This window comes from uncultured Phyllobacterium sp., assembly GCF_902479695.1.
GTDB classification, from domain to species: Bacteria; Pseudomonadota; Alphaproteobacteria; order Rhizobiales; family Rhizobiaceae; genus Phyllobacterium; species Phyllobacterium calauticae.
In genome coordinates this window covers 1-56535 of record NZ_CABSQF010000030.1, presented here as the reverse complement: position 1 = coordinate 56535, position 56535 = coordinate 1, and the positions used below count along the sequence as shown (strand labels likewise).

At 60.5% G+C, this 56535-nt stretch carries 55 protein-coding genes and 1 tRNA gene (1 of these 56 only partly in view); 28 read left to right on the top strand and 28 right to left on the bottom strand.

All coding sequences use genetic code 11. The annotated features are described in order from the left end of the window. From RDL77_RS17475 to RDL77_RS17460, 4 genes are all read left to right on the top strand, one after another. Positions 1-223, top strand: the 3' end of a protein-coding gene (locus RDL77_RS17475; protein WP_223615132.1) for a DUF192 domain-containing protein. It extends 290 nt beyond the left edge of the window; only the last 223 of its 513 coding nucleotides appear in the window; its start codon lies off the left edge, out of view; the stop codon is at positions 221-223. An 8-nt stretch (positions 224-231) separates the two neighbouring features. Then, the gene (locus tag RDL77_RS17470) at positions 232-987 is read left to right on the top strand and encodes an alpha/beta fold hydrolase (protein ID WP_288193944.1); all 756 of its coding nucleotides are present in this window, start codon (positions 232-234) and stop codon (positions 985-987) included. A gap of 261 nt (positions 988-1248) precedes the next feature. Beyond that, positions 1249-2073 carry a serine O-acetyltransferase gene (gene cysE / locus RDL77_RS17465; RefSeq protein WP_223615130.1) on the top strand — a complete coding sequence of 275 codons (825 nt, stop codon included), beginning with the start codon at positions 1249-1251 and terminating at the stop codon, positions 2071-2073. 106 nt (positions 2074-2179) lie between these two features. Then, positions 2180-2386, top strand: coding sequence for a DUF3126 family protein (locus tag RDL77_RS17460; RefSeq protein WP_105733161.1), 207 nt, complete (start codon positions 2180-2182; stop codon positions 2384-2386). 43 nt (positions 2387-2429) lie between these two features. On the opposite strand, the gene RDL77_RS17455 is transcribed toward RDL77_RS17460, so the two are convergent. Next, positions 2430-3155, bottom strand: a complete 726-nt coding sequence (locus RDL77_RS17455; protein ID WP_223615129.1) for a hypothetical protein — start codon at positions 3153-3155, stop codon at positions 2430-2432. Positions 3156-3306: 151 nt separating this feature from the next. Here RDL77_RS17455 and RDL77_RS17450 point away from each other — a divergent pair, with 151 nt between their 5' ends. After that, positions 3307-3834 carry a gamma carbonic anhydrase family protein gene (locus tag RDL77_RS17450; protein WP_288193940.1) on the top strand — a complete coding sequence of 176 codons (528 nt, stop codon included), beginning with the start codon at positions 3307-3309 and terminating at the stop codon, positions 3832-3834. Positions 3835-3846: 12 nt separating this feature from the next. On the opposite strand, the gene RDL77_RS17445 is transcribed toward RDL77_RS17450, so the two are convergent. The 3 genes from RDL77_RS17445 to RDL77_RS17435 form a co-directional block, all read right to left on the bottom strand. After that, positions 3847-4464: a transglutaminase-like cysteine peptidase gene (locus tag RDL77_RS17445; protein ID WP_223615127.1), complete on the bottom strand. Its 618-nt coding sequence runs from the start codon at positions 4462-4464 to the stop codon at positions 3847-3849. Between the two features lie 285 nt (positions 4465-4749). Next, a complete protein-coding gene (locus RDL77_RS17440; RefSeq protein WP_288193937.1) occupies positions 4750-5358 on the bottom strand; it encodes a PilZ domain-containing protein in 609 nt (202 codons plus the stop codon). Positions 5359-5461: 103 nt separating this feature from the next. After that, positions 5462-6091 carry a PAS domain-containing protein gene (locus RDL77_RS17435; protein WP_223615125.1) on the bottom strand — a complete coding sequence of 210 codons (630 nt, stop codon included), beginning with the start codon at positions 6089-6091 and terminating at the stop codon, positions 5462-5464. A 444-nt stretch (positions 6092-6535) separates the two neighbouring features. Here RDL77_RS17435 and RDL77_RS17430 point away from each other — a divergent pair, with 444 nt between their 5' ends. Both RDL77_RS17430 and RDL77_RS17425 read left to right on the top strand, forming a co-directional pair. Next, entirely contained in the window at positions 6536-7234 is a 699-nt protein-coding gene (locus RDL77_RS17430; RefSeq protein WP_288193936.1) for a rhomboid family intramembrane serine protease, read from the top strand. A 125-nt stretch (positions 7235-7359) separates the two neighbouring features. Next, positions 7360-7791: a CBS domain-containing protein gene (locus tag RDL77_RS17425; RefSeq protein WP_223615123.1), complete on the top strand. Its 432-nt coding sequence runs from the start codon at positions 7360-7362 to the stop codon at positions 7789-7791. Between the two features lie 23 nt (positions 7792-7814). On the opposite strand, the gene RDL77_RS17420 is transcribed toward RDL77_RS17425, so the two are convergent. From RDL77_RS17420 to folE, 3 genes are all read right to left on the bottom strand, one after another. Then, positions 7815-8714, bottom strand: a complete 900-nt coding sequence (locus RDL77_RS17420) for a patatin family protein (RefSeq protein ID WP_288193934.1) — start codon at positions 8712-8714, stop codon at positions 7815-7817. A gap of 216 nt (positions 8715-8930) precedes the next feature. After that, positions 8931-9350, bottom strand: a complete 420-nt coding sequence (hisI, locus tag RDL77_RS17415; protein WP_288193932.1) for a phosphoribosyl-AMP cyclohydrolase — start codon at positions 9348-9350, stop codon at positions 8931-8933. 26 nt (positions 9351-9376) lie between these two features. After that, positions 9377-10003 (bottom strand): GTP cyclohydrolase I FolE, encoded by a 627-nt coding sequence (gene folE, locus RDL77_RS17410; protein ID WP_223615120.1) that lies wholly within the window; start codon positions 10001-10003, stop codon positions 9377-9379. 278 nt (positions 10004-10281) lie between these two features. Between folE and RDL77_RS17405 the strand changes: the two genes are divergently transcribed. Beyond that, positions 10282-10728, top strand: coding sequence for an iron-sulfur cluster assembly scaffold protein (locus RDL77_RS17405; RefSeq protein WP_288193931.1), 447 nt, complete (start codon positions 10282-10284; stop codon positions 10726-10728). Positions 10729-10735: 7 nt separating this feature from the next. Then, positions 10736-11101, top strand: a complete 366-nt coding sequence (gene yidD, locus RDL77_RS17400; RefSeq protein WP_288193930.1) for a membrane protein insertion efficiency factor YidD — start codon at positions 10736-10738, stop codon at positions 11099-11101. 41 nt (positions 11102-11142) lie between these two features. Here the strand turns inward: yidD and RDL77_RS17395 are convergent, their stop codons facing one another. After that, the gene (locus tag RDL77_RS17395) at positions 11143-11562 is read right to left on the bottom strand and encodes a hypothetical protein (RefSeq protein ID WP_288193929.1); all 420 of its coding nucleotides are present in this window, start codon (positions 11560-11562) and stop codon (positions 11143-11145) included. Beyond that, positions 11559-12224 carry a nucleotidyltransferase domain-containing protein gene (locus tag RDL77_RS17390; RefSeq protein WP_288193928.1) on the bottom strand — a complete coding sequence of 222 codons (666 nt, stop codon included), beginning with the start codon at positions 12222-12224 and terminating at the stop codon, positions 11559-11561. Before RDL77_RS17390 ends, RDL77_RS17395 begins: the two co-directional genes overlap by 4 nt. A 574-nt stretch (positions 12225-12798) precedes the next feature. On the opposite strand from RDL77_RS17390, the gene thrS reads away from it, so the two are divergent. The 4 genes from thrS (at position 12799) to RDL77_RS17370 (ending at position 17314) form a co-directional block, all read left to right on the top strand. Then, positions 12799-14781 carry a threonine--tRNA ligase gene (thrS, locus tag RDL77_RS17385; RefSeq protein WP_223615117.1) on the top strand — a complete coding sequence of 661 codons (1983 nt, stop codon included), beginning with the start codon at positions 12799-12801 and terminating at the stop codon, positions 14779-14781. A 397-nt stretch (positions 14782-15178) separates the two neighbouring features. Continuing rightward, positions 15179-15592, top strand: coding sequence for an MbcA/ParS/Xre antitoxin family protein (locus tag RDL77_RS17380; protein WP_288193927.1), 414 nt, complete (start codon positions 15179-15181; stop codon positions 15590-15592). Next, positions 15586-16284 (top strand): RES family NAD+ phosphorylase, encoded by a 699-nt coding sequence (locus tag RDL77_RS17375; RefSeq protein WP_288193926.1) that lies wholly within the window; start codon positions 15586-15588, stop codon positions 16282-16284. Before RDL77_RS17380 ends, RDL77_RS17375 begins: the two co-directional genes overlap by 7 nt. A 205-nt stretch (positions 16285-16489) precedes the next feature. Then, the gene (locus RDL77_RS17370) at positions 16490-17314 is read left to right on the top strand and encodes a lysophospholipid acyltransferase family protein (protein WP_223615114.1); all 825 of its coding nucleotides are present in this window, start codon (positions 16490-16492) and stop codon (positions 17312-17314) included. 42 nt (positions 17315-17356) lie between these two features. On the opposite strand, the gene RDL77_RS17365 is transcribed toward RDL77_RS17370, so the two are convergent. Then, a complete protein-coding gene (locus RDL77_RS17365) occupies positions 17357-18400 on the bottom strand; it encodes a hypothetical protein (RefSeq protein WP_288193925.1) in 1044 nt (347 codons plus the stop codon). A 124-nt stretch (positions 18401-18524) separates the two neighbouring features. Here RDL77_RS17365 and RDL77_RS17360 point away from each other — a divergent pair, with 124 nt between their 5' ends. Next, the gene (locus RDL77_RS17360; protein WP_223615112.1) at positions 18525-19106 is read left to right on the top strand and encodes a nitroreductase; all 582 of its coding nucleotides are present in this window, start codon (positions 18525-18527) and stop codon (positions 19104-19106) included. 6 nt (positions 19107-19112) lie between these two features. After that, positions 19113-19718 (top strand): flavin reductase family protein, encoded by a 606-nt coding sequence (locus RDL77_RS17355; protein WP_288193923.1) that lies wholly within the window; start codon positions 19113-19115, stop codon positions 19716-19718. 97 nt (positions 19719-19815) lie between these two features. Here RDL77_RS17355 and RDL77_RS17350 read toward each other — a convergent pair whose 3' ends face one another. After that, positions 19816-20685 (bottom strand): CoA ester lyase, encoded by an 870-nt coding sequence (locus RDL77_RS17350; protein WP_288193921.1) that lies wholly within the window; start codon positions 20683-20685, stop codon positions 19816-19818. Continuing rightward, positions 20685-21140, bottom strand: coding sequence for a MaoC family dehydratase (locus tag RDL77_RS17345; RefSeq protein ID WP_223615109.1), 456 nt, complete (start codon positions 21138-21140; stop codon positions 20685-20687). The genes RDL77_RS17350 and RDL77_RS17345 overlap by 1 nt, the downstream gene beginning before the upstream one ends. Before the next feature lie 347 nt (positions 21141-21487). On the opposite strand from RDL77_RS17345, the gene RDL77_RS17340 reads away from it, so the two are divergent. The 6 genes from RDL77_RS17340 to RDL77_RS17315 all read left to right on the top strand — a co-directional run bounded on the left by RDL77_RS17340 (position 21488) and on the right by RDL77_RS17315 (position 29352). Then, on the top strand, positions 21488-22636 hold the full coding sequence (locus RDL77_RS17340) for a DUF2336 domain-containing protein (protein WP_288193920.1): 1149 nt from the start codon (positions 21488-21490) through the stop codon (positions 22634-22636). Between the two features lie 290 nt (positions 22637-22926). Further along, the gene (locus RDL77_RS17335) at positions 22927-24174 is read left to right on the top strand and encodes a 3-methyl-2-oxobutanoate dehydrogenase (2-methylpropanoyl-transferring) subunit alpha (RefSeq protein WP_288193919.1); all 1248 of its coding nucleotides are present in this window, start codon (positions 22927-22929) and stop codon (positions 24172-24174) included. Between the two features lie 3 nt (positions 24175-24177). Beyond that, positions 24178-25191: an alpha-ketoacid dehydrogenase subunit beta gene (locus RDL77_RS17330; protein WP_223615106.1), complete on the top strand. Its 1014-nt coding sequence runs from the start codon at positions 24178-24180 to the stop codon at positions 25189-25191. A 9-nt stretch (positions 25192-25200) separates the two neighbouring features. Then, on the top strand, positions 25201-26496 hold the full coding sequence (locus tag RDL77_RS17325) for a dihydrolipoamide acetyltransferase family protein (RefSeq protein WP_288193917.1): 1296 nt from the start codon (positions 25201-25203) through the stop codon (positions 26494-26496). A gap of 4 nt (positions 26497-26500) precedes the next feature. Continuing rightward, positions 26501-27898: a dihydrolipoyl dehydrogenase gene (gene lpdA, locus RDL77_RS17320; protein WP_288193916.1), complete on the top strand. Its 1398-nt coding sequence runs from the start codon at positions 26501-26503 to the stop codon at positions 27896-27898. A 1112-nt stretch (positions 27899-29010) separates the two neighbouring features. Beyond that, a complete protein-coding gene (locus RDL77_RS17315) occupies positions 29011-29352 on the top strand; it encodes a hypothetical protein (RefSeq protein ID WP_288193915.1) in 342 nt (113 codons plus the stop codon). Between the two features lie 410 nt (positions 29353-29762). Here the strand turns inward: RDL77_RS17315 and parE are convergent, their stop codons facing one another. Continuing rightward, positions 29763-31868, bottom strand: a complete 2106-nt coding sequence (gene parE, locus RDL77_RS17310) for a DNA topoisomerase IV subunit B (protein WP_223615099.1) — start codon at positions 31866-31868, stop codon at positions 29763-29765. A gap of 131 nt (positions 31869-31999) precedes the next feature. Beyond that, positions 32000-32380 carry a helix-turn-helix domain-containing protein gene (locus RDL77_RS17305; protein WP_223615098.1) on the bottom strand — a complete coding sequence of 127 codons (381 nt, stop codon included), beginning with the start codon at positions 32378-32380 and terminating at the stop codon, positions 32000-32002. A gap of 184 nt (positions 32381-32564) precedes the next feature. On the opposite strand from RDL77_RS17305, the gene RDL77_RS17300 reads away from it, so the two are divergent. Further along, complete coding sequence (locus RDL77_RS17300; protein WP_288193913.1) at positions 32565-33491, top strand: DMT family transporter; 927 nt, start codon at positions 32565-32567, stop codon at positions 33489-33491. A gap of 98 nt (positions 33492-33589) precedes the next feature. Next, positions 33590-35602, top strand: a complete 2013-nt coding sequence (locus RDL77_RS17295) for an acetyl/propionyl/methylcrotonyl-CoA carboxylase subunit alpha (protein ID WP_288193911.1) — start codon at positions 33590-33592, stop codon at positions 35600-35602. 123 nt (positions 35603-35725) lie between these two features. Here the strand turns inward: RDL77_RS17295 and lipB are convergent, their stop codons facing one another. Beyond that, on the bottom strand, positions 35726-36442 hold the full coding sequence (gene lipB / locus RDL77_RS17290) for a lipoyl(octanoyl) transferase LipB (protein WP_288193910.1): 717 nt from the start codon (positions 36440-36442) through the stop codon (positions 35726-35728). A 269-nt stretch (positions 36443-36711) separates the two neighbouring features. Here lipB and RDL77_RS17285 point away from each other — a divergent pair. The 3 genes from RDL77_RS17285 (at position 36712) to RDL77_RS17275 (ending at position 40797) form a co-directional block, all read left to right on the top strand. Further along, positions 36712-36796 (top strand) — tRNA-Leu (locus RDL77_RS17285). Positions 36797-37010: 214 nt separating this feature from the next. Continuing rightward, positions 37011-39896, top strand: a complete 2886-nt coding sequence (locus RDL77_RS17280; RefSeq protein ID WP_288193909.1) for an autotransporter domain-containing protein — start codon at positions 37011-37013, stop codon at positions 39894-39896. A 163-nt stretch (positions 39897-40059) separates the two neighbouring features. After that, positions 40060-40797: a BPL-N domain-containing protein gene (locus RDL77_RS17275; RefSeq protein WP_223615093.1), complete on the top strand. Its 738-nt coding sequence runs from the start codon at positions 40060-40062 to the stop codon at positions 40795-40797. A 114-nt stretch (positions 40798-40911) separates the two neighbouring features. Here RDL77_RS17275 and RDL77_RS17270 read toward each other — a convergent pair whose 3' ends face one another. The 5 genes from RDL77_RS17270 to RDL77_RS17250 all read right to left on the bottom strand — a co-directional run bounded on the left by RDL77_RS17270 (position 40912) and on the right by RDL77_RS17250 (position 45141). Next, positions 40912-41274, bottom strand: coding sequence for a hypothetical protein (locus RDL77_RS17270; RefSeq protein ID WP_223615092.1), 363 nt, complete (start codon positions 41272-41274; stop codon positions 40912-40914). A 222-nt stretch (positions 41275-41496) separates the two neighbouring features. Beyond that, positions 41497-42768: an alkyl sulfatase dimerization domain-containing protein gene (locus RDL77_RS17265; RefSeq protein ID WP_288193905.1), complete on the bottom strand. Its 1272-nt coding sequence runs from the start codon at positions 42766-42768 to the stop codon at positions 41497-41499. A gap of 128 nt (positions 42769-42896) precedes the next feature. Next, positions 42897-43643, bottom strand: coding sequence for an ABC transporter ATP-binding protein (locus RDL77_RS17260; RefSeq protein ID WP_223615090.1), 747 nt, complete (start codon positions 43641-43643; stop codon positions 42897-42899). 40 nt (positions 43644-43683) lie between these two features. After that, entirely contained in the window at positions 43684-44490 is an 807-nt protein-coding gene (locus tag RDL77_RS17255; protein ID WP_223615089.1) for an ABC transporter permease, read from the bottom strand. Between the two features lie 186 nt (positions 44491-44676). Further along, positions 44677-45141 carry an N-acetyltransferase gene (locus tag RDL77_RS17250; protein WP_288193904.1) on the bottom strand — a complete coding sequence of 155 codons (465 nt, stop codon included), beginning with the start codon at positions 45139-45141 and terminating at the stop codon, positions 44677-44679. 271 nt (positions 45142-45412) lie between these two features. On the opposite strand from RDL77_RS17250, the gene RDL77_RS17245 reads away from it, so the two are divergent. After that, positions 45413-47458 (top strand): NADH:flavin oxidoreductase, encoded by a 2046-nt coding sequence (locus RDL77_RS17245; protein WP_223615086.1) that lies wholly within the window; start codon positions 45413-45415, stop codon positions 47456-47458. Positions 47459-47530: 72 nt separating this feature from the next. Here RDL77_RS17245 and RDL77_RS17240 read toward each other — a convergent pair whose 3' ends face one another. The 7 genes from RDL77_RS17240 to RDL77_RS17210 form a co-directional block, all read right to left on the bottom strand. Beyond that, entirely contained in the window at positions 47531-48532 is a 1002-nt protein-coding gene (locus tag RDL77_RS17240; RefSeq protein WP_223615085.1) for an ABC transporter substrate-binding protein, read from the bottom strand. 193 nt (positions 48533-48725) lie between these two features. After that, complete coding sequence (locus RDL77_RS17235) at positions 48726-50108, bottom strand: FAD-binding oxidoreductase (protein WP_288193903.1); 1383 nt, start codon at positions 50106-50108, stop codon at positions 48726-48728. Next, positions 50105-50917 carry an ABC transporter permease gene (locus RDL77_RS17230; RefSeq protein ID WP_288193901.1) on the bottom strand — a complete coding sequence of 271 codons (813 nt, stop codon included), beginning with the start codon at positions 50915-50917 and terminating at the stop codon, positions 50105-50107. Before RDL77_RS17230 ends, RDL77_RS17235 begins: the two co-directional genes overlap by 4 nt. A gap of 3 nt (positions 50918-50920) precedes the next feature. After that, the gene (locus RDL77_RS17225; protein ID WP_288193900.1) at positions 50921-51751 is read right to left on the bottom strand and encodes an ABC transporter permease; all 831 of its coding nucleotides are present in this window, start codon (positions 51749-51751) and stop codon (positions 50921-50923) included. A gap of 70 nt (positions 51752-51821) precedes the next feature. Continuing rightward, a complete protein-coding gene (locus RDL77_RS17220) occupies positions 51822-52937 on the bottom strand; it encodes an ABC transporter substrate-binding protein (protein WP_223615081.1) in 1116 nt (371 codons plus the stop codon). A 65-nt stretch (positions 52938-53002) separates the two neighbouring features. Continuing rightward, entirely contained in the window at positions 53003-54109 is a 1107-nt protein-coding gene (locus RDL77_RS17215) for an ABC transporter ATP-binding protein (protein WP_288193898.1), read from the bottom strand. 126 nt (positions 54110-54235) lie between these two features. Beyond that, positions 54236-54934, bottom strand: coding sequence for a LysR substrate-binding domain-containing protein (locus tag RDL77_RS17210; protein ID WP_288193896.1), 699 nt, complete (start codon positions 54932-54934; stop codon positions 54236-54238). 81 nt (positions 54935-55015) lie between these two features. Here RDL77_RS17210 and RDL77_RS17205 point away from each other — a divergent pair, with 81 nt between their 5' ends. Next, positions 55016-55348 (top strand): hypothetical protein, encoded by a 333-nt coding sequence (locus RDL77_RS17205; RefSeq protein WP_151909861.1) that lies wholly within the window; start codon positions 55016-55018, stop codon positions 55346-55348. A 116-nt stretch (positions 55349-55464) separates the two neighbouring features. Here RDL77_RS17205 and metF read toward each other — a convergent pair whose 3' ends face one another. Next, positions 55465-56313, bottom strand: coding sequence for a methylenetetrahydrofolate reductase [NAD(P)H] (gene metF / locus RDL77_RS17200; RefSeq protein ID WP_288193892.1), 849 nt, complete (start codon positions 56311-56313; stop codon positions 55465-55467). Positions 56314-56535 lie beyond the last annotated feature (222 nt).

The window sequence follows — 56535 nt, the reverse complement described above, 5'->3', positions numbered from 1 at the left end:
CCCTTCGGCGCTCGACATGATTTTCCTCGATGAAAACGGCCGTGTGTCGGCGATTCGCGCCAATGCGGTGCCGTTTTCCCGGACGACGATTTCCTCCGGCGGTCCCGCGCGGTTCGTCATCGAAGTCAAGGCGGGCACGGCCCGGCGGCTGGGCGTTGCGGTCGGCGACAAGGTCCGCCACCCCGCCATTGCCGCGGTCTGCGGCGCCTGCACCAAAAAATAGGTTCGGATATGCAGTTTTTTGAGAATGATGGATTGAAGCTCGCCTATCTCGATGAGGGCGCGGGCGAACCGGTCCTGCTGATCCATGGCTTTGCCTCGTCGCACTTCTACAATTGGGTGCAGCCCGGCTGGGTGCCGGCCCTGACCGCCGCCGGTTACCGGACCATTGCCATCGACAATCGCGGCCATGGCCAGTCGGACAAGCCGCATGAAAAATCGCTGTATACGCCGACCCTGATGGCCGGGGATGCCGCGGCCCTGCTCAGGCATCTCGGCATCGCGAAAGCCCATGTGATGGGCTATTCCATGGGCGCGCGCATCACCGCTTTCCTGGCGCTGGAACATCCCGAACTGGTGCATGACGTCATTTTCGGCGGGCTTGGCATCGGCATGGTGGAAGGCGCCGGCGACTGGAATCCCATCGCCGAGGCGCTGCTGGCGGAAGACGCCGAGACGGTGACGCATCCGCGCGGAAAAATGTTCCGCATGTTCGCCGACAAGACGAAGAGCGACAAGATCGCCCTGGCCGCCTGCGTCATCACCTCCAAGGAGGAAATCAGCGAAGCCAATATGGCGCGCATCACCCAGCCGGCACTGGTTGCGGTGGGAACCAAGGACGACATCGGCGGCAGCCCGCACCGGCTGGCGGCGCTGATGCCGCAGGGCGAAGCCATCGATATCCCCAACCGCGATCACATGCTGGCCGTCGGCGACAAGGTGTTCAAGGAAGCCGTGATCCGGTTCCTGAAAGCCCATCCGCTCTGACGGTGCGCGTATAAACCGCAAGAAGATTTGTGGCGCGTGGTTCGACAAGCTCACCATGAGGAATGGAGTGGGCGGCAGGGCGTACTATTCTGCAATGGTTCCGATGAGCGTTGCAGCACCAACCTCCCTCATGGTGAGCTTGTCGAACCACGCGCAAACCGCGACACTGTTTCAGCCCGGTGAATTTGGGGTGTCAACAAAACACTTTTGCCGTATGCTGGTGGCAACGCAAGACTATTGGCTGATTGCCTGGAGTAGGACATGTCCGCAAGCAACCCGATGAAAATGACCGGATCGGTCAAGCAGATGGATCCGATCTGGTTGTCCATCCGTGCCGAAGCCGAGGAAACCATCCGCCAGGAGCCGCTGCTGGCGACGTTCCTGTACACCACGATTCTCAACCACCAGTCGCTGGAGCAGGCGGTCATTCACCGCATTTCACAGCGGCTCGATCATCCGGATGTCGAGTCGGAGCTGCTGCGCCAGACCTTTACCGCGATGATGGACGCCACGCCGTCCTGGTCGCAGATTCTGCGCGTCGACATCCAGGCCGTCTATGACCGCGATCCCGCCTGCACGCGGTTCATCGAGCCGATCCTTTATTTCAAGGGGTTCCAGGCGATCCAGACGCACCGGCTGGCCAACTGGCTGTGGAACGAGGGCCGCAAGGACTTTGCCCTCTATCTGCAGAGCCGCTCATCCTCCGTCTTCCAGACCGATATCCATCCCGCTGTGCCGATGGGGCAGGGCGTGTTCTTCGACCATGCAACCGGCATCGTCGTCGGCATGACCGCCGTCATCGAGGACAATGTCTCGATCCTGCAGGGCGTCACGCTCGGCGGTACCGGCAAGGAAACCGGCGACCGTCATCCAAAAATTCGCCACGGCGTGCTGATCGGCGCCGGGGCCAGCATCCTTGGCAATATCGAAATCGGCCATTGCTCGAAAGTTGCCTCCGGTTCCGTGGTGCTCAAGCCCGTGCCGCACAATGTCACCGTCGCCGGGGTTCCCGCCCGGGTCGTTGGCGAAACCGGCTGCGCCGAACCGTCGCGCGCCATGGACCAGCTCATCACCAATTTCGACTGAAACCGTGCGGTTCAGTGACTGAAACGAACACACCGGCCCTTTACAGGGCCGGTTGCTGCATGCCACAAGCCCGCTTCACAATTTTGCATTCGACAGGAGAAACCGCGTGAAACCCGAAGAACTGAAAAAACTCGACAGCTATTTCAAGCGTACATTCAGAAACACGGAACTCACGGTAAAGGCCCGTCCCCGCAAGGACGATTCGGCTGAACTCTATCTTGGCGATGAATTTCTCGGCCTGATCTACAAGGATGAAGACGAGGGCGAACTATCCTACAACTTCTCCATGGCCATTCTCGACATGGATCTCTGACGGTTAACGCCGTTTTGAATGGAAGTGCCGCCCGCATTCGGCGTCACTTCGGTGTCTTGAGATGGCCTTGTGCAAAGGCCAGGACCTTTTGTTCCAATTCCTGCCAGTTGGCGAGAAATTCGCGCGGGAATCGGTAGGTCAGCTGCAAATCCTCACCGATAAAAACATCCCGCTGGCAGGAGGCGAGGTTGCTTTTCGACGTGGCCTCATCGAGGCAGCGCGCGACAAACAAGCTGCGGCCCTTGCTTTCCGGTGAGGAGACGAGCTGTTCACTGACGAAACCGCTGGTGGCGCGAAAGGTCTGGATGGTCAGGCCTGCCGGGCCTTTGATGCCGGGGCCGTCCGTCAGGGTGCTGTAGACCGGACCGTAGCGGCCGGACATGTCGCGCGAGGTTGCGCGCGGCTCAAACGTCAGGAAGAGCAGCGCCTTCTTTTCCCCCGCGCCGTTGAAATCCCGGATGAATTCCGGCTGGTAGCCCTGCATGTCGGGCCAGTGCAGGTATAGGTCAACCCGCTGCGCCACCCCATCGCGCCGCTGCGCCCGGAAGCGGATGGTGTTGGCCGGCAGCGCCAGCACGCTGTTGCCGATCACCACCTCATGCACATCGGTGTCTTCCGTATGCCCGCCGAGGGAAATCGTATGGCCGAAATAATGCCCGGCAACGACAAGCCCGATGGTCAGGAGGGCGAGCGCCGCGACGCCATAGAAAATGCGCTGCAGAAAGGGGCTGCCCGTTATCGATTCCACGCGCTGTGCGGAAGCTTGCATCAACCTTCGGGTCCTGTTGCCTCGGTTGACAGGAAGGCTAACGTCAAAGTGCTGATTTATGGTTAACCACACGTGAAAGTTGTATTCGCATCGGCATCGCCAAGCGGGCGGCGGCTCGCTAAGCTGAGCGTGAAGAATCTGAGGAGGAACGATGCCCCTATTCACGCTCGACGGCCACGCGCCCGAATTTGAACACCGGAAATCGAACTGGATCGCGCCCGATGCGACGCTGGTCGGCAAGGTCTTTCTCGGCGAGAATGCCGGCATCTGGTTCGGTGCCGTTCTGCGCGGCGACAATGAACCGATCCATGTCGGCCGCAACACCAATGTGCAGGAACATTCGGTGATGCACACGGATATGGGTTATCCCCTGACGATCGGCGAGGGCTGCACCATCGGCCACCGCGCCATGCTGCACGGCTGCACCATCGGCGAAAACACGCTGATCGGCATCGGCGCCATCATTCTCAACGGTGCGAAAATCGGCAGGAATTCGCTGGTGGGCGCCGGGGCGCTGGTGACGGAGCGAAAGGAGTTCCCCGACAATGCGCTGATCGTCGGATCGCCGGCGCGGGTGATCCGCACGCTGGACGAGGCTGCCATCGAACAGCTCCGGCTTTCCGCCGCCCATTATGTCGAGAACGGCAGGCGCTTCATGCGGGGGCTTGAGATCAGCTGATCCTGTCCGGCATTATTTCCCGATGCTGCCGACCAGAACCTGGCGGTCGTCGGTGATGGATACCCATGCGCCGGTATAATGTGTCGACTGGCGCTTCAGATAGTCATAGCTCGTTTCGTTCCACGGCTTGATCTGCGGTTCCAGATTGTCGAGGACATAGTCGCCCCGGTCGGTGCGCACGGTGAGAACCGCGTGGCCTTCGCCATTCATCTGGCGCACGACGGTGATCAGCAGCGCGCTGACGGGCAGGCCGCGCTGCATCAGCATCCGGCGCTTGAGCAGCACATAGTCTTCGCAGTCGCCGACATTGCCGACCTTGTCGGGATAGCCCCAATATTCCTCGACGCCATAGATTTCCATGTCCGTGGCCGGCTTGATATCCGTGTTGACCTGGGTGTTGACCTGAACCAGCTGCGCCCAGACATTTGGCGTCAGGGCCACCGGCGTGTCGCTGATGCTGCGGATGCGGCATTCGTCCTGGTAGATCTGGCAGAAATCGTAATGGCCGATAGGCTGCGAAGTGCGCCCGCCGGTCTGCATCACCGTCGCCGTGGACCGCGCCGGGCCCGCCTGGGTGCCTATGCTCATCAACAGAAGGGCTGCGCCCGCAAGAATTATGCTTTTTATCATACCGTCGTCTCCCCGGTTGAGGTGACAATGACAGAGAGACCTTGATCTGATGGAAACCTGAAGCAGTAAATCCGAACAAAACGGGTAGCAAAAAATAAACTATCACCCGTTGCAAAGTATTATTGAATATTACTGTTTTGTTTAAAGCAGGAATTGCGTGAAGTATACGAAGTATATTTCGGTTAAAGTTTGGTTTTTCTCGGAAGGCAATTATTTATGATCGCTTAAAGCGTGCCGCTGCATGGCTTGAACGCTGAAGTCTTTTGGTAACCAAGCGAGGAATATTTAATTCTGCAGGGAGATTTCGATGGCTTCGCGGCTCTGGACGGTCGCGAACTCGATGGCAATGCCTTCCTCGAAATGGCGCACGACGCGCCCGCGCATGGAGCCGAGAATGACCTGGCTGTGCAGGGCAGGGCGCATGCGGATTTCGACCGCCGCGCCGGAGATCGACAAATCGATGATGCGGCAGGGATATTCGCGGCCATCCGCCATGCCGAGCTTCGCAATGGGATTGCGCGGCGCGATACGCTGGTGGCGCCGGTCTTCCGGCATGTCCAGTTCATGCTTGTTGGCAAGCCAGGTCAGCTGCGCCGCGATCTTGTTCTTCTTGCGCTCCGATGCGACGAGCGAAAGGTAAAAGCCATTGCTGACGAGGCGCTCCACCGTGCCTTCGATGCGGCCGATATGATCGACATAGGCGATGATGCGCTCGCCCGTGCCGGCCATGACTTCCGTGGTGAACAGGGCCTCGCCCGGCGACATTTCACTGATCTGGCCGACATGCTCGGTCCGGTCTTCCAGCATGAAGCGGCCGTAAAGTTCGACCTTCACGCGATGGAATTTTCCCGTCGTGGCGATAGTCTGGGGTGAATCGTCACGGGTCAGATGCATGAAGTGTGTCCGAAGGCTTAAAATGACTCTTTATCTCTGAAGATTAGAACACAAGTCTTAACGGCGATGTAACAGATGCAGGTCTTGCTTAGGTTTTACTAACCTAATCCAAGATTTTCCCGCCGTCGAAGACCATGAGATGCCTGACCCGGCGGCTGCCATTGGGAGCAGGCAGGAGTATATTGGAAATCAGGGGTTTGTGATCTTCAGCCCGGACGCTGCCGGCAGGCATATTGGCTGGATTGCGCGGATCGATCATCGCGATGGACCGCAGGCTGTTTTCGATGATCGCGTCGGATTCCAGCCAGAACGGTTTGCCGGCCGGTGCGATCATGCCGAGCAGGTGCCGTTCATGCACCTCGTTGGCGAGGGGCAGCAGGATGAGGTTGAACAGCATCTTGCGCCCGCGGCTGCTCTTGCCCTCATAGGTCGACTGGACGACGGTCTTGCTGGTCAGGCTGCTGGCGACGATCCGCGCGATGACGGCCTTGTCCTTGGCCTGCCAGATGGAGCTGAAGCTCTGGCCTTTCAGTTCGCGGCCATAGATCGAGCAGATCCGCGTTCCCGCCAGCCGGAACCGCGCTTCGCCGGGGCCGCTGGCGCGCAGGATGAACGTTTCGGACAGGCGCGAGCGGATGAGCGCGGGCGAAATCTCCCGCCGTTCCGGCGCTGCGCGGGTTCCGCGCAGATCGTTCCAGTAGGCGAAGATCTCGCTGGTTCCGTCGTGCCGCATATGCTGCTTCCTGTTGATATTCCGGTCTTGCGCCGTATGGGGTGCGTGGTTCGACAAGCTCACCATGAGGGGGTGGTCTGGCTGCAATGCCAATAGCAAACGCTGCAGACTATGACTCCCTGCAACCCACAACCTCCCTCATGGTGAGCTTGTCGAACCACGCGCCACGAACCCCCGCTGTCCACGAGCGCTGACTTTGGCACCGGCAGGCGGGAAGCGCCATTGGCGAAGCGGCTGCGTCCACCGCAGGGGGCGATTAAGGTTAACAAATGGTTTAGATTGAGCGGGCGGTGCCGGCATGCGACAAGGGGGGCGAGTAGAGTTCTATGTTCATGTATCCAGCTCGGGGCCGTTCAACATCATTGAACGGCCTTATTTTTGTTTGGAGAGTTTGCTGCTAAGCACGCATTGCAATGAATCAGTTGCGGGAAGAATGACAGACCTATGAGCACCCCTGATCAATCACCGGCACGCGAGCCGATCTTCAACATTCCCGGCGTCATCCTCGCCATATTCGCCATCTGCGCCGCGGTGTTTCTGGTTGAAAACTACGTGCTGACCGAGGCGCAGGACAACAATTTCCTGCTCGACTATGCCTTCATTCCCGCGCGGTTTTCCCAGTTCGGCGGATTTTATTCGCCCGCCGCCTGGCTGACCACCATCACCTATTCCTTCATGCATGGCAGTTTTGCCCATATAGCGCTCAATATGGTCTGGCTTGCCGCCTTCGGCTCGCCGCTGGCGGCGCGCATCGGGCCGCTGCGCACGTCGCTGTTCTGGATCGTCACCGCCGTTGCCGCCGTCATGATGCACTTTGCCATTTACCCCGCCAGCCCGATCCCGCTGGTCGGTGCCTCCGGCGCCATATCCGGCATGATGGGGGCGGCGGCGCGCTTCGGTTTCCGCCGCTCGACCCAGCGCAATTCCGCTGCGTTTACCGGGCCGATCCTGCCGATTGCCGTTGCGCTGCGGACCCGTACGGTTCTCGTTTTCGTCGCCGTCTGGTTCATCACCAATATCGGCACCGGCCTTTTCGCCGTCGTGCCGGGAGATGCCGCGACGATCGCCTGGGAAGCGCATATTGGCGGCTTTCTCATCGGGTTTCTGGGCATTGCCCTGTTTGATCGCAGCGACCGGCGCTGAATTGTTGGTATGATTGCAAAGCTGTTGCATTGGGGGCAACATACGCGCACCATGGCGTATTGATCGCCGGGATAAAGGAGGATCGCGGCGGTCAGCGTTAAGACTTATGTGCAAGGAGGACGTACATGACAGTCAAAATGATACTGGAACGCAAAGGCTACGACGTTTTTAGCGCAGCACCCGAAACGACCCTTGGCGACGCGGTCGCCGCACTAGCCAAACACAAGATCGGCGCCATTGTCATCGTCGATGACAAGAAGGCCATCAAGGGCATTTTGTCCGAGCGCGACGTGGTGCGCGCCATTGCTGCCGATGGCGCCGATGTGCTCTGGCGTCCCGTTTCCGAAATCATGACCATCAAGGTCAGCGTGTGCACGGAAAAGCATACGGTCAACCAGGTCATGGAAATGATGACCCGCGGCCGCTTCCGCCACCTGCCGGTCGAGAAGGATGGCCGGTTGCACGGTATCGTGTCCATCGGCGACGTGGTGAAGCTGCGCATCGAGGAAGTGGAGCGCGAGTCCCAGGAAATTCGCAGTTATATCGCAACCGCCTGAAGCGGTTGCACGGACGGATCGGGTCAGAACACGACCTTCTGCATGCGCTCGAGCTCGCCGAGCCGGGCCATGGTTTCCTCATAGCCGAGTTTGATCGCCTCGTCGGCGCGGTGAAACTCGGCAAGCCCCACATGGCCGATTTTCGGCAGCAGCGCGATGTCAGGCGGATCGCCGGCCATGCGGGCGCGGGAAATCCGGTCCTGAATGATGTTGAACGATTCCATCATCACGCCGGTAATGCCAAGCCGCGTGGCGCGCGCCGCGCGGAAATGCGCCACCGCGCCCTCGCGTTCGGCATCGGCGGCAAGCGTCGCTCCGGCGGAATGCTTGATCACCGCGGCACGCCCGAACTGGTCGTAGTGCAGGTTCACCGCCACCACCAGCGGCTGTTCGTAGGAGCGGCAGACGGAAACCGGCACCGGATTGACCAGCGCGCCGTCCACCAGAATGCGGCCGTTGCACTCGACCGGCTCGAACACGCCGGGCAGGGCATAGGATGCCCGCATGGCGGTGATCAGGTTGCCGCGCGTCAGCCAGATTTCGTGGCCGGTATTGATCTCCGTGCACACCGCGATGAACGGTTTCGGCAGGTCTTCGATGGAAAGCTCGGAGAGATGATCGCGCAGGCGCTTGTCAAGCTTCATGCCGCCGAACAGGCCGCTGCCGCCGAACCGCAGGTCCAGCAGCGAGAAAATGCCGCGCTTGGTCAGGCTGCGCGCGAACTCCTCCAGCTGGTCGAGCTTGCCGCCGAGATAACAGCCGCCGACCAGCGCGCCGATCGACGTGCCGGCAATCATGGAAATCTCGATACCGGCCTCGTCGAGCGCGCGCAGCACGCCGATATGCGCCCAGCCGCGCGCCGCGCCGCCGCCCAGCGCCAGCGCGATTGGGGCTCTCTTGTCACTGTGGGGGGACGGATCCATGACAGGTGTTTCAGGACCGTTCGTAACGCCAATCGGTTCTGCCGCACGTAGCCGTCGCGATGCCCATTCGAGCATGGCATGCACTCCTAAAGTCGTATTCGCACATTATCCCCTCACTTTGGTATCCAAAGGATGAATATTGCGGAATTATGGCCGCTTAGCCAACCAATCAAAAATGAGACCGTGGAGTTCAGGGCACCGGAGAGCAGAAATTTGTTACGCCTCCGGCGTCATGACCAGATGGGATGTGCCATTTTCGCTGACGACCTGACGGTAGAAACATGATCGGCGGCCAGTATGGCACGTCGGGCCGTTTCCAGCCACCGTTACCTCCAGCCAAAGCGCATCCTGATCGCAATCGGTGCGCATTCGGACAACGGTCTGCAGGTTTCCGGAGGTCTCGCCCTTCTTCCACAGCGACTGGCGCGACCGCGACCAGTAATGGGCGATGCCGGTCTCCAAAGTCAGGCGCAGCGATTGCGCATTCATGTGCGCCACCATCAGGAGATGGCCGTCACGCGCATCGGTGACGACGGCGGTCACGAGACCGGCGGCATCGAAGCGCGGTGCGAACACCGCGCCTTCTTCGTTTGCATGTTTGTCGGCAAGGGGCGACGAAAAGGAACCGTTGGACATGACTGCCAATTCTGGAAAAGACTGGTTTAGCGACCCTTGACGAGGGTCATGAAGCGGACCTGTTCGTTGACATCACCCTTGAAGGCACCGGTAAAGGTGGTGGTGGTCGTTGTCGAACCGGACACGCGGATGCCGCGCATGGCCATGCACATATGCTCGGCCTCGATCATGATGGCCACGCCGCGCGGGCGCAGCGACCCCTGGATCGCATTGGCGATCTGGGCTGTCATGCTCTCCTGCGTCTGCAGGCGGCGGGCATAGATATGCACGACGCGGGCGATCTTCGACAGGCCGACCACTTTCTCGCCATCGGGCAGATAGGCGACATGCGCCTTGCCGATGATGGGAACCATGTGATGCTCGCAGTGCGAAAAGAACGGTATGTCCTTGATGAAGACGATGTCGTCATAACCGGCAACTTCTTCAAAGGTGCGTCCGAGCACTTCCTCCGGGTCTTCATCATAGCCCGAAAACAGTTCCTTATAGGCTTTTGCCACGCGCTGCGGCGTGTCGAGCAGGCCTTCGCGGTCCGGATTGTCGCCGGCCCAAAGCAGCAGCGTGCGAACGGCAGCTTCTGCTTCTTCCTGGGTTGGGCGTCGTAGGTTGTTCTGATTGCCAGTCGGTGACTGCAAACTTTTTATTACCGCATCCATCGCGATCTCCCGTAGTCGCCCTCAAGGGAGCGACGAGTTAAACGGCAATACACGATAGTCGTTCCGAAACGAATACGTGGTGTATTGAAGCCGGCTTGGCCCTGAGGCTGAACCTGGGCGACTACATCTACCATTGACGCAGAATTTACGCCATGGCGCTTTGTGCTCGCCCGCTCACATACTATATAGAGAGTGAATTCGGGATTCATAGGGCCAAAGCGATGGACAATTGTCTGTTTGCGCTTCGCTTCGGGCCGTGTCACCAGCGGAAGCTCATTATGATCAATGACGTCTACAACACGCGCATTCTGGAGTTTGCCGGGAATATCCAGCGCCTTGGCCGTCTGGACAATCCCGATGCAACCGCCACGGCGCATTCGAAACTCTGTGGTTCGACAGTGATCGTCGATCTCAAGGTCAAGGACGGCGTGGTGACGGATTTCGCCCATGACGTCAAAGCCTGCGCGCTCGGCCAGGCGTCGTCATCCATCATGGCGCGGCATGTGGTCGGCGCGACCAGCGAGGAATTGCACGCTGTGCGCGATGCCATGTTCAAAATGCTGAAAGAGAATGGGGCGCCGCCGCAGGGGCGCTTTGAAGACCTGAAATTTCTCGAGCCGGTGCGCGACTACAAGGCCCGGCACAATTCCACCATGCTGACCTTCGAGGCGGTGGTGGATTGCCTCGACCAGATCGAGAAGAAAAACGCCGAAGCGGCCGCCTGAACCGCCGATGTGCGCTGACCCCGCCCACAACCATTCCCCTGCGGCGGGAAAAAAATATTCCCGCAACTGGAACGGACCATGGCGCAAAACGCCGGGGCGGCTGTTCGGCACGGCCTTCGTCCGGCTGTACCAGCTGACGCTGTCCGGCTTAATCGGCAATTCCTGCCGCCACCTGCCGACCTGTTCCGAATATGCCTATGAATCCATTGCCCGTTACGGCCTGTGGACCGGGGGGTGGATGGGCCTGTTCCGGTTCGTCCGCTGCGGGCCGGGCGGCACCAGCGGCCTTGATCCGGTGCCGATGATGCTGGACAAGCGTTTTGCCTGGTACATGCCATGGCGGTACTGGGGTGTGAGCAAGCAAAATATATAGAATAGGTTGTCAGCATTGGTCTAACGCCACCCGGGCGCCGATTAAGCGCGGGCCATCTCGGATTCGGCCCATGCGGCGTATTCTTCGAGTTGGATCAGCAGTGACTGGGCGTCAGAGAGCAGCATGAAACGCCCGCCATATTGGGCCAGGTCTTTATTCCCGAGTATTCGGCCCAATTTCGTTTCTTGGGCCTTCGGTAGGCGATTACCCATAACCTGACGCAGGGTCTTCACCATAGCCGAATGGTCCTGCTGGTTTATCTTGTTTCCAAAGGTTGCGGTCAAGGCATCCGTATAGGCGATTGCCGCATTGACGATCGTCGCGGCGATCGGGTTTCCCAGGGTGCCGGATTGCGCTATGGCCACCTGATTCTGCGCGGATTCCAAAAATGCTCTGGCGATCGTCAGGCGATTTAAACCATGGCTAGCGTCGACTGCTTTCGTGGAGCCGCTTCTGGTCACGCCGGAGTTTCCTTATCGGGAATTGCTTGGAAGATGGAAGTGGGGCGCGGACCGCTTACCACCAAAGCATCGGCCGCAAATGCTTTCCATAACGGATCATTGTTTTCCATTAATCGTCTAAGATCGGCGCGTGAAAGCGTATTGACCGATGGCGAGAACGATAGGGCCTCACCTCTAGCCAGTAGAAAATCGACGCTCCCGCTTTGCACAGACGAAACATCTTCGTCTTGAGCGATAAGGACAACATCAAGATCGCTTTCCGCACGATCTTCTCCCCGGGCGACACTGCCATAAATCCATGCCGCCATCACTTTGTTGCCGAGTGAGGCCACGCACTCTCTTACAGCGTCGATAACAGCATTGAAGCGTGCCTCTTCTGCATCGAAAAGAGACAGAATGGACGTGTTGAGCGGCGATATTCGGCTCATGCTGAAAAGTCGAGTGCGTCCGCTGCCCACTTCGTCAAGTATGCCGAACGCGACGAGAATGGAAAGCGCATTGAGCACCGAAGGCAGCGTGAGTTTTGTTCTCTTGACGAGAGTGGATGCATCGAGTTGACCGCCATGGCGTGACAGTTCACGCACGACCCTGACGTTGGCTTCGGTTCCGAAAACCGACGAGAGAGGAAAGCGAATAGCGCTTTGGGGTTTGGGACGGGCCACGACGACTCCTGAAAGATATCTGCCTTTATATATGAATGTCTTTAGAAATCAATAGATATCTTTAGTTTACTATTGTTATCTATATCAAGGTCAGTTCTGTCCCGATACGTAGGGTTGCCGATTTGTGCCAGCGCCATAACGCGGTAAAAACCCAACTAAAAGTGTCTGGAGTACGTATGTCGGTATCAGGGAACCAGATCAAAGCGGCGCGTGCCTTGGCGGGGATGGACCAGAAAGCCCTTGCCGATGCTGCCGGGGTTGGCATCAACACAATCCGCAATTTCGAGGGGCAGGCCAAGCAATCGTTCGCGGCAGGATCGACACGCTGGAAGCCATTCGCAGCGCGCTGTTTACGGCCGGTGTCGAACTGCTTGATGACGGCCAGACCTCCGCAGGCGGTCCGGGCGTGCGCTTGCGCCGGGAATAGCCTCACTCATCCTTGACCGTAAAACCCGCTTTTCCTCAACCGCCACTTTACGCCGGATCAATCTGCGCATAAAAGTCCGCTCGCCGGAGCCGTTCCGGTCATGAAACACCACCCGCGATTGTTGGCGGGACTGGATAGGAGCAACTGATGTCACAGACAGTTTCCAAAACTGTATCCATGCAATTCCCCGATGGCTCGAAGCGCGAATACGACGCGGCCATATCCGGTGCGGAACTTGCCGAATCCATTTCGAAATCCCTGGCCAAGAAGGCCGTGGCCTATGCGGTCGACGGGGTCGTGCGCGATCTGTCCGACCCGCTGCAGCATTCCGGCAGCATCGAGATCCTGACCCGCGACGACCCGCGTGCACTCGAGCTGATCCGGCACGATTGCGCCCACGTCCTCGCCGAGGCCGTGCAGGAGCTGTTTCCGGGCACCCAGGTCACCATCGGTCCGGTGATCGAGAACGGGTTCTACTACGATTTTGCCAAGAACGAGCCCTTCACGCCCGATGACCTGCCGCTCATCGAGAAGAAGATGCGCGAGATCATCGCCCGCAACAAGCCGTTCACCAAGGAAATCTGGTCGCGCGAAAAGGCCCGCAAGGTCTTTGCCGACAAGGGCGAGGCCTACAAGGTCGAGCTGGTCGATGCGATCCCGGAAGGCCAGGACCTGAAGATTTACGCGCAGGGCGACTGGTACGACCTGTGCCGCGGCCCGCACATGGCCTCGACCGGCCAGGTCGGCAATGCCTTCAAGCTGATGAAGGTGGCCGGTGCCTACTGGCGCGGCGACAGCAACAACCCGATGCTCAGCCGCATCTACGGCACCGCCTTTGCCACCGATGCCGAGCTGCAATCCTATCTGCATGTGCTGGAGGAGGCGGAAAAGCGCGATCACCGCAAGCTCGGCCGCGAAATGGACCTGTTCCATTTCCAGGAGGAGGGCCCCGGCGTCGTGTTCTGGCACGCCAAGGGCTGGCGCATGTTCCAGACGCTGGTCAGCTACATGCGCCGCCGTCTCGACGGCGTCTATCAGGAAGTCAACGCACCGCAGGTGCTCGACAAGTCGCTGTGGGAGACGTCGGGTCACTGGGGCTGGTATCGCGACAACATGTTCAAGGTCACGGTCGCCGGCGATGAAACCGATGACGAGCGCGTCTTCGCACTCAAGCCGATGAACTGCCCCGGCCACGTGCAGATCTTCAAGCATGGCTTGAAGTCCTACCGCGATCTGCCGGTGCGGCTTGCGGAATTCGGCAATGTGCACCGCTATGAGCCGTCGGGTGCGCTGCATGGGCTGATGCGCGTGCGCGGGTTCACGCAGGACGATGCGCATGTCTTCTGCACGGACGAACAGATGGCGGCCGAATGCCTGCGCATCAACGATCTGATCCTGTCGGTCTACAAGGATTTCGGGTTCGACGAGATCACCATCAAGCTGTCGACGCGCCCGGAAAAGCGCGTCGGTTCCGATGCGCTGTGGGATCGGGCTGAAAGCGTGATGATGGGTGTGCTGGAGCAGATCCAGCAGCAGTCGAACGACATCAAGACCGGCATTCTGCCGGGCGAGGGTGCGTTCTATGGCCCGAAGTTCGAATACACGCTGAAGGACGCCATCGGCCGCGAATGGCAATGCGGCACGACGCAGGTCGATTTCAACCTGCCCGAGCGGTTCGGTGCCTTCTACATCGACTCGACGTCCGAGAAGAAGCAGCCGGTGATGATCCACCGCGCCATCTGCGGCTCGATGGAACGCTTCCTCGGCATTCTCATCGAAAACTTCGCCGGTCATCTGCCGCTGTGGTTTGCGCCGGTGCAGGTGGTTGTGGCCACCATCACCACGGAAGCCGACGATTACGGCAGGCAGGTCGCCAAGGAACTGAAGGCGGCGGGGCTGCAGGTCATCACCGACTTCCGCAACGAGAAGATCAACTACAAGGTGCGTGAGCATTCCCTGCAGAAGGTACCGGTCATTCTCGTCTGCGGCATGCGCGAGGCGGAGGAGCGGACGGTGAACATGCGCCGTCTGGGTTCGCAGAACCAGACGTCGCTCAGCCTTGATGATGCGATCCGGCAGCTCGGCGAGGAAGCCACGCCGCCGGACCTGTTGCGCGCCGCTGCGGAGTAGGCCCGCCCATTGCTTTGTGACAGCGTGGTGACTTTCATCACGCTGTCATGGCGTTGCGTGCGCCAGTGAATACAGCTGTTTCAGCGGGCGCTGAGCAATGCGGGCTTGTATGCCTCGGTAGCTCTGCGGATTTCGGGGATGCACATCGCCTGATAAACTGCCTCCACAAATGCAATATGGATGGGCGCGCCATGGCCGGGGAAAACGAAGCATAAATCGCGTATGGCAGGTGTCGAAGAGTTGGAGCTGAATCTGACAGATGCTTTCCCAAAACAATCCAATGGAAGTGCGACGAGATTGTCGTTTGCAAAAGCCGTCCGCTTGATGGTCGCACGAAAAGATGGTTCTTGCCAATTGGCGTTAATATGCTAACTTTATGCCAGAAAGAGAGAGTGCCATGCAACTCCAGCCTATTGCTTCGACCCCATTCAACCGGTCATCTGCTGAGATCACCGATGTGGAAGCAGGGGCGCTTGCCCGCACAACGGTGAACCTCTTCGGCGCCTGGAAGCTCACGGATGCACAAGCTTGCACCTTGCTCGGTGGTTTGTCAGCCCGCACGTGGGCGCGTTGGAAAGAAGGCAATGTGGGTCGTATCGATCGAGACCTGAAAATGCGGATGGCTCACCTGATGGGTATTCATAAGGGCGTCCGACACCTGTTTAAGGACCCAGCACGAGGATATGAGTGGATCAAAGCGTCCAATACGGCTTTTGGCGGTAAGTCAGCACTCGACGTGATGCTGCAAGGCGAGCTTTCTGATCTGGCGGTGATGCGTGAATGGCTCGATGCGGAGCGCAGTGCGTGGTAAGTGGCCTTGCTGTCCGAACCGAGGTACAGTGGCCCAAAACCTACCGCATCATCCGATCCATCTATCCGCCTATCGATTTGTTCGAGGACATCGCCGATCCGCGTGACTGGGAGGCCCTTGTCGCTGTCGAGGCAAAAACGAATCCGCGCATTCGATTTGAGGTGGGCGATCTTGGCAAGGTACCCGCGCACCGTCGCGTTTCGGGCGTCGGCGCTAGTTTTCTAATGGCCCCCTTTGTCCATTGCTCCACAGGACGGCCGGGTCGCTTCACGGACGGTAGCTATGGCATCTACTATGCAGGCGAGAGTGAAGAGGTTGCCGTTGCCGAAACCATACATCACCATCAAAAATTCATGCATTCAACGCCGCAGCCTCCGGGGTGGACGTCGGACTTTCGCGTCTTGGTGAGCAGCGTGGACCGGGCACTGGATGACGTGAATGCCGTGCCTGACGTTCTTCATCCGCACGATTACACCGCTTCGCAGGTTGAGGGACGTGGACTTCGGGCCGCGGGAAGCGATGGCCTCCTGTGGAACAGCGTTCGAATGCCCGGTCAACGATGCATCGGCATCTTCTGGCCGGACGCCATAACCATTCCTGTCCAGGGACGGCACTACTGCTATCATTGGAACGGCACGCGGGTCGATTTTGTGCGTCAGTACGACACTGGAGCGGTCCTGGCGGTAACGTGACAGGTGGCTTGTGACACTTGCTCCATACGGCCGGAAAAATGCACGAGCGTCGAAAAGAGTCGTAATAAGCCTGCTCTGTTGCGCCAGTTCGCAAAGTAATCTAGCAGATGTCGCACATTGCTTTGTGACAGCGTGGTGACTTTCATCACGCTGTCATGGAGTTGCGTGACTATTCAGCCGTTTCATTATTTGCCGGGATGCGATCGTGCAGTTCAGAGAACTCTCCTACGCCAATGACACCCAGTCGCGCATCACCCAATGGCTGATCCGTTCGATTGAAGGCCTGTCCGGCCGCGACCACTATGTCCGGCTCTACAATGCCTGGCGCACCGACATCGTCCCGGCGGGAATCGATGTGTTCCGCCGCATGATGGACCTGATCAACATCAGGCTCGACGTTGCGGACCAGTGGCCGCCGCAGCATCTGCCCGATACGCCGCTGGTGATCGTTGCCAACCACCCCTTCGGCATCGGCGACGGCATCGCCGCGCTGGCGCTGGCCGAGCAGCTCGGCCGGCCGTTCCGTGTGCTCATCAACAACGACCTGATGAAGGTGCCGGAAATCCGCCCCTATGCGCTGCCGGTCTGCTTCGACGAAACCAAGGAAGCGGTGGCGATGAACATGGCCACCCGTCATGAGGCGGTGCGTTTGCTGAAAGAAGGCGTCACCATTGTCGTCTTTCCGGCGGGCGGCGTTGCCACGGCGCCCAAGGGCTTTGGCCGGGCGGAGGATCTGCCCTGGAAGATTTTTCCGGCCAAGCTGGTGCAGCAGGCCAAGGCGTCGGTCATCCCGGTGTATTTCGGCGGGCAGAACGGCCGGGTTTTCCATCTCGCCAGCAAGATTTCGATGACGCTGCGCATTTCGCTGCTCATCCGCGAATTCCGCAAGCTGTCCGGCAAGGCCATCACCGTGCGCATCGGCCGCACGATGGACTGGTCGGAACTGGCGCCGCTGGCCGACCGCAAGAATTTGCTGGATTATATGTATGGCGCGGTGTTTGCGCTGGCTCCGGCCGCAACGCGCCGCTGAGCCCCTGTCCAGCGACCCGGTCCAGCGGCCCAGTCCAGCGGCTCAGTCCAGCGGATCGTCGCCGCTGGCGGGCTGATTGGCGGTGGAGGCGGCGCTGGCGCCGTTGGTCGCCAGAAGTTCCACATCCTGGTTGCGCCCGGCAACGACCTTGAAATCGCGCTGGTAAATCTTGTCCTTGTTCTTGGCGATGATGACATATTCGCCTTCCGCCAGCACCATGGAGGCGAAGGCGCCGACGCTTTCGCGCACGATGTCGCCCGAGGTCGTCAGCACCGACCAGGCGGTATCGGCAAGCGCTTCGCCGCCCGCCTCGCGCACAAGCTTCATCGTCAGCTGCGCGGCACGATGCTCCACATTGGCCTCGGTGATCTTGCCGGCCTCGACGCGGATATCCGCGCGGATGACCGCATTGGCCGTGCCGTAATTGGAGACGATCTGATAGGTCCCGGCATTCAGCCGCACGACGCTTTCGGGCTTGACGTCGGGGATGATGAGCGCCCGTTCGCCGCTGGCGTCCTCGTGATCCTCATAGATGGAGAATCGCAGCTGATCCTGCGGGATGCGCGCGCCGCCGGACAGAACCGCGTTGAGCTTGACGCCGCCCGCGTCGAGAATCATCGTCTCGTTGCGCTTGGCGCGGGTCATGGTGATGCGCTTGGTGGCGCCCGCCCGGCCGAAGGCCACATGCACGAGATAGCTGCCGGGGGCGAGGTTGAACGAGGTCGTGCCACCCTTGGCCGTTGCCAGCAGGGGCAGCTTGCCATCCGCATCGGCATCCGGCGAGAACACGCGCCAGACGAGGCCGCGGCCGATGTTTTCGCCGTTTTCCGCCAGTTTCGCCGACAGGACCAGCTCGGCTTCCGTGGCAAGCGGATTGTTGGCCGGGGCTTTCGGGTTGGCATATTGGTTGAGGTTGGGGATCGACGGCAATTCCACATCGGGCGTGGCGATGTCGGGTGCTAGCGCCTGCGCCCGGGCGCCGGTGGTCAGCAGGCCCGTGGTCAACAGGGTTGCTGCCAGTGCCGCCGGCAAAATCCAGGATGTGCCGGAGCCGAAGCCCGCTTTCTGAGTGTCGAATATGCCCATGCACTGTTTTGATCCGAAGCCGGTGGCAATTTCAAGGCTTTTTCACGCGATCATGACTTTACACGGCCGGTGAAACAGCGACATTGTCCGCCCATTCGAAAAACAGCATCTGGTACCCCGTTTCATGCCTTCTCCCATCATTGAATTTCTGTCGCAGCGCAGCTCAACCCCCATTTCCGCCATTGGCCTTCCCGGACCAAGCGATGCGGAGATCGAAACCATGGTCCGCATCGCCGCGCGCGTGCCCGATCATGGCCGCCTGACACCCTGGCGCTTTGTGCTGTATCGCGGCGATGCGCGCGTCGAGGTCGGCAAATATCTCGCCGATCTGGCCGAGGAGCGGGAAGGGCCGCTGACCGAACAGCGGCGTGAGCAGGAGCTGAAGCGCTTTGCCCGCGCGCCGCTGGTCATCGGCGTGATCTTCTCCAAGGTCGATCATCACATTCCGGAATGGGAGCAGTTCCTGTCCTCCGGCGCGGCGGCGATGAACCTCGTCCATGCGGCCAACGGCCTCGGCTATGCCACCAACTGGATCAGCAACTGGTATTCATCCGATGAGAAGGGCCGGGCGCTGCTCGGGCTGGCGCCGCATGAGCGGGTGGCGGGTTTTGTCCATATCGGCAGCTGCGACACGAAAGTGCCGGAACGCCCGCGTCCGGAGGTAAAGGATATCCTGTCCGAATATGCCGGACCGTGGAAGGGCTGAGCCGCCATGTTCTACAAGTTCGATGATGGCCATGGCCTGCCGCACGATCCCTTGAAGGCCATCGTTTCGCCCCGTCCCATCGGCTGGATATCCAGCCGTTCGGCGGAGGGCAAAATCAATCTGGCGCCCTATTCCTTCTTCAACATGATCAGCACGAAACCCTGCCTGATCATGTTTTCCTCGGAGGGGCGCAAGGACAGCGTCACCTTCATCGAGGAAACGCGGGAATTTGCCGCCAATCTCGTCAGCGCCAACCTGTCTGTGGCCATGAACAAGACCTCGGTCAATGCGCCGCGCGGCGTCAGCGAGTTCGAATATGCCGGCCTCAATGCCGCCGATTGCAACCTGATCGGCGCGCCGCGCGTGGCCGAAGCCTTTGCAACGCTGGAATGCGTCGTCACCGACATCCGTCACCCGACCGACCGGCACGGCAATCCGGTGCAGGCGCTGATGGTCACCGGCGAAGTCGTCGGCGTTCACATTGACGAGGCGATCCTGACCAACGGCCTTGTCGACATGACCAAGGCACAGCCGGTGTCGCGCCTTGGCTACATGGACTTTGCCACGGTGTCGGAAACGTTTCAGATGTTCCGGCCGAAATGGGAGGGGTGAAGGTGTTCGCGGGGGCTTGCACATATCATTGCAAATACCCCCCTCTGGGCTGCCGCCCATCTCCCCGACAAGGGGGGTGATCTCATCTCGGACCGATTCAAGTTGCCGAAACCCGCCCCATCAGCCGTTCCGCCCGGCGCAGATGCGGGCGGTCGAACATCAGCCCGTCAATGCCGATGACACCCGCAGCGGGATCGTCGGCGAAGGCCCGGATGATCTTCTGCGCCTGTGCCACCGCTTCGGCCGAGGGCGTGAACACCGCGTTGATCACCGGGACCTGCGCCGGATGGATCGCAAGCTTGGCGGTAAAACCGTCGCGTTCCGCTTCGGCACATTCGCGGGCAAGCCCGGCATCGTCCTTGTAGTTGATGTAGACCGTATCGATGGCGGCGACATCGGCGGCCGAAGCGCCGAGAACGGTCAGGGCCCGCGCCAGCCGGAACACGTCGGTATAGCGCCCGTTGTCATCGCGCACCGCGCGTGCGCCGATGACCGCCGACAGGTCTTCGGCACCCCAGGTGAGACCGATCAGCCGTGCCGATGCATCGGGGTAGCTGGCCGCCGACAGGGTGCCGAGCGCGGTTTCCGTGATGATGGCGAGAATCCGCGTCGAGCCCTCCGCCGCGTCCGCATGGGCCTCGTGCACGTTCAGCTTGGCCGACAGCCGCGTCACATCCTTGCCGCTGTTGGATTTGGGCAGGAGAATGCCGTGGGGCAGCGACGACATGACCGCGCCGAGGTCGGCATCGGCAAGGCCGCTTGCCAGATCGTTGATGCGCACGAACAGGCGCGGCGCACTTTTATCCCGGTTCGATTTGAGAAAATCCGCCGCGATCTGCCGGGCAGCGGGCTTGCGCTCGGCGCTGACCGAATCTTCGAGATCGATCAGCAGCACATCCGCGCCGCTGGCGAGGCCCTTTTCCAGCTTCTTTTCCGAATCGCCCGGCACGAACAAAAGCGAGCGCATCAGGCAGCGCTCCGGGATTTCATCATCGCCTGGCGCGTGCATTTGGCAACGAGAACACCGTTCTGATTGTAGGCACGGTGCTCGAACGCGACGATGCCGCGATCCGGCTTGGATTGGGACGGCCGCGTTGAAAGCACCGTTGTCTCCACCCGCACCGTATCGCCGTGAAACAGCGGCGCGGGGAAGGTCACGTCGGTCATGCCCAGATTGGCAATCGTCGTGCCGATGGTGGTGTCATTGACGGAGATGCCGATCATCAGGCCGAGCGTGAACAGCGAATTGACCAGCGGCTTGCCCCATTCGGTCTTGGCGGCGAAGTCGAAATCGATGTGCAGCGGCTGCGTGTTGAGCGTCATCACCGAGAACAGCATGTTGTCGCTCTCGGTGATGGTCTTGCGCAGGCTGTGATTGAACACGTGCCCGACTTCGAATTCTTCCAGATACAGTCCGGCCATGTGCTGGCGTCTCCTCAATGCGAATTTTTGCAAAAGACTAGGTCGGCTTCGGCAGGTTCGCAACCTAGTGGTCCGATTCTGACATTTGCATCCCGTTGATACAGGCCATTGAGGCAAATGTCAGAATCAAAGGACCACTAGCAAGTCTATGTTTCTAGTGGAACTTTGAATTTGACATTCGCATGTGGCAGATGATGTCAAATGGGATGCGAATGTCAAATTCGTTCCACTAGCAGCATAAACTTCTGCTTTGTGACTGATTGAACATGGTTAATCGACATGGTGAACCGATCGTAAACCTTTTGCCGCTAGCCTTATCTGCAATAAGGGCTTGGGGTATAAAATTCATGACAATACAGCATTATCTGGCGATGGTCGGACATGCTTCTGCGGCGCAGCGTTGCCATGCCGCAGGCGCGCTGGCCCATGTCTATCTCGAAACCGGACGCGCCTTCGAGGATCGCTGTGCGGCGGAGGCGGCGCTGACGCTGCTGCTGGACGACCCGTCGCCAAAAGTGCGCCTTACCCTGGCCGAAGCTTTCTCCACCAGCGCCCATGCGCCGGCTCACATCGTCGCCGGGCTGGCACGCGACCAGGCGGAAATCGCCGCCTACATGCTGGCGCGCTCGACGGTGCTGACGGATATCGACCTGATCGACTGCATTGCCGGCGGCTGCGCGGAAAGCCAGAGGGTGATTGCGGGCAGGGCCAAGGTGTCCTTTGCCGTCAGTGCCGCTCTCATCGAGATCGCCGAACCGGTTGCCATTCTCGAACTGCTGGCCAACAGCCGCGCCGAGATTGCCGATATCAGTTTCCGTCGTCTGGTCGAGCGCCTTGGTCATGTCGCCGATATCCGGTCGCTGCTCGCCGATGATGACCGCTTGCCCGCCGATTGCCGCCATGCGCTGGCGATCAAGGTGGCCGAAGCCCTGTGCCAGATGGATATGGTCATGGCCCTGATGGGCGAGCGCCGTGCCAGGCGCATCACCAGTGAAGCCTGCGTCAAGGCCTCGATCAGTCTGGTTGCCGAAACACCGCCAGCGCAATATCCGGCGCTGATCGAGCATTTGCAACTGCGCGGCGACCTGACCACCGCCTTTGTCATCCGCATCGTCGCCTCCGGCAAGATCGATTTTTTTGGTGCGATTCTGGTGGCGCTGTCCGGGCACAACCTTGCCCGGGTGCGCAACCTTTTGATCGATGGCCGCGATGCGGCGCTCGGCGCGCTGTTCAGTGCCGCCGGACTGCCCGACAGCACGCACCAGCCGCTGCGCGTCGCGCTGCATGCCTGGCGCGATGTCGCCAATGGCCGGCTGGCCATCGGGCCGCAGGAAGTCACGCGCCGCATGATGGAGCGTCTGGCGCCGGAAAAGCCTGTAATGGCGCACGACCTTACCGCGGCCAATGACGGCATGCAGTCGCTCCTGCGCAAGATTTATCTGGAAGCGATTCGGGAGAATGCGCGCAGCCACGCCCTGGCCACCGCCGCCGCCTGACCCGGCTTTTTTCGCCACGAGCGCGCATTTGATTACAAAATCCGATGCCCGTGTGAACGAATGAATATGCGGGCCGCGTGTTCCGTGATGCAAAATTGCTTTTTTCCGGCGCAGCGCCGTGGCCCGGTCCCGAAGCCACGCCGGAATGATCATAGATTTCATATTGTTGCCGCCGGATATTGATGTCTGCAGGCATTTCCGGAGAGCAGGGCGGAATAATAAGACAGTATTACTGACCTAATATTTCATGGTAGAGTGCGGAAACGTCGCGTGACTGGGAGGTCTGCTGAATGCCCGATGATTCCACGAGTGAATTTGGTCCACTAAGCCTGCACGTGCCGGAACCGGCCGTGCGTCCCGGCGGCGAGCCGGATTTTTCCAATGTGAACATTCCCGAAGCGGGTTCGGTGCGCCGTCCGCCCGTCGATGCCAATCCGGAGGAAATCCGCGATCTGGCGTTTTCGATCATCCGTGTTCTCAACCGCGATGGCGAAGCCGTCGGCCCCTGGGCTGGCGAACTGACGGATGAACAGCTGGTTGAAGGCTTGCGCCACATGATGACGCTGCGCACCTTCGATGCGCGCATGCAGATCGCCCAGCGGCAGGGCAAAACCTCCTTCTACATGCAGCATCTGGGTGAAGAAGCCGTGAGCTGCGCCTTCCGCAAGGCGCTGTCACCGGGCGACATGAATTTTCCGACCTATCGTCAAGCCGGTCTGCTTATCGCCGACGGCTATCCGATGGTCGAGATGATGTGCCAGATCTATTCCAACGAAAGAGATCCGCTCAAGGGCCGCCAGCTACCCATCATGTACTCCTCGAAAGAACACGGGTTCTTCTCGATCTCCGGCAATCTGGCGACGCAGTATATCCAGGCCGTCGGCTGGGCCATGGCATCGGCGATCAAGAAGGACACCAAGATCGCGGCCGGCTGGATCGGCGACGGATCGACGGCGGAATCGGATTTCCACGCTGCGCTGGTCTTTGCCTCCACCTACAAGGCCCCGGTTGTCCTCAACATCGTCAACAACCAGTGGGCGATCTCCACCTTCCAGGGCATTGCCCGCGGCGGTGCCGGCACCTTCGCCGCGCGCGGCCTCGGCTTCGGCATGCCTGCCTTGCGGGTTGACGGCAATGACTATCTCGCCGTTTTCGCCGTAGCCAAATGGGCCATCGAGCGGGCGCGGCGCAATCTCGGCCCGACCATCGTCGAATATGTCACCTACCGTGCCGGGGCGCATTCCACCTCGGACGATCCGTCCGCCTACCGGCCGAAGACCGAATCCGATGCCTGGCCGCTTGGCGATCCCGTCATGCGGCTGAAGAACCATCTGATCGGGCGCGGCGTCTGGTCCGAGGAGCGCCACACCCAGGCCGAAGCGGAAATTCTCGACAGCGTGATCACCGCCCAGAAGGAAGCCGAAAGTTTCGGCACGCTGCATGCGGGCGGCAAGCCGTCGGCGCGCGACATGTTTGAAGGTGTCTACGAGGAAATGCCGCCGCATCTGCGTCGTCAGCGCCAGCAGGCGGGAGTGTGAGCGATGCCGCGTAAGACAATGATTGAAGCCATCCGCGACGCGATGGATGTGATGATGGAACGCGACGACAACGTGGTCGTGTTCGGCGAAGACGTCGGGTTTTTCGGCGGCGTGTTCCGCTGCACCCACGGCCTGCAGGCAAAATACGGCAAGACCCGCTGTTTCGATGCGCCGATCAGCGAGGGCGGTATCGTCGGTGCTGCCATCGGCATGGCGGCCTACGGCCTGAAGCCCTGCGTCGAAATCCAGTTCGCCGACTATGTCTATCCGGCCTATGACCAGATCGTTTCGGAAGCGGCGCGCCTGCGCTACCGGTCCAATGGCGGCTTTACCTCGCCGATCGTCATCCGCATGCCGGCAGGCGGCGGCATTTTCGGCGGCCAGACCCACAGCCAGAGCCCGGAAGCGCTGTTCACGCACGTATCCGGTCTGAAGGTCGTCGTGCCATCCAATCCGCACGATGCCAAGGGCCTGCTCATTGCATCCATCGAGGACCCGGACCCGGTAATCTTCCTTGAGCCGAAGCGGCTCTATAACGGCCCGTTCGACGGCCATCATGACCGTCCGGTGACGCCGTGGTCGAAGCATGAGCTGGGCGAGGTGCCGGACGGGCACTATACGGTGCCGCTGGGCAAGGCCATCAAGCGCCGCGAGGGCAAACAACTGACCGTGCTTGCCTATGGCACCATGGTCTATGTGGCGGAAGCTGCCGCCGAGGAAACCGGTATCGATGCGGAGATCATCGATCTGCGCACGCTGCTGCCGCTCGATCTGGAAACCATCGTCGAATCCGTCACCAAGACGGGCCGCTGCGTCATCGTGCATGAGGCAACGCTGACCTCCGGTTTCGGCGCGGAACTCGCCGCACTGGTCCAGCAGCATTGCTTCTACAATCTGGAAGCGCCGGTGGCGCGGGTGACGGGCTGGGATACGCCCTATCCGCATGCGCAGGAGTGGGACTATTTCCCCGGTCCCGCGCGCGTTGGCCGTGCATTCCTTGAAACGCTGGAAGGGTAGGAGCAGACGATGGGTGAATTTGTCATCAAGCTGCCGGATGTCGGTGAAGGCGTTGCAGAAGCCGAACTCGTCGAATGGCATGTGAAGGTCGGTGATCTCGTGCGCGAGGACATGATCCTCGCCGCCGTCATGACCGATAAGGCGACCGTGGAAATTCCATCCCCGGTCGACGGCGAAATCCTCTGGCTGGGCGGCGAGATCGGGCAGGTGATCGCCATCGGTTCGCCGATCATCCGCCTGAAGGTCGAAGGCGAGGGCCATGCCCCCGCTGCGGAACAGGCGAAGCCGGTCAAGGCTGAAGAACCAAAACCCCAGCCCGCCAAGGCAGAGCCAAAGCCGGAGATCAAGGCTGCAAAGCCCGAAAAGGCCGCAGCCCCGGTTGTGCATGCGCCGGTATCCGTGCCGCTTGGCATCGGTGCGCCGCGCGCCGAGGGCGACAAGCCGCTGGCCCCGCCGGCGGTGCGCCTGCGGGCGCGGGAGGCAGGTGTTGACCTGCGCCAGGTGACCGGCACCGGTCCGGCCGGACGCATCACCCATGAAGATCTCGACACCTTCTTTGCCCGCGGCGCGCAAAAGCCCGTGGTCTCCGGTCTTGCGCCTGATACGTCGGTCAAGGAAATCAAGGTGGTGGGCCTGCGCCGCAAGATTGCGGAAAAGATGGCGATTGCCAAATCGCACATCCCGCACATCACCTATGTCGAGGAGATCGACGTCACGTCGCTGGAAGAACTGCGCGCTTTGCTCAACGGCAAGAAGCGTGCCGACCAGCCGAAGCTGACGCTGCTGCCGTTCCTGATGCGCGCCATGGTGAAAGCCATTGCCGAGCAGCCGCAGCTGAACGCCCTCTACGACGACGATGCCAACATCATCCACCAGCATGGCGGCGTGCATATCGGCATAGCGGCGCAGACGCCGTCCGGCCTCGTGGTTCCCGTGGTCAAGCATGCGGAAGCGCGCGATCTCTGGGGTTGCGCCGCGGAAGTCAATCTTCTAGCCGAAGCGGCCAAGACCGGCACGGCAACGCGCGAGCAACTGACCGGTTCGACCATCACCATCACCTCGCTGGGCAGCATGGGCGGTATCGTCACCACCCCCGTGATCAACTATCCGGAAGTCGCCATCATCGGCGTCAACAAGATGATGACACGGCCCATGTGGGATGGCGCGGCGTTTATACCGCGCAAGATGATGAACCTGTCCTCAAGCTTCGATCACCGCGTGATCGACGGGTGGGACGCCGCAGTCTTCATTCAGCGGATCAAGACGCTGCTCGAAACGCCAGCGCTGATATTCGTGGAGGGTTGATCCGATGAAAGATATTTCCTGCAAGCTGCTGGTCATCGGCGCTGGCCCCGGCGGCTATGTCTGCGCCATCCGCGCCGGACAGCTCAATGTCGATACGGTGATCGTCGAGGCGGCGAAGGTCGGCGGCACATGCCTGCTCGTCGGCTGCATTCCGTCGAAGGCGCTGATCCACGCGGCCGATGAATTCGCCAAGGTCGCGCATTTCGCCGCCCGGCAGACGCCGCTCGGCATCTCGGTTGCCGAACCGGCCATCGATTTCACCAAAACAATCGCCTGGAAGGACGGCATCGTCAGCCGCCTCAACAACGGCGTTGCCGGTTTGCTGAAGAAGGCAAACGTCAAGATCGTCACCGGCAAGGCCCGCTTCCGCGATGGCAAGACCATCGAGGTGGAAACATTGACCGGCCTGCAGATCATCCGCGCCGAAAACGTCGTCATCGCCACGGGTTCGGCGCCGGTCGAAGTGCCGTCGCTGCCGTTCGGCGGCAATGTCATTTCCTCGACCGAAGCGCTTTCGCTGCCGGACGTCCCGGAAAAGCTCGTCGTGGTCGGCGGCGGCTATATCGGGCTCGAGCTCGGCACGGCCTATGCCAAGCTGGGTTCCAAGGTCACGGTGGTCGAAGCCCAGCCGAAAATCCTGCCGCAATATGATGCGGAGCTGACCCGCCCGGTGGTCAAGCACCTGAACACGCTCGGCATCACCGTGCTGACCGGCGCCAAGGCCAAGGGGGTCAGCAGCAAGGGCGATGCGCTGTTGATCGAAACCGCCGACGGCAAGGACGAGCGCATCGCCGCCGACAAGATTCTGGTGACAGTCGGGCGCAAGCCTGTCACGTCGGGCTGGGGGCTGGAAGAGATCGACATCGACATGGATGGCCGCTTTGTCCGCATCGATGACAAGTGCCGCACCTCGATGCGCGGCGTCTATGCCATCGGCGATGTCACCGGCGAGCCCATGCTGGCGCACCGCGCCATGGCGCAGGGCGAGATGGTTGCCGAGATCGTCGCGGGCGAGAACCGCAGCTGGGACAAGCGCGCCATTGCCGCTGTCTGCTTCACCGATCCGGAAATCGTCACGGTGGGCCTGTCGCCGGATGAGGCCAAGCAGGCCGGGCATGAGGTCAAGATCGGGATGTTTCCCTTTGCCGCCAATGGCCGCGCCATGACCAAGGAAGGCGAGGAAGGCTTTGTCCGGGTGGTGGCTGCCGCCAGCAATCACCTGATCCTCGGCATTCAGGCCGTCGGCCATGGCGTCTCCGAACTGTCGGCTTCGTTTGCGCTGGCCATGGAAATGGGCGCGCGGCTGGAAGATATCGCCGGAACCATCCACGCGCATCCGACGCAGGGCGAGGGGTTTCAGGAAGCCGCGCTCAAGGCGCTGGGCCACGCGCTGCACATCTAGGACAGCGTCATTATCGCATCAGAAGGGCGCCGGAAACGGTGCCCTTTTTGTTTGCGTGAATGCGAGGCAGTGTTTCCCCGTCGCCACGCCCGCATTTGCGTCTGGCTATTGAAAGATAGGAATGACGGGCGGTCCTTGGAGCGCGGGTCTTGGGGTATGCGGTATGCGATGCTTGCGATCCTGGGACCACCCGCCCCGGCGATTTCAGGTCTTGCCTGTTCTGCCCCTTCATTTGGCTGCTGGACCAGATGAAATAACAGCTTCAGCGAAACCTGCCCGACCTGCGGGTTCTCCCACAGGCCGAAGCGCCGATCCTTTCCCGACTTGCGAAAGTTTCCGGAAGCATTCCCGCCGGAAAGGACACGAGAAGAATAAGCGCGGATGGGACGTGTTGGATAAGTTGGTGGGATTTTTGTTTGATGGGTGGATGGCAGAGCCATGGTGCGTGGTTCGACAAGCTCACCATGAGGGAGGTGGAGGGCTGCAGGGCGTTACATCCTGCAACGTTTGTGATTGGCATTGCAACCAAATCACTTCCCTCATGGTGAGCTTGTCGAACCACGCACTATCTTCCTGCGGCCCAGAGGGGAGTGAAGACCCACATTACTCTTGCAGAACCGTTGCGCGCGGTTCGCCCTTCCTAGGTAGGATTGCGAATTTTTAAAACTGATAATTTCAGTCATATTTTGATTGCGACACCCATCCTGTTTTGAACTTTTGCGAAAGGAAATGCCATGCGTGAATTGACTGAGGCAGAACTGGATATGGTGTCGGGCGGCGCTCCCGGCCGATCGGGAACCTACGATTCAAAAGATCATTGGGGAACAGGCGGGCCAACGGGCAGTGCAAAGTCAGCCCTCGAGGGCGCAAGAATTGCTTTTGCTGGCACTCTTCAAGGGAGCTATACCGGGACAAACGGCCGAGTAAATTGCATGTATACAACACCAGTTGGTGGTTTTGGGGATTTCAATATGCCAGTTGGCTATATATGCCCTCCAACGAGCCCAGCACCTAAGACAAATTAGGTTTGATATTCTATGGAAATTGTAAAAAACCTCAGTTTGACCGAGGATGCTGAAAGAAATATTCGGTCAAATTACAAAGAAAAGGACATGATGAATATCGATCATATCCATCATGTCTACACCTATACGCACTATGCGTGGCTTAATGAGGATAATTCCATAAAATCACAAGGCGTTCGTTTGGTGCGCATGCAAGTTTTTCATGAATTATGCAATGTTAAATATTCTTTATTTGACAATGGCAAGAAAGTATTTGGAGTTGCTTTTTCTGATGAATTTTCAGAATTGAAATATTTGGGATACGATAAATATGACGAAAATCATCACTACACGATAGATTATATTGATGGTGTTAATTACATAATAAAATCAAATCCGCATCAAATCATTACTGAAATGCTTGATCGTATTCGCACAACGCACAAATGACTGCGTGACGCCGCCTGCCGACAATCGTGCGATTGACGCCGCTCCGTCTACTGCTGCTGACTTTCGAAGGTTTCCCGAAACATTCCCGCCGGAAAGGACAGGGATGAGAATATCTCGGGTTGGGACGCGGTGGATAAGTTGGCGTGATTTTTTTTGAGCGAGGCGAAATCTGGTGATTATTTCACCCCCCTCTGGGCTGTCGCCCATCTCCCCCACAAGGGGGGAGATCACATTGACATCAAAGATTTCGCGCTATTTTCAACATCTCAAATTGTGCAAAGACAGCCATGAAGGCTGATCTCCCCCCTTGTGGGGGAGATGTCCGGCAGGACAGAGGGGGGTGAAAAGGGATTAAACAAAAAATGGCGATGCAAAGCACCGCCATTTGAAACAGGTTTCATCGCTGAATATCAGATGTCCAGCTCTTCCACGAACGCGGCGCGGTCCTGGATGAAGCGGAAGCGGGCTTCCGGTTTCGTGCCCATCAGATCATCGACCGCGAGTCTTGTTTCCTCGATCCACTCCTCGTCGATCTGCACCCGCAAAAGCGTGCGCTTCTTGCGGTCCATCGTCGTTTCCTTGAGCTGGTCGGCGCGCATTTCGCCGAGGCCCTTGAACCGTCCGATTTCGATCTTGCCCTTGCCGGTGAACAGCGTGCGCATGAGCTCGTCCTTGTGCGCATCATTGCGGGCATAGGCGACCTTGCCACCCTGGGCGATGCGGTAGAGCGGCGGCACGCCGAGGAACAGGTGGCCGTTGCGGATCAGCTCCGGCATTTCCTGATAGAAGAAGGTGATGAGCAGCGAAGCGATGTGCGCGCCGTCGACGTCGGCATCGGTCATGATGATAATGCGGTCATAGCGCAAATCCTCGTCGCGGTATTTTGACCGCGTGCCGCAGCCGAGCGCCTGGATCAGGTCGCCGATCTGCTGGTTGGCCGTCATCTTTTCCCGCCCGGCGCTGACGACGTTGAGAATCTTGCCGCGCAGCGGCAGCACCGCCTGCGTGGCGCGGTCCCGCGCCTGCTTGGCCGAACCGCCGGCGGAATCACCCTCGACGATGAAGAGTTCGGCGCCGAGCGCACCCGTCTGGGTGCAGTCGGCCAGCTTGCCCGGCAGGCGCAGCTTGCGCACCGCCGACTTGCGGTTGACTTCCTTTTCCTGGCGGCGCTTGACGCGCTCGTCCGCACGCTCCACCACCCAGTCCAGCAGCTTCGATGCTTCCTGCGGCGAGGCGGCAAGCCAATGATCGAATGGATCGCGGATGGCATTTTCGACAATGCGCTGCGCTTCGACCGTGGCAAGCTTGTCCTTGGTCTGGCCGACGAATTCCGGTTCGCGGATGAACACGGAGAGCATGGCCGCCGACGAGATCATCACGTCATCGGTGGTGATGATCGAGGCGCGCTTGTTGCCGGTCAGTTCCGCATAGGCTTTCAGGCCGCGGGTGAGGGCGATGCGCAGGCCCGCCTCATGCGTGCCGCCTTCGCCTGTGGGAATCGTGTTGCAGTAGGAATGGACAAAGCCGTCGCCGCCATACCAGGCAACCGCCCATTCCAGCGCACCATGGCCGCTGGATTTTTCCGTCCTGCCCGCAAACATGTCGCGCGTGACCTGAAAATCCTTGCCGAGCGAAGCAGCCAGATAATCCTTCAAACCGCCGGGGAAATGAAACACCGCCTTGTCGGGCGTCGGGTCCTTCGGGTCGAGCAGGGATGGTGCGCAGTTCCAGCGGATTTCAACGCCGCCGAACAGATAGGCCTTTGACCGGGCCATCTTGAAAAGGCGTGCGGGGTCGAACTTCGCGCCCTGACCGAAAATCTCCGGGTCCGGGTGGAAAGTTGTGCGCGTGCCGCGACGGTTGTGCACCTCGCCGACATCCTCGATCGGTCCGAGCGGATGGCCGCGCGAGAAGCGCTGGCGGTAGAGGCGCCGGTTGCGGGCAACTTCCACTTCCACGTGATCGGAAAGGGCATTGACCACCGATATGCCGACGCCATGCAGGCCGCCCGATGTTTCATAGACGTCGGAATCGAACTTTCCGCCCGCATGCAGGGTGGTCATGATCACTTCGAGCGCGGATTTGCCGAGCTGCTTGGGATCGGGATGCGGATCGACGGGGATGCCGCGGCCGTTGTCGGTGACCGAGAGATAGCCGTTCTCGTCCAGTTCGATATCGATGAAGTTGGCGTGCCCGGCAACCGCCTCGTCCATCGAGTTGTCGATGACTTCGGCAAAGAGATGGTGCATCGCCCGCTCGTCGGTGCCGCCGATATACATGCCCGGACGGCGGCGAACGGGTTCGAGACCATCGAGAACCTGGATCTGCGCCGCATTGTAGCCGCCGCTGCTGTCGGGGGCGGCCCGCGCCGGGGCCTTCGCGGCCGCAACCGGCGCGATTTTCACAGGCGGTGCCACCGGCGTCGCGGCGGGTTCGACCCGGGTCTGGTCCACCGCTGCCTGGCGTTCCCGGGCTGTTTTGACTACCGCTGAAAAGAGGTCGTTATTGTCATCCATATCGTATTTTGGCCAATGCTACAGGGGCTGCGAATCACCGGCAATCTTGACATGCTTCGCCGGGAAACGCGATGGGCGTTCGTGATCTGTTCCGGGGTTCACCACAGAACTATGCGGTTAAAACCCAAGTTTCAAGCGGCTTTGAGGCGCGACACGGCTTTTTCGAGCTCTTCGATCCGCTCGCCCAGCTCCTGGTGCAGAGCCTTGAGATTGGCGATCTGGCTTTTCAGCAGGCGGTTTTCGTCCGCCGTGTCGCTCTCGTCGGGCGATTGTCCGACCCCGTGTATGAGCCAGGTCTGCGTGACTCCGAGCGATCCGGCCAGCATGAACAGGCGGTGGACACCGGGCTCCGACCGGTCGGATTCCCAGGCGGCGATGGTTTCCGGCTTGACGCCGACACGCACCGCGAGCTGCGCCACCGTCATCGACTTGGCATCGCGCGCGCGGGAAAGGCGGCCGCCCAGCGTGTCCGTGTCGGGCATGGCGGTGATGATGTTGGAGATGAAATTCATGGCTTTCTCCATCTTTTTCTTGTTTTTAAAGTGTAGACGAAAGCTTTTGCACCATTTGGAAGCAGAAAAGTCAAATCCGGCGGCATTTTGCTTCCATTTTGCATTATGCGGATGATTGCTTTTTTCCGCAGAGCCGATATGGCTGGGGCCCCACCTGAGCCATTTGTCCCGGAAAGGCCGCACCATGGAAAACACAACCTCGCCGCAAATGAGGGGCGTCGGAACGATGGCCGGTGCGATGTTTATCCTGCCGATGATGGATGCCATCGCCAAATGGCTGTCGACGGTGGACAGCCTGCCGCCGGCCACGGTGACGCTGTCGCGCTTCGTCGTCCAGACGATCCTGACCATGCTGATCATCGTGGCGCTGACCGGCATGCGCTCGCTCAAGCCGCACAATCTCTGGGGCAACCTGCTGCGCGGTTTTCTGATGGGCATCGGCAGCCTGTGCTTCTTTGCCGCCGTCAAATACATGCCGCTTGCCGATGCCATGGCAGTGTTTTTCGTCGAGCCGCTGATGCTGACGCTGCTCTCGGCCGTGGTGCTGAAGGAAACCGTCGGCTGGCGCCGGCGCATTGCCGTTGCGGTCGGGTTCATCGGGACACTGATCGTCATCCAGCCGAGCTGGGAGCTGTTCGGCTGGGTTTCGCTGCTGCCGCTGGGCACGGCGGCGCTGTTTGCGGTCTATCTCGTTCTCAACCGCCGCCTGGGCGTGCACGACACGCCGCTGGTCATGCAGCTCTATGCGGGCATCGGCGGCACCGTGACCGTGATCGTTGCCCTGTTCCTCGGTGCGGCCTTCGGTGTCAGCGATATGACGCTGGGCACGCCCGCGACCGGCATGTCCTGGTTCCTTCTGTTTGCCATCGGCGCGATCGCCACGGGCGGGCATCTCCTCGTGGTGCAGGCTTCGCGCCTTGCGCCGGCGTCGCTGCTGGCGCCGTTCCAGTATCTGGAAATCGTCATGGCCGTCATCATCGGCCTGTTCGTATTCCAGGAGTTTCCGACCGCGTCGAAATGGCTGGGCATCGCCATCATCATTGCCTCGGGTGCCTATGTGGTCTGGCGCGAGGGGAAAAAGCAGAAAACGCCGGAGCCCGCTTTCAATTAACCGGCCTGCTTTCAATTAGAGCGTCGACAATAGCAGTTGAGCAAATCAGCCATTGGCAATAGAACCAGAGGCGCATTTTGTGCGGGAGGTCCATAAAAGTGTTCAAGAAAATCCTGATTGCCAACCGTGGGGAAATTGCCTGCCGCGTGATCAAGTCGGCAAGGAAAATGGGTATCGCCACGGTGGCGGTCTATTCCGACGCGGATCGCGATGCGGTCCATGTCGATATGGCCGACGAAGCGGTGCATATCGGTCCGGCGGCGGCCTCCGAGAGCTATCTCGTCGCCGACAAGATCATTGCCGCCTGCAAGGCGACCGGCGCTGAGGCCGTTCATCCCGGCTATGGCTTCCTGTCCGAGCGCGCCTCTTTCTGCGAGGCACTGGAGAAGCAGGGCATCGTTTTCATCGGGCCGAAACCCAGGGCGATCATCGCCATGGGCGACAAGATCGAATCGAAGAAATTCGCCAATGCCGCCAAGGTGAACACGGTTCCGGGCTTTCTCGACATCATCACCGATGCGGCGCATGCGGAAAAGATCGCCGGTGAAATCGGCTATCCCGTGATGATCAAGGCCTCCGCCGGCGGCGGCGGCAAGGGCATGCGCATCGCCTGGGACGAGAGCGAAGTGCGCGACGGCTTTGAACGCGCCACCTCGGAAGCGCGCAATTCCTTCGGGGATGACCGGGTGTTCATCGAAAAATTCGTGGTCGAGCCGCGCCACATCGAAATCCAGGTGCTGGGCGACAGTTTTGGCAACTGCATCTATCTGGGTGAGCGCGAGTGCTCGGTGCAGCGCCGCAACCAGAAGGTGGTGGAAGAAGCCCCGTCGCCATTCCTCGACGAGGCCACCCGCAAGGCCATGGGCGAACAGGCCGTGGCCCTGGCCAAGGCGGTGGACTACCAGAGCGCCGGTACGGTCGAGTTCATTGTCGACAAGCACCGCAACTTCTATTTCCTCGAGATGAACACCCGCCTGCAGGTGGAACATCCGGTGACGGAACTCATCACCGGCATCGACCTGGTCGAGCAGATGATCCGCGTGGCGGCGGGCGAAAAGCTCGCGCTGAAGCAGTCGGACGTCAAGCTGAACGGCTGGGCCATCGAAAGCCGCCTTTATGCCGAAGATCCCTACCGCAATTTCCTGCCGTCGATCGGCCGCCTGACGCGCTACCGCCCGCCGAGCGAAGGCCCGGTCGGCAAAACCATCATTCGCAACGACACCGGCGTGACGGAAGGTTCGGAAATTTCGATGTTCTACGACCCCATGGTGGCAAAGCTGTGCACCTGGGCGCCGACCCGGCTGGAAGCCATCGACGCCATGGCCGATGCGCTCGATACCTTCGTCGTCGACGGCATCGAGCACAACATCCCGTTCCTGGCGGCGCTGATGCAGCATCCGCGCTGGCGCGAAGGGCGGCTGTCCACCGGCTTCATCGCGGAAGAATTTCCAGACGGCTTCCATCCGATTGCACCAACGGCCGGCGACAGGGACGTGCTGGCCGCCATTGCCCTTGTGGTGGAACTGGTGCGCAAGGGCCGCCTCGACGGCCTCAGCGACCGCCTGCGGCCGCATACGGGCAGAATCCGCGCCGAATGGGAGGTGCGGATCAACGATGAATACGTGCCTGTGAAAATTCTCCGCAGCGTGGCCAAGCCGCCGGTCAAGATCGAGCTGTCGCTGCATGGCGGCGAAGCCATCACCATCCGCAGCGACTGGCGGCCCGGCGATGCGGTCTGGGACGGCTATATCGACGACCGCGCGGTGAAGGCGCAGCTGCGTCCGGTGCTCAACGGCGTGCGCATCGACTGGAAGGGCATGTCGGTGATCGGCCATGCCATGCAGACGCATGTGGCGGCGCTGGAAAAACTGATGCCGGTGAAGCTGCCGCCGGACACATCCAAAATGCTGTTGTGCCCGATGCCCGGCCTGATCGTGTCGATCAACGTGGCGGAGGGTCAGGAGGTGAAGGCGGGTGAAACGCTGGCGATTGTCGAAGCCATGAAGATGGAAAACGTGCTGCGCGCCGACCGCGATCTCACCGTATCGGCCATCAATGCCAAGCAGGGCGACAGTCTGGCCGTGGATGCGGTGATCATGGAGTTTGCCTGATCTGGTTGCATGACCATAGTGCGTGGTTCGACAAGCTCACCATGAGGGATGTGGGTTGATTGCAGCCAGCAAGCTCCCTCATGGTGAGCTTGTCGAACCACGCACATCGTTCTGCCAAATCCCCTAGCGCTCGACCGGCCCGAACACAGGCTTGAATGCATCCCGCAGCGCCCGGTCGAGATCGTCCATGCCGACGGGCAGGCCGAGATCGACGAGGCTGGTCACGCCATGGCCGCGCACACCGCACGGCACGATGCCGTCGAAATGGGCAAGCTCCGGTTCCACATTGATCGAGATGCCGTGGAAGCTCACCCATTTACGCAGGCGGATGCCGATGGCGGCGATCTTGTCTTCGGCGGGAGACCCGTCAGGCAGCGGCGGGCGCTCCGGCCGGGTCACCCAGACGCCGACGCGGTCCTCGCGCCGCTCGCCGCGCACGTTGAACGCGCCAAGCGTGGCGATGATCCATTGCTCCAGCGCCGCCACGAAGGCGCGGATATCCTCGCGCCGCCGTTTCAGATCGAGCATGACATAGGCCACGCGCTGGCCGGGGCCATGATAGGTGTATTCGCCGCCGCGCCCCGTGGCATAGACGGGAAAGCGGTCGACGGCCAGAAGGTCGCCGTCCTTGGCGCTGGTGCCGGCGGTGTAGAGTGGCGGATGTTCGACCAGCCAGACCAGTTCCTTTGCCGTGCCGGCGCGAATCGCCGCGACGCGGTCTTCCATGAAGGCGAGGGCGGTATCGTAATCGGTCAGCCCATCGGCGACGCGCCACTCCACTTTCGGGGAATCGCTTTGGGCAAAAAACGCGGAGACGAGATCGTCGCGGTTGTTCTTCATGATCGGAAACCAAACTTTCGACTGTCGCTTCATCCCGGATGAATGACGGCGGATGGGGCCGTTTGCGGCCATCAAAGCGCCGATTCCCTTGGGATAAAGATGGTGAGCCGCATATGGACTTTTTCCTGGAAGATTTCCAGTGTGCGGGGTGCGGCATAACTTTCACCCGGCTTTGTGAAAAACATTCGGGTTTATTGCCGACAGGGCTTGTTTCACTGAAATTCATTTGCTACATGCCGCGAGCCGACACGTTCGGCTTCTACCACAGTGCGGTCGTGGCGGAATTGGTAGACGCGCAGCGTTGAGGTCGCTGTGTCGCAAGACGTGGAAGTTCGAGTCTTCTCGACCGCACCATTTGGTTTCTCTTCAAGATTGAAATCATTGCAGAATAGGGCAGCCTAACGGCTGCCCTATTGCATTTCCGGCTGGCAGTCTGCCTGCCAACACCATGGTCTCTCCGGTTCCGGTCAAAATAGTCGGGAACTACGGCATCTGCCGTATTGATGGGATGAACGGCGCACATTACGGGTGATGGTTGCGTCGGGAATGGTGTGGGGCGAGGGGAACAATGCCGAGATCGAATTGGCCGGAGGGGTTAGTCCCCCACCGGCAGGTATGTGGTGCGCGCCCAACACTATTGGCGGCATGGCTGTTCTTCGTCTGTTTGGCCGTATTCTGGCCTGCCCTGTCGCAGGCCCAGACAGCGCCGATTGCAATTCCCGTGAGTGTCACCGTCGGCTATGGCAGCGCTGCCAATCCTGTAATACTCGGTATTGGCGGCGGCGCGGCGATATCAGTGGCGATCGCAAGCGCTCCAGCCCATGGGACTGCGACAGCATCCGGAATGTCGATCACCTACACACCGGCAAGCGGCTATACCGGACCTGACAGTTTCACCTATACCGCCACCAACCTGGATGGAACGTCGGCTCCAGCCACGGTTACCGTGACGGTCTCACCACCAACAATGACGTTGAGTCCGGCAGGGTCGCTGCCGGATGCCAGTTCTGGTTCCGTTTACAGCCAAACATTCTCTGCCGGTGGTGGCACAGCCCCCTATACCTTTTCGATCGCGGCTGGCTCACTTCCCAATGGCATGACACTCAACGCTGCGACGGGAGCCCTAACGGGAACGCCAACCGTCAGCGGTACTTTCCCTTTCAGCGTGCGGGCGACGGATAGCAGCACGGGCCCCGGCGCGCCGTTCTCTGTAACGAATAGTTACATCCTTGTTGTCAGACCCGCTGGCATCATCAGCCTGGCGCCTTCAACCTTTCCCAGCGGCAAAGGCGGCGTCAACTATTTGCAGACAATGACGGCGTCAGGTGGGACCGCACCCTATTCGTTTGCGATCACATCCGGGAGCTTGCCAAACGGCATGACGTTAAGTAGTGCGGGCGTTTTGTCTGGTGCACCGGATGCGGCTGGGACGTACAATTTCACTGTAACCGCCACCGACAGTCAGAGTTTCACCCTTCAGGCCTATATGTTGGTAATCAATCAGGCCGCGCCGGTTGCGGTCAACGATGCCGCCGCAACCTTGGCCAACCAAGCCGTCACCATTCCCGTGACTGTCAACGATGGCGGTATAATAACCTCCATTGCCGTCACCAGCGCGCCTTCCCATGGCGCGGTGGCCGTGAACGGTCTTAACGCCGTGTATACCCCGGCCGCAAATTTCTTCGGCACCGATACTTTCACCTACAGCGCCACCGGGCCCGGCGGCACCTCCGCCCCGGCGACGGTCACCATTACCGTATCGCCGCTGGCTGTCCCGGTCGCCGCTGCGCATAGCGCTGCAACGATGGCTGGAAATGCCGCCACCATTGACACGGCGGCGGGCGCCACCGGCGGCCCCTTCACAGGCGCGGCCATTGTTACCCCTCCGGCTTTTGGCAGTGCGACCGTGTCGGGCACCAATATCATCTACACGCCGCCAGCCGGGGCGTCAGGCGCGGTCAGCATTGGCTATACCCTGAGCAACGTGTTCGGAACGTCGCCGCCAGCCACGATCACGCTGACGGTCAATCCGCTGCCGGTGGCGGCGGCCCATTCCGTCACCACAAGGGCGGGAACGCCGGTGATGGTAAAGCTGACAGAAGGCGCAACCGGCGGTCCGTTTACCGCGGCAGCCATGGTGTCGCTCAGTCCATCGGGGTCAGGCACCGCAACCATTCGCGACAGCGGCGACGGCGGCAGCCGGGCTTTCCAGCTGGATTTTACGCCCGCCGCCACGTTCAGCGGTGTCGCTACTGTCAGATATACCCTTGGCAATGCCTTCACCACATCGGCGCCCGCCAATGTTACCATTACGGTGATGGCAAGGGCCGACCCATCAAAGGACGTGGAAGTCATCGGTATCGTCAACGCCCAGGCGGAAGGCGCGCGCCGGTTTGCCGATGCCCAGCTGTCGAATTATGGCGACCGGTTGCGCCAGCTGCGCCGGGGCGGCGGCAACGAGTCCAGCCAGGGCATCAGCCTGAACACGCCACGCAGTGACGACGGGGCAAAGGATCGGCGCGACCCGGCTGACGCAACGCCGCTCGGGTTTTTCACCGAGCCGAGACGGACCCGGCCTGCCGAGCCATTCAACAGAGTGGTCGCGGAAAAGCCCGTTCCATCCCGCTTCGGCGTCTGGACGGCCGGTCAGGTCGACATTGGCGACACATCCGGCAAATCCTCCGGATCGGCCCGAGATTTTACAACCTCCGGTGTGAGTGCCGGGCTGGATTACCGTTTCAACGAACGGTTGACCGCCGGTATCGGCCTTGGTTACGGCGGGGACAGGACGGATATCGGCAGCAATGGTACGCGCAGCGAAGGTGAAAGCTGGAGCATCGGAACCTATGCCAGCTGGCGGCCGATCAGGAACACCTATCTTGAAGCCGTGCTCGGCTATGGCGCGCTTTCCTTCGACAGCAAGCGCTATCTGACGGAAGATGGCGGTTTCGCCAATGGTTCCCGCGATGGGCAGCAGGTGTTCGGCAGCGTGAAGGCCGGTTATGAAATAAGCCGGGATGCCCTCTACTTCACCCCCTATGTCGGGATGGACGCATCCTGGACGAAACTCGATGCCTTCAACGAAAGGGATGGCGGATCGAACAGCCTGCGCTTCGGCAACCAGACGGTGAATTCACTCGTTGCCGTCGTGGGTTTTGAGACGGATTATACCTATCGTTTCACCGGCTACACGTTCACGCCGAACCTGAAAGCCGAATGGCGCTACGACATGGCGAATGCGAGCGACATTGACCTGAATTATATCGATTGGTCCGGCGGCCCGCTGTTCAGCCTCAAGGGGGATGGCACGGTTCGCAACGCAGTCCGACTGGGCCTGGGTTTCGACGTGGTCCTCGACCAGGGGCTGAATCTCGGCCTTGCCTACAACACCACGCTTGGAGAAGGCGGCGCCATTCGTCATGGCTTCAATGCAAAGGCCGGCCTGAGGTTCTAGAGCCTTTCCTGCTTAAATAGAAACAGAACTGTTTCTATTTAAGCAGGAAAGGCTCTAGGCGTCGTCACTCCGTGCAGCTTGCGCTGGCTGGTTCCTTCTCAAAATTAAACCGCAATTCGATTTAGGGTAGATCGCACCGCATCACTCTAAAGGAATTGTTCTGATGTTCAGCGCCGCAAAATACGCACTTCTCGCATGTTTTCTCGTGTTGAATGCTCCCGCCAATGCATCGCAATCCGCCGTTGCGCTCGTATATCGCGGGCCTGCCGGTTGTGATGATTGTTCATCGGCGGCCGCCGAAGCCCTGAGGAACAGCACCTTCCATTTTGATGTTAAATTCATCGGCCCCAATGAGCAGCTGAAGCTTGTGCCATCCAGTTTCATTGGAGCTTCCTTATATGTACAACCCGGCGGCGGACAGGACATTGACGGCGCAAGGAGAAGCCTGGGCAAGGCGGGCATCCAGGCCGTCCGGGATTTTGTATCCAAAGGCGGCCGGTATTTTGGAATTTGCATGGGCGCGTATCTCGGTACGGATTTGGGCTTTGACATCGTCGAAGGAGAAACGGATTCCGAGGTCGGGAGGCCGGGGTTTTCCGTGTCCGATATCGGCGATCACGTGGTGCCGGTTCAATGGGCAGGGGCGTCATTGTGGACATATTTTCAGGATGGTCCGCATCTGCCCAGAAATCATGCGAATTCAGGTTTCCGGGAACTTGCCCATTATCAAAATGGCGATCTGGCGGCCGCTCGTTACGCATTTGGCAAAGGCAGCGCGACTTTGGTCGGGCCGCACCCTGAAGCGCCCCAGAAATGGTATGATCATTACGGTCTGCACAATCCTGATGGTGTGAACTCCAGGCTGATCCAAGGATTGCTGAACGCGGCGATGGCAGAATGAGGCTCCGGGGATCAGACCCGTCATCATCCGCGTGGATGCCGCTGGCAATACCAGAACAATAGCGGTCATCCCCGGGCGGAAAGAGGGGGAAAGTCCGGGGCGTCGCGGATCAGGTCAAAAACTCGGGCCGCTGTTGGTCGTCCACTCCGCATCGGGTACACCATCGGTAAAGCCGCGTTGCGCAACCACGAACGTGATGTCGGACTCCAGGACAAAGGGCGTCGTTTCATAATAGGCGGTTGCGATGCAATCTTTTTCGGCGCGTGTCAGCCCGCGGCTGGTGATGACGTCGACGTTGTATTCGTTCTCGTCGGTGGGTGCCAGTTTTACTTTATAATGACAGTCACGTGGAATATGGATCCTGATTACTTCGATGCCAAAGGGCCATCTGACCTTCACGGAATCACCGCGATCATAGTATTGATCGGTTGTGATCTCGTTCGACGATGCTGAAGATGATGACTTGTGCTTTGTCATTTGCTTTTTTCCTCCAATATCCCGGAAGTATCCAACAACTGTTACACAAGGAAATCAAGGTGACGACGATGTCCCTACTTCGGTCGCACAGGCGTCTGCAAGCGGCGGAGTGCACACCTGCCAGCAGGAGAAACAAAGCCAGATAAGAATGGTTGGATCGGGGCCATCCCGGCCCTGTGCCGACGAAGCATGCAAGGCCCGGCGCTTTGCCGCCTGAGCCTGCTATTGCAGGTGTTCTTCGGACTCGCGCTGCGAATAGGCCAGGATCGCCTTGCCGATCAAGGAGGTCTCCTCGACGATGCAGTCGGCATAGATGGCCGCACGCACGCGGTGAACCGCCTTGTCCTGCGGCGCGGCCGCCACGGCAAATTCGATCAGGTGTGCGGCCACACGCGCCTGGCCCGCGGCCCGCAGCGCCGCGGCTCGTTGCGTCACGTTTTCGACGCCGCCTGCAAGGTGCGCGATTTCCCGGCCGAGGTCCCGGTCAGCCGCCGGCTTGAGATGCGCGGGGTTTCCGTCAAACCAGCCGGCATAAAGATGCCAGACGCTGCGCACGACAAAGGCGGGATCATCGTATTTCGGCAGAAGATAGGGTTTGGCGAGAAGCTCCGAGGGCGCCTGGACACTCTGCAGGATTGAATTCAGCGTGTCTCCCCTGTTCATCCGCTCAAGTGTCTGGCGGACAAGGCTCTCCAGGGCACTGGCAGCGTCATCCAGCATCTGCGCCACGCGCGCGGCGCCCGTAACGACCGGTCCATGGCCGGGAACCAGGATGTGGGGTTCGAGCGCATGCATGTTTCGCAGCGTTGACGCCCAATCCTGCGGATATCGCTGCACCTTGCGTGGATTGCCGGCATTCGGGAACACCCAAATGACAAAATCACCGCTGACCAGAATTTTCTTCTGCGGCAGCCAGACAAAGGTTGCATCGTCCGTTTCGCCGCGCCCGTGCGTCAGTTCCATGCGCAGGCCGCCGATATCGAGGCTGAGCCGATCGTCATAAACGTCATCGGGGCGCCGGTGCTCGCCGGGGAAGACATAGCCGGCTTTGTTGAACTGGCGTCCCATGACGAGACTGTTCAGATCCTGCGACTGGTCATAGCGTGCGAAGCGCTGCAAGACGTTGCGGTGTGCAACGATCCGCGGGCGGGCAACACCGTTGGCGTCGGCCTCCTCGTCCAGGAGGCGGGCACCCCAGGTATGGTCGATGTGGCCGTGGGTATAGATGACCGTGTGGACCGGGCTGCTGTCCCAGCGGCGGATGACGTCGAGCGTTTCCCGCGCGGTCTCCCGGCCGCCCGTGTCGATGAGCACCAGCCCGGCGCCGGTGCGGATTGCCGTGACGTTGCCGACGACGTAATGCGTGGAGACAACAATCATCTCGTCGCAGACGGCCTGCGCGGAACCGCCGGCAACGGCTGCGCTCCATTCTTCCATGGCCGCTTCACCGCGCCATAATCTCTCGAAAAGGCGGTTCATGTCTGTGTCATGCATGGAATGGATCCTTCAGCGCGATGGTCCCGCATACAACAGGCCTCCTGACAGCTTCATGTCAGGAGGCATTGTCCTTCCGCGCGGGTCAAGAGCTACCCGGATGTCTCCAGCATGTTTCGCGCTTTGCGCTATTGGTGGCCGAAATACGCATTCGCGACGGTTTCGGCATCTCCATCCATCTTGACCTTGCCATGCTCGAGCCAGACGATACGGCTGCAATTGGCGAGGAGCAACTGTCTGGAGTGGCTGGCGATGATCAGGATCTTGGTCTTGTTGACGAGGTCGTGCAGGCGCTCATTGGCCTTGTTCTGAAAGCTTTCGTCGCCCGCTGCCAGCCATTCGTCCATGATCAGGATTTCCGGCTGGATGACGGTTGAGATCGAAAAGGCCAGGCGCAGCTGCATGCCGGTCGAATAGGTCCTGACCGGCATGTCGAGGAAGTTGCCGAGCTCGGAGAATTCTTCGATCTCCGCCTGTTTGGCGGCCATCTCGCGCTTGGAAAAGCCGAGCAGCGCGCCGCGGATACGGATGTTTTCCCGCCCCGTGGCTTCCGCATCGATGCCCAGCGAGATGTTGATCAGCGAGGTGCATTTGCCGTTGATGGCGATGCGCCCGCCGGAGGGATAGTACACGCCGCTCATCACGCGCAAGAGCGTGGTTTTCCCCGAGCCGTTGTGCCCGATCAGGCCGAGCCGTTCGCCGTCGTTCAGGCTCAGGCTGATCGATTCCAGGCCGCGGATGATCACATGGCCTTCGGCGTTCGAGCCGATGGTGCCGCCCGTCGCCAGACTCATGACCTGGTTCTTGAGGGACCGGCTTTTCGCATTGTAGATCGGAAAATCCACAGTGACGTTATCGAGTATCATAGAAGTCATGTTGGCCTTCGCAGGAAAATGGTGGGCGTGCCGAAAGGGTTTAGAGCCAATAGGTGATGCGCGAGCGGTAGCGGTTGAGGAAGAGCAGGGCGATGACCCATCCGATGATGGCCATGCCGGCGACCACGCCCCAATTGAGCGCGGTGCCCGTCTGCCCGAGCAGCGGCTCGCGGACCACGCTGATGAGATGATAGAACGGGTTGAGATCCAGCATCAGCATGGATTTGTCCGCCGGCAGCTGGTGCGGCTGCCACATGATGGGCGTCACATACATGCCGACCTGCATGACGTTCTGGATGATCTGCGTCAGGTCGCGGTAGCGCGTGCACACCACCGCCAGCACCACCATCATCCACAGAAGGTTGAGCGAGACGAGAACGAACGCCGGGAAGACCAGCAGGGCGGTCCATCCCATGAACTTGCCGAACAGCAGCAGCACGATGGGGAAAATGACGATGTTGTGGAACAGGATGATCGAGTTGCGCCACCAGGTGCGCAGGATATAGGTGAAGAACGGCAGCGGCAATTGCAGCATCGTCTCGGTATTGGAGATGAAACTGAGGCAGCCCTCGTTGATCAGCTGCGAAAAATACCCCCACATGATGAGGCCGACGCAGATGAAGGGCAGGAACTCGGACATGGGCGAGCGGAAAATGGTGCCGAATATCAGGCCCAGGGCGCCGATGAGCACGCCCATGTTGATGGTCAGCCAGAAGGCGCCCACGCTGGAGCGCCGGTAGCGCTGCGCCACGTCCTGCCAGCCCAGAAGCGCGGCGAGATGAAAATTGTTCACGGCAGCCGTGATATCTTCCCATGCGGTGATTTTCTGCGAATTCGCTATGGTCATGTCGACGCGCGTCTTTCCTTACAATGCGGGCTTTAGCATGCGGGCAAGGCCCTGCCGGACCTGCCTATACACCGGTTGTCAGAACAATTCCAAGCCGCATCGTATTTCATCAACACGGTAGAAGCGCGGTAGCATGACGATGGAGCGAACAAAACCGGCTCCGGACAGGAGATTTGCGGTGATCGCCTAATGCAGCGGTTTGACCAAAAAGAGGCACGGATGACCTTCCGCCCACAATGTGGGGAAGATTTCCGCCTTGAGAAAACCGTTGCGGTCATAGAAGGCGCGTGTGCTGTCGAGATGCGGTTCATGCCGACCGCGCGGCGCCAGCGTCTTGACCGTCAGCAGGGAACAGCCGGACTGGCGCGCATGGGCTTCGGCGGCCTGGAGGAGGGAACGGCCGATCCCCCGGCCATGGAATTCCCGGCGTGTGGCGATCACAAGGATTTCCGCCGCCGCTGGCGGGTGGTATTTGAGCGCGATGAAGCCGGTGCAGGTTCCGCTGTCCGTATGGGCGAGAACGGGCAGCCCCGTCACCAGATCGGCGCAGGCGGCAATGCCGTCCGGTTCCTCGAACCATTCCGGCAGGCCGCTCATGATGTCGGCGCACAGAGCGCTCTTGTTGTCAGGGCAGGTGATTTCACTGATCATCGGGACGATCTCTCCGCTGTTGGTTGCATCCATGCGAAACATGGCATGAAAAATTTTCATCCAGGATGTAGACGCGGCGCGGCGGAGCGGATTTAGGGAATTTCTTTGCGATCAAGCGGTTGTGAATGCCGGTACGCTTTGCACTGAAATCGCAAGGCCGGACGGGCTGCGATGCGCATCTGACGAATCCGCACCACTTTAAGTCGCGTGGGAGAAACCCGTCGAGAAAAGCCCGTTGTAGGATCACCCAAAACAACGGGAACCCAGACCATTGTCCTCACATGCCGATCCGCTTCTGCAACCCTATCAGCTGAAACATCTGCGCCTGAAAAACCGTCTGATGTCGACCAGCCACGAGCCGGCCTATTCGGAAGACGGAATGCCGAAGACGCGCTACCGGCTCTATCATGCGGAGAAGGCCAAGGGCGGCATCGCCCTGACGATGACGGCGGGATCGGCGGTCGTGTCGCGCGAGTCGCCGCCGGCCTTCGGCAATCTTCATGCCTATAAGGACGAGATCGTGCCCTGGCTGCGCGAACTTGCCGACGATTGTCATGAACACGGTGCCGCCGTGATGATCCAGCTGACCCATCTCGGCCGCCGCACCAGCTGGAACAAGGCGGACTGGCTGCCCGTGGTTTCCGCCTCGCCGGTGCGCGAGCCCGCCCACCGGGCCTTTCCGAAAGAAGCGGAAGACTGGGATATCGAGAGGATCATTGCCGACTATGCATCGGCGGCGCAGCGCATGCAGGCGGCCGGGCTCGACGGCATCGAGTTCGAGGCCTATGGCCACCTGATGGACGGGTTCTGGTCGCCCGCCACCAACCGGCGCGACGATGAATATGGCGGCTCGCTCGACAATCGCCTGCGCTTCACCTGGGCGGTGATCGACGCCGTGCGCCGGTCCGTCGGCCCGGACTTCATCGTCGGCATCCGCATGGTGGCCGACGAGGACTGGGAGCAGGGCCTGTCGCGGCAGGAGGGCGTCGAGATTGCCCGGCGCATTGCGGCATCCGGCAAATTCGACTTCCTCAACATCATTCGCGGCCATATCGATACGGATGCGGCGCTCAACGAGGTCATTCCGGTGCAGGGCATGCGCTCGTCGCCGCATCTGGATTTTGCCGGGGATGTCAGGCAGGAAACAAAATTTCCGGTCTTCCATGCGGCGCGCATCGCCGATGTGGCCACGGCGCGCCATGCCATTGCCGAGGGCAAGCTCGACATGGTCGGCATGACCCGCGCCCATATCGCCGACCCGCATATCGTGCGGAAAATCGAGGCAGGCGAGGAGCATCGCATCCGCCCCTGCGTCGGCGCAACCTACTGTCTTGACCGCATCTATGAGGGCGGCGAGGCCCTGTGCATCCACAATGCGGCGACCGGCCGCGAAGGCACCATGCCGCACGCCATCGCCAAAGCGGCAACCAGCCGGACGGTCGTTGTCGTCGGGGCAGGGCCTGCCGGACTGGAGGCGGCGCGTGTTGCGGCGGAAGGCGGACATAGTGTCACCGTGCTGGAGGCTTCGGACCATGCGGGCGGGCAGGTGCGCCTTGCCGCGCAGAACCCGCGGCGCAAGGAGATGATCGGCATTGTCGACTGGCGGCTCGAGGAGCTGCAGCGGCTGGGTGTTTCCCTGCGCTACAATGTCTGGGCCGAATCCGGCGATGTGCTTGGGCTTTCGCCCGATGTGGTGGTGATCGCCACGGGAGGGTTGCCGCAAAATCCGCCCCTGGCGGCGGGCGATGATCTGGTCACCTCGAGCTGGGATATCCTGGCGGGCGCGGTGAAGCCGGGTGAAACGGTGCTGCTCTATGACGACAATGGCGGCCATCAGGGCATGAGCGCGGCGGAGATGATCGCACGCGCCGGTTCAAAGCTCGAACTCGTCAGCCCGGAACGGTTTTTCGCGCCGGAGATGGGCGGTATGAACCACGTGCCCTATATGCGCGCGTTCCACGAGCACGGCGTGCGGGTGACCATCAACACGCGGCTGATGAGCGTGACCCGCAACGGCAACCAGCTTGTCGCGACACTGGGCTCGGATTTCGATCCGGATTATCGCGAGGAACGGCTGGTGGATCAGGTGGTGGTCGAGCACGGCACCTTGCCGATCGATGATCTCTACCGCGAGTTGAAGCCGCTGTCGCGCAATGGCGGTGCGGTGGATTACGGCAATCTGGTCAATGGCGGCGCCATTTTCCCGCAGCGGCTGGCGGAGGGGCAATTCGATCTGTTGCGGATCGGCGATGCGGTGCATGCCCGCAATATCCATGCCGCCATCTATGACGGGCTGCGTTACGCCATCCGGTTTTGACGGCGGCATGCGTGATACGCCAACTATCTCCCCCAATGAGGGGGGAGATAGTCACTGCGATCCATTTCAAGTTTACTTCAGCGAAGCCTTGACCTTCGTTGCCACGTCGGCGCTGACCCATTTGGTCCAGATGTCCTCGTGGTTCTTGAGGAAGTATTTTGCGCCGTCTTCGCCGGTTGCCTGATTATCGGTCATCCAGGCGAGCAGTTCGTTGACGGTCTTGTTGGACCATGACCGCGCCTTCAGATAGTCCATGACCGGGCCGGACTTTTCGCTGAACTTCTTGGTGACGACCGTATCCACTTCGGCCAGTTCCCAGGCGTTCTTTTTCGGGTCGGCGCAATCGGCCACGGTGTTGCAGCGCTTCCATTCCGCCGCGTTGAAAGGTGCGCCGTGATCAAGCCTGACCATCTGGTACTTGCCGAGGAGGGCGGTAGGTTCCCAGTAGTAACCGACCCAGCCCTGCTTGCGTTCATAGGCCTTGGCGAGCGACCCATCGAGGCCGGCAGCCGACCCGGTGTCAACCAGGGTAAAGCCCTTCTTCTCCGCGTCATAGGCCTTGAAGAACTGTGCGGTCGCCAGCGTGCCGCCCCAGCCGGGAGGACCATTGAACACAGCGCCCTTGGAAGCGTCTTCCGGCGCCGGGAACAGTTCGGGATGTTTCAGCGCATCGTCGATGGTCTTGATGTCGGGGTGGGCATCGGCGATGTATTTTGGAATCCACCAGCCCTGAACGCCGCCGTCCGACAGCGATTTTCCGGTATAGACGAGCTTGCCGTCGGCAACGGCTTTGTCGAGAATATCGCGCATGAAATCGACCCAGCCTTCGGGAGCGATGTCCGGCTGGCCCTTTTCGGTCATCGATGTCAGGGTCGGAATGGTGTCGCCCTGCACGATGTCGGCATTGCAGCCATAGCCCTTGTTGAGAATGATCTTGTCGAGATTGGCGAGAACCTCCGCCGATTGCCAGTTCATGCTGGCAATGGTCACGTCACCGCACTCGGCTGCCGATGCCGCGCCCGCGGCACCCATCAGGGCAAAGGCCATGACGCTGCTCATCAATAGTGTCTTCATGTGAGAACCCCTTTTGTTGGTTTTATGGTGTTGGTGGTGGAGATGGCCGCTCGCAGCAGCACCGGACGCAGGGACTGCACCCGGCCTGTACAAAGCCGATAGGAGAAAGGCTGGACCATGGCTGAAACGATAACCCTGCATGGGGTGCCCGAGAAGCCCGAACGCGCCACATGCTTTGTTCTCAGCGACATGGTCAGCCAACAACCTTGCCGGGGTTCATGATGCCGTTCGGATCGATCGTCCGCTTGATCGTCCGCATCAGGGAAAGTTTCACCGGGTCTGCCAGCGCCTGCAGTTCCGGCATTTTTTCCAGGCCGATTCCATGCTCGGCGGAGAAGGAGCCGCCCATCTGCCGCAGGTTGGCATAGATGATATCCTTGACCGCATCCTTGTGCGGGTTCTCGTCTTCGCCCGCCACGCAGATATGCAGGTTGCCGTCGCCCAGATGACCGAAGGCAAAGCCTCTGACATCGGCGCCAAGCGCCGCGACGCCCCTGTCGAACTGCCTGAGATAGGCATCCAGATGCTGCAGCGGCACCGAGATGTCGAACCAGTAGCCATGCGGATAGGCACGGGTGATGACATTGCTGTCTTCCCTGATGTTCCAGATATCGTTTCGCTCCTTGCCGCTCTGGGCAATGATGGCATCGAGCACCAGTTCGTTTTCGATGGCAGCGCCAAGCGCCTCTTCCAGCGCTGTTTGTGCGGCTTGCTGGTCAAGGCCTTCGGTTTCGACAATGAGATAGACCGGCGCTGCGGTGAATGCGGCGAGCGATGCGGGACCAAGAGCTTCGACGGCAAGGCTAAAGTAGTTCTGCGCCATGAATTCGGTGCGCAGCAGACGCAGCGCGCGATCCTGCCGGAGCGTCTGGAACAGCGACACCGCCGTTGCGGCGGACGGGCAGGCGACAAGCGCGGTGGCAGTAAACCGGTCGACCGGCGCCAGTGCGAGGACGGCGCGGGTGACGATGCCGAGCGTGCCTTCCGCGCCGATGAAGAGCTGCTTCAGGTCATATCCCTCATTGCTCTTGGTCACTTCGGCGAGATCGCTCATGACGGAGCCGTCGGGCAGGACCACTTCGAGTCCCAGCACGCGCTGGCGCATGACGCCGAGCCGGAATGCCTCCATGCCGCCCGCATTGGTGGAAATCATGCCGCCAATGGTGGCACTGCCGCGCGAGGGGATGTCGATGCCGGTGGTGAGGCCGACCTTGGCGGCCTCCTCCTGCAGGGCCTGCAGGGTGACGCCGCTTTCGACGATGGCGGTTCCCGCCGCCGCTTGCACAGATTCGATCCGGTTGAGCGCAGCCAGCGACAGAATGATTTCGTCCCTCTGCGTGACGGCGCCGCCGGCAAGGCCGGTGCGCCCGCCATGCGGGACAATGGCGATCCGGTTGTCGTTGCAGAATTTGACGATGGCGCAGACCTGTTCGACATTCCGGGGGATGATCATCAGCCCCGCATCGAGATTGTGCGGATCGGAGCCCGGATGAATGGCCCGCAAGGCGTCACCCGTCTTGATTCCGCCCGCGCCGGTTATCGCCTCAAGCGCCGCTACACTATGGTCTGCAATCATTTTGTCTCCGATGTCCCGCGCCGTTCGATAAAAATCCTCAGGGCGAGGATGACCGCGGTGACGATGATCAGAAGCACGGAAATGGCTGCGATGGCAGGATCAATATTGTCGCGCAGGCCCATCCACATCAGGCGCGGCAGGGTAATGGCATTGACGCTGGTGATGAACAGGGTGACGCCGATCTCCTCCCAGGACAGCACGAAGGACAGCAGCGCCGCCGTGGCGATCCCGAATTTGATGTTGGGGATGATGATGCGGAAGGCGCGGGTGGTCAGATCAGCGCCAAGACCGCGCGCCGCAAGATCGATGCGCCGGTCCACCTGGAACAGCGCGACAAGGACGAGAACCACGGCAAAGGGCGTGATCATGACCGCATGGGCCAGCGCCACGCCGATCCACGTGTCATAGCCGATGAAGCTGTTGAAGGCGGAAAGCGTCGTCATGAGGAAATACAGCGTCATGGCCGACACGACGGGCGGGACGATCAGCGGCAGCAGCACGAAGCCGATGAGCAGCGCGGAAAAACGCGGCTGGAACATCCAGATGCCGAGGCCGAACAGCGTGGCCAGCACCGTGGCGATGGCGCTGGAAAGAATGCCGATGCGCAGGCTGAGCAGCACGCTCTGCCCCCATGCCGGATTGTCGATGAGGGCCTGATAATGCCGCAGCGACAGCGTGCCCGTCGGCATCGACAGAAACCGTTGCGGCGTGAACGATACGGGCACCACGGCCAGAAGCGGCATCAGCAGGAACAGCGCGACAGCGGTGGCAATGATCAGGAGGACGGGACCGGGACGGGATGATTGCATGGGTCAGCCCACCAGATGCGCGGGTTTGATGAAGCGCCGCATCAGCGTAAGCAGGATGCCGATGAACAGCACCAGCACCACGCTGATCGCCGCACCGAGCCCCCAGTCGGGGCTCTGGAAGATCCGGAGATACACCAGCTCGGCCACCATGACGCTGCGGCCGCCGCCGAGAATGGCCGGGGTGACGAAGAAGCCGAGGGCGAAGACGAAGACGATCAGCGCCGCGCCGATCAGGCCGCCATAGGTCAGCGGCACGAAGACGCTCCAGAAGATGCGGCTGCGCGATGCGCCCATGCCGCGCGCCGCCAGAAGCACGCGCTCGTCAATGGCGCGCATGGCCGAGGCAATGGGAAAGACCGCGAAGGGAATAAGAAAATGCGTCATGCCGACGATGACGCCGAACTCGTTGCGGGCAAGCGCCAGCGGTTCGCTGATGATACCGGCCGCCTGCAGCCAGGTGTTGATCAGGCCGCGATTGGAGAGAAGCGCCAGCCAGCCGAAGGCGCGGGTCAGCACGGAAATCCAGAAGGGCACGAGAATGCAGAATTCCGCCAGCATGCGCTGGGTTGGTGTTCCGCGCACCCAGACATAGGCGATGGCATAGGCCATCACGAGCACGGCGGCGGTCACGATCAGGCAGATGCGCAGCGTGCGGATGAACACGGACTGGACGAGCGGATCGGTAAGCACGGCGCGATATTGCCCCAGACCCGGTTCGGGCAGGGTGACGCTCCATCTGACGACACCGAGAAACGGCACCACATAGGCAAGCCCGAGAAACAGCAGCAGCGGCGCAAGCAGCAGGATTGTTCGTGATGTCGCCGACTTTCCCATTCAAAATCCCTGTTGCTGTCAAAATGCGGCCGGTGATCTCCCCCGCAGAGGGAAGATCACCAAGCCTTGCTCAAGCCGAGATGACTTTCGTGTATTCGTCGAAAGCCGAGGCATAGTGTTCGGCATACCATTCCATGTTCAGCGGGATCTGCTTGGCCATATTGGCCGGATCGACGCAGTTGACCCGCTTCTTGTCGGCTGGAATGAGCGCATCGGTGGCCGGATTGGCCGGGCCCTGTCCGAGCAGTTCGAACATCTGCAGCTGGCGTTCCGGCGTCTGCGCGCTGGCGATGAACTTCATCGCATTGTCCTTGCCGCCGGGATTGTTTTTCATCACGGCCAGGGCGCCGGGTGAAATCAGGCCCTGATCCCAGACGAATTTGATATTGCCGCCGGAATCCTTTTCGAGCAGTTGCGCGCGGGTCGACCAGATCAGCGCCATGGAGGCTTCGCCGTCCATGAGCACGGACTGGCTCTCGGCGCCACCGCCCCAATAGGCCACAACGTTTTCCTTGAAGGCGGCGATCTTGTCATGGGCGCGTTTCAGGTCGAGCGGGTAGAGTTTTTCCGGCGCCACGCCATCGGCCATCAGCGCCGCTTCCCACATCGCCGAGCCCCATTTGTAGAGGGAGCGCTTGCCGGGGAATTTCTTCACATCGAAAAAGTCGGCCATCCCCGTTGGAACGTGATCGCCGAATTTCGACGAGTCGTAGGCGATGATGTAGGAGAAGAAATAGGTCGATGCCGCATGATCCCAGCCGAAGCCGGGGCGCATCTTTTTCCTGTCGACAATGGCGTAGTCGATGGGCTCAAGCATGCCCTGCTTGCCGAGGGTAATGCCGGAGAAGGGATCGATGTCCATCAGGTCCCAGCTGGGCTTGCCGCTCTTGAACTGGGCGGTGATGGCGCCTTCCGTCGGGCCGGAACCGTCCATCTTGACGGCAATGCCGCTCTCCTTGGTGAAGGGCTGGCCATAGGCCTTGTCATAGGCGGTCATGGCATCGCCGCCCCAGTTGACCAGCACCAGGTCTTTCGCCTGTGCCAGTGCCCGGTTCGAGCGCATGAGGGCCGGCGCACCCGCCAGCAGCATCGCGGCCATCTGGGTGAAACGGCGGCGGCTGATTTCGCCGCGTTCCACCTTTTCAGCCAGTATTTCCAGGCAGTCTTTTTGAAATGCGTGATCCATTGTGTTCCCCTAGGATTGTTATTGTCACATTCCGTATGTCCGGCCCTGTGGCCGTATGCGTGGTTCTAGGTCTGGTACGGCAGTAAAAACCCCTGTTCTATGGGCCAGGACACCCAGACATCGGCGCGGTGCGCAAAGGGCGGCGTTGCAACCGTCGGCATCGACACCGCGATCGATGCACCGGTGCGGGTTTTCAGGTGATAGCGGGTGACGGCGCCGAGATAGGTCGCATCCTCGACCCGGCAGGCGATGGCATTGTGCCCCGCGTTGTTCGGCGCTGCCGCGATGGTCATATGTTCGGGGCGCACGGCGGCGACGGCTTTTGGCCCAATCTGCGGTTTGGTCCGGGCAAGCACGATCGTCCTGTCCTCGAACTGCCCGGCCGCCCTGTCGCCGTCGAGGCGCAGCGCATCGAGCGGCAGAAGGTTGATCTCGCCGAGAAACTCCGCGACGAAGCGATTGGCCGGCCGTTCATAGACGTCCTGCGGGCGTCCGACCTGCAAAAGCTCGCCATGGTTGAAAATTGCCACGCGGGAGGACAGGGCGAGGGCCTCCGACTGGTCATGCGTGACGAAGACGAAGGTCGTGCCGGTTTCCTGATGCAGGCGTTTGACTTCCTCCTGCATCATCTCGCGCAGATTCTTGTCGAGGGCGGAGAAGGGCTCATCCAGCAGCAGCACCGAGGGCTCGAAAGCCAGTGCCCGGGCAAGAGCAACCCGCTGCTGCTGGCCGCCGGAGAGTTTTGTCGGCAGCTTTTTCTCGTGCCCGATGAGGCCGACCCGTTCGACCATCTCGCCGACGCGGCGCTTGATATCGGCGGCGGAGCGACCGCGCACCTTGAGCGGGAAAGCAATATTCTGTTCAACCGTCAGGTGCGGGAACAGGGCATAACCCTGGAACACCATGCCGTAGGAGCGGTCTTCGGCCGGCACATCGGTGATATCCCGGCCATCCATCATCAGGCGGCCTTCGCTCGGCGCGGTAAAGCCGGCGAGAATCATCAGGAACGTGGTCTTGCCCGACCCGGAAGGACCGAGAAGCGTGAGAAACTCGCCGCGTCCGATGTCGAGCGACAAATCCTTCAGCGCACGGAATGCACCAAACGTCTTGCCAATGGAAACAGCCTTGATCTCGGCGGCTTTCGCATCGCCCAGTTGCATGCGTTGAGGCATTGATTGACCTCTTTCCCCTTCTTTTCGGGAAAGCCTAGGCACAATCTCCGGTGACGACAATTGAAATATATTGCCGCGATACGTGAATGAAATTCACGCCAGCATGAGCAGATGTTATTCCTGACCTCATGCGTTGCGCGTTTGCGACAGGCGCGATTTCAGCCATTCCGTGAACGCCAGCTGGGCCGGATGCTCGATCTTGGCGAAATCCGTGACGAGAAAATACGATTTTGGCGACTTGATGCTGAGGTCGAACGGACGGATGAGTTGACCTGCCTTCATGGCCTTGCGGCAGGTGAGCTCATCGCCCATGGCAACGCCCTGCGCCGTGATGGCGGCGGAGTAGACAAGGTTCATGTCGGAAAAGATGATGCCACGTTCCGAATCCGGGTTCTCGACATTGGCCAGCGCCATCCAGCGGGTCCAGTCCTCGAAATCGCCCAGATGCAGCAGCGGCGCGCGCAACAGGTCTCTTGGCTCGGCAATGCCGCCGATCTTGTTGAGCAGCACCGGGCTGCACAGCGGCGTGAATTCCACTTCGCACAGCAGTTCCACCGCGCGGTTCGGCCAGTTGCCGTCGCCGAAGGCTATAAAAATATCGACAGTGGAATCAGTCACGTCGTCGAGCTTGCGCGGCGTGACGATGCGCAGCGCGACATCGGGATCACAGACATGCTGAAGCGCGTCAAGCAGCAGGCCGCAGCGTGCCGCATCGAATCCGCTGGCGGAGAGCTGGCGGAACAGTGAACGGGCTTCGTCGAGATTCTGCAGGCCTGCGTGGATGAGTTCGCGTGCGCTGGTGTCAAAGGTTCCCGGAACAGTCATAACCTACAATTTTACAAGAAACCGTGCCTCCTCGGCCGCGATGACACGGCCGTGTCGTGGCCGGATGGACATAATGGCGGTATGCAACTGTCATCCGCAGAACTGATCGTAACCATCGTCTTCGCCATCGTCGGCTTGCTGATGGGCTTTGTTTCCGGTGCCATGCCGCTGCAGCCGCAGAGGATGACGCCTGCGCAGGCGACCGCGCAGAAGGTGCTCGGCTTCGCCATCGTCGCGGTCGTCGTCGCGCTTGCCCTGGCCTCCATGAACGTCGCCATGTGGACGACGCTCATCGCCGTGGCTCTGGGCATCGCTATCGCCAACGTTCCGGTGATTCGCCGGGCCGTGACCACGCGGATCGCGTGGTTCGCGCCCAAACCCGACTTCAGGCGTAGCAAGCGTCGCCGTCGCTGACGGCAGATACGCGGCGTGCTGTTGCCGGCCGCGCATTCTCATATGGTTGGGGCCAGACAGCCGCATGACTGTCTGGCCCCAACCATTTTGCCGTAATCGGCTGTCTGCCGGGAGTATCATTCCACGGTGAACAGCGGCTCCACGTTGTGCCATATGCGGCGTGTGGTGGCGGGATGATTCATCGAATACAGGTGCACGCCGTCGACGCCGTGGGCCACGAGGTCCGCGATCTGGTCGGAGGCGTAGATGATGCCGGCCGCGCGCAGGTTCTGGATGTCGTCTCCCCAGCGGTCGAGCAGCGCTTCGAGCTTAGCCGGTATGCGCGAGGCATTGACCTTCGCCATGCGCCGCACCGACTTGCCGCCGCGCACGGGCATGATGCCCGCCTCGATCGGCACGTCGATGCCGGCCGCATGAGCCTTGTCGAGGAAACGGTAGAAGTCGTCGTTGTCGTAGAACAGCTGGGAGATCAGATGCGTGACACCGGCGTCCACCTTGATTTTCAGGTTCTCGATGTCCTCGTCGAGCGAGGCGGCCGAATAGTGGCCTTCAGGATAGCAGGCGCCGAACACCTTGAGGCCGGGCTTGCGGTCGTGGATGTAGGCCGCGAGGTCGCTGGCGTGGTTGAAGCGGCCGACCGGCTCCTCGCCGTCGATGTAGTCGCCGCGCAGGGCGAGCACGGCGGAGACGCCTGCCGCCTCGAACATGTCGAGCGCCTCGTCGATCTTCGCCTCATCCGAGTACAGGGCGGTCAGATGCGCCACGGCGGGGATGCCGTATTCCCCGTGGATCGTGTTGGCGATGCGCGCGGTGGCGGTGCGGTCCGAATGCGTGCCGTGCCCGTAGGTGACCGAGATGAAGTCGGGGTTCAGGCCTTCGAGTCCGTCAAGCGTGTCGTAGATGGTCCCGACGGGGGCGTCCCGCTTGGGAGGGAACACCTCCAGCGAAAACATGGGTGTGTGCATATCAGGTTCCTTACTACAAGTATGAAGTTGCCCCCGCCGGCGGGGCTGTCCGGCCGATGCCGGACTGGGGGTGGTCGGGTCATGCTCCACCACCCCCAGTCGCCTACGGCGACAGCCCCCGCCAGCAGGGGCCTATAGGGTCCTACTTCGTGATCTTGGCGCGAACCGCCTTGGCGGCGGCGACCAGGTTCTCCAGGCTCGGCCAGGTCTCGGCGTTACCAC

What these genes read in the sequence shown, in the direction of transcription:
- RDL77_RS17470 (WP_288193944.1), top strand. Translation starts at nt 232, where the DNA reads ATGCAGTTTTTTGAGAATGATGGATTGAAGCTCGCCTATCTCGATGAG.
- cysE (WP_223615130.1), top strand. Translation starts at nt 1,249, where the DNA reads ATGTCCGCAAGCAACCCGATGAAAATGACCGGATCGGTCAAGCAGATG.
- RDL77_RS17455 (WP_223615129.1), bottom strand. Translation starts at nt 3,155, where the DNA reads ATGCAAGCTTCCGCACAGCGCGTGGAATCGATAACGGGCAGCCCCTTT.
- RDL77_RS17450 (WP_288193940.1), top strand. Translation starts at nt 3,307, where the DNA reads ATGCCCCTATTCACGCTCGACGGCCACGCGCCCGAATTTGAACACCGG.
- RDL77_RS17445 (WP_223615127.1), bottom strand. Translation starts at nt 4,464, where the DNA reads ATGATAAAAAGCATAATTCTTGCGGGCGCAGCCCTTCTGTTGATGAGC.
- RDL77_RS17440 (WP_288193937.1), bottom strand. Translation starts at nt 5,358, where the DNA reads ATGCATCTGACCCGTGACGATTCACCCCAGACTATCGCCACGACGGGA.
- RDL77_RS17435 (WP_223615125.1), bottom strand. Translation starts at nt 6,091, where the DNA reads ATGCGGCACGACGGAACCAGCGAGATCTTCGCCTACTGGAACGATCTG.
- RDL77_RS17430 (WP_288193936.1), top strand. Translation starts at nt 6,536, where the DNA reads ATGAGCACCCCTGATCAATCACCGGCACGCGAGCCGATCTTCAACATT.
- RDL77_RS17425 (WP_223615123.1), top strand. Translation starts at nt 7,360, where the DNA reads ATGACAGTCAAAATGATACTGGAACGCAAAGGCTACGACGTTTTTAGC.
- RDL77_RS17420 (WP_288193934.1), bottom strand. Translation starts at nt 8,714, where the DNA reads ATGGATCCGTCCCCCCACAGTGACAAGAGAGCCCCAATCGCGCTGGCG.
- hisI (WP_288193932.1), bottom strand. Translation starts at nt 9,350, where the DNA reads ATGTCCAACGGTTCCTTTTCGTCGCCCCTTGCCGACAAACATGCAAAC.
- folE (WP_223615120.1), bottom strand. Translation starts at nt 10,003, where the DNA reads ATGGATGCGGTAATAAAAAGTTTGCAGTCACCGACTGGCAATCAGAAC.
- RDL77_RS17405 (WP_288193931.1), top strand. Translation starts at nt 10,282, where the DNA reads ATGATCAATGACGTCTACAACACGCGCATTCTGGAGTTTGCCGGGAAT.
- yidD (WP_288193930.1), top strand. Translation starts at nt 10,736, where the DNA reads ATGTGCGCTGACCCCGCCCACAACCATTCCCCTGCGGCGGGAAAAAAA.
- thrS (WP_223615117.1), top strand. Translation starts at nt 12,799, where the DNA reads ATGTCACAGACAGTTTCCAAAACTGTATCCATGCAATTCCCCGATGGC.
- RDL77_RS17380 (WP_288193927.1), top strand. Translation starts at nt 15,179, where the DNA reads ATGCAACTCCAGCCTATTGCTTCGACCCCATTCAACCGGTCATCTGCT.
- RDL77_RS17365 (WP_288193925.1), bottom strand. Translation starts at nt 18,400, where the DNA reads ATGGGCATATTCGACACTCAGAAAGCGGGCTTCGGCTCCGGCACATCC.
- RDL77_RS17360 (WP_223615112.1), top strand. Translation starts at nt 18,525, where the DNA reads ATGCCTTCTCCCATCATTGAATTTCTGTCGCAGCGCAGCTCAACCCCC.
- RDL77_RS17355 (WP_288193923.1), top strand. Translation starts at nt 19,113, where the DNA reads ATGTTCTACAAGTTCGATGATGGCCATGGCCTGCCGCACGATCCCTTG.
- RDL77_RS17350 (WP_288193921.1), bottom strand. Translation starts at nt 20,685, where the DNA reads ATGCGCTCGCTTTTGTTCGTGCCGGGCGATTCGGAAAAGAAGCTGGAA.
- RDL77_RS17345 (WP_223615109.1), bottom strand. Translation starts at nt 21,140, where the DNA reads ATGGCCGGACTGTATCTGGAAGAATTCGAAGTCGGGCACGTGTTCAAT.
- RDL77_RS17340 (WP_288193920.1), top strand. Translation starts at nt 21,488, where the DNA reads ATGACAATACAGCATTATCTGGCGATGGTCGGACATGCTTCTGCGGCG.
- RDL77_RS17335 (WP_288193919.1), top strand. Translation starts at nt 22,927, where the DNA reads ATGCCCGATGATTCCACGAGTGAATTTGGTCCACTAAGCCTGCACGTG.
- RDL77_RS17330 (WP_223615106.1), top strand. Translation starts at nt 24,178, where the DNA reads ATGCCGCGTAAGACAATGATTGAAGCCATCCGCGACGCGATGGATGTG.
- RDL77_RS17325 (WP_288193917.1), top strand. Translation starts at nt 25,201, where the DNA reads ATGGGTGAATTTGTCATCAAGCTGCCGGATGTCGGTGAAGGCGTTGCA.
- lpdA (WP_288193916.1), top strand. Translation starts at nt 26,501, where the DNA reads ATGAAAGATATTTCCTGCAAGCTGCTGGTCATCGGCGCTGGCCCCGGC.
- RDL77_RS17315 (WP_288193915.1), top strand. Translation starts at nt 29,011, where the DNA reads ATGATGAATATCGATCATATCCATCATGTCTACACCTATACGCACTAT.
- parE (WP_223615099.1), bottom strand. Translation starts at nt 31,868, where the DNA reads ATGGATGACAATAACGACCTCTTTTCAGCGGTAGTCAAAACAGCCCGG.
- RDL77_RS17305 (WP_223615098.1), bottom strand. Translation starts at nt 32,380, where the DNA reads ATGAATTTCATCTCCAACATCATCACCGCCATGCCCGACACGGACACG.
- RDL77_RS17300 (WP_288193913.1), top strand. Translation starts at nt 32,565, where the DNA reads ATGGAAAACACAACCTCGCCGCAAATGAGGGGCGTCGGAACGATGGCC.
- lipB (WP_288193910.1), bottom strand. Translation starts at nt 36,442, where the DNA reads ATGAAGAACAACCGCGACGATCTCGTCTCCGCGTTTTTTGCCCAAAGC.
- RDL77_RS17280 (WP_288193909.1), top strand. Translation starts at nt 37,011, where the DNA reads ATGCCGAGATCGAATTGGCCGGAGGGGTTAGTCCCCCACCGGCAGGTA.
- RDL77_RS17275 (WP_223615093.1), top strand. Translation starts at nt 40,060, where the DNA reads ATGTTCAGCGCCGCAAAATACGCACTTCTCGCATGTTTTCTCGTGTTG.
- RDL77_RS17270 (WP_223615092.1), bottom strand. Translation starts at nt 41,274, where the DNA reads ATGACAAAGCACAAGTCATCATCTTCAGCATCGTCGAACGAGATCACA.
- RDL77_RS17265 (WP_288193905.1), bottom strand. Translation starts at nt 42,768, where the DNA reads ATGCATGACACAGACATGAACCGCCTTTTCGAGAGATTATGGCGCGGT.
- RDL77_RS17260 (WP_223615090.1), bottom strand. Translation starts at nt 43,643, where the DNA reads ATGACTTCTATGATACTCGATAACGTCACTGTGGATTTTCCGATCTAC.
- RDL77_RS17255 (WP_223615089.1), bottom strand. Translation starts at nt 44,490, where the DNA reads ATGACCATAGCGAATTCGCAGAAAATCACCGCATGGGAAGATATCACG.
- RDL77_RS17250 (WP_288193904.1), bottom strand. Translation starts at nt 45,141, where the DNA reads ATGATCAGTGAAATCACCTGCCCTGACAACAAGAGCGCTCTGTGCGCC.
- RDL77_RS17240 (WP_223615085.1), bottom strand. Translation starts at nt 48,532, where the DNA reads ATGAAGACACTATTGATGAGCAGCGTCATGGCCTTTGCCCTGATGGGT.
- RDL77_RS17235 (WP_288193903.1), bottom strand. Translation starts at nt 50,108, where the DNA reads ATGATTGCAGACCATAGTGTAGCGGCGCTTGAGGCGATAACCGGCGCG.
- RDL77_RS17230 (WP_288193901.1), bottom strand. Translation starts at nt 50,917, where the DNA reads ATGCAATCATCCCGTCCCGGTCCCGTCCTCCTGATCATTGCCACCGCT.
- RDL77_RS17225 (WP_288193900.1), bottom strand. Translation starts at nt 51,751, where the DNA reads ATGGGAAAGTCGGCGACATCACGAACAATCCTGCTGCTTGCGCCGCTG.
- RDL77_RS17220 (WP_223615081.1), bottom strand. Translation starts at nt 52,937, where the DNA reads ATGGATCACGCATTTCAAAAAGACTGCCTGGAAATACTGGCTGAAAAG.
- RDL77_RS17215 (WP_288193898.1), bottom strand. Translation starts at nt 54,109, where the DNA reads ATGCCTCAACGCATGCAACTGGGCGATGCGAAAGCCGCCGAGATCAAG.
- RDL77_RS17210 (WP_288193896.1), bottom strand. Translation starts at nt 54,934, where the DNA reads ATGACTGTTCCGGGAACCTTTGACACCAGCGCACGCGAACTCATCCAC.
- RDL77_RS17205 (WP_151909861.1), top strand. Translation starts at nt 55,016, where the DNA reads ATGCAACTGTCATCCGCAGAACTGATCGTAACCATCGTCTTCGCCATC.
- metF (WP_288193892.1), bottom strand. Translation starts at nt 56,313, where the DNA reads ATGCACACACCCATGTTTTCGCTGGAGGTGTTCCCTCCCAAGCGGGAC.